General features: G+C 59.9%; 38 protein-coding genes and 3 pseudogenes. 25 read left to right on the top strand and 16 right to left on the bottom strand.

Annotated features, from left to right (window positions below; all coding sequences use genetic code 11):
* The first annotated feature begins 296 nt into the window (after positions 1-296).
* Positions 297-980: a response regulator transcription factor gene (locus QK296_RS24155; RefSeq protein WP_003191687.1), complete on the top strand. Its 684-nt coding sequence runs from the start codon at positions 297-299 to the stop codon at positions 978-980.
* Complete coding sequence (locus QK296_RS24150) at positions 958-2,349, top strand: HAMP domain-containing sensor histidine kinase (RefSeq protein WP_057711779.1); 1,392 nt, start codon at positions 958-960, stop codon at positions 2,347-2,349. Before QK296_RS24155 ends, QK296_RS24150 begins: the two co-directional genes overlap by 23 nt.
* A 134-nt stretch (positions 2,350-2,483) precedes the next feature.
* On the opposite strand, the gene QK296_RS24145 is transcribed toward QK296_RS24150, so the two are convergent.
* The gene (locus tag QK296_RS24145; RefSeq protein WP_034135743.1) at positions 2,484-4,085 is read right to left on the bottom strand and encodes a L,D-transpeptidase family protein; all 1,602 of its coding nucleotides are present in this window, start codon (positions 4,083-4,085) and stop codon (positions 2,484-2,486) included.
* 39 nt (positions 4,086-4,124) lie between these two features.
* Between QK296_RS24145 and QK296_RS24140 the strand changes: the two genes are divergently transcribed.
* Entirely contained in the window at positions 4,125-4,853 is a 729-nt protein-coding gene (locus QK296_RS24140) for a murein L,D-transpeptidase catalytic domain family protein (protein WP_003191690.1), read from the top strand.
* Between the two features lie 30 nt (positions 4,854-4,883).
* Positions 4,884-5,630, top strand: a complete 747-nt coding sequence (locus tag QK296_RS24135) for a creatininase family protein (protein WP_169855898.1) — start codon at positions 4,884-4,886, stop codon at positions 5,628-5,630.
* A 145-nt stretch (positions 5,631-5,775) separates the two neighbouring features.
* Here QK296_RS24135 and QK296_RS24130 read toward each other — a convergent pair whose 3' ends face one another.
* Both QK296_RS24130 and QK296_RS24125 read right to left on the bottom strand, forming a co-directional pair.
* Entirely contained in the window at positions 5,776-6,117 is a 342-nt protein-coding gene (locus tag QK296_RS24130) for a hypothetical protein (RefSeq protein WP_034135746.1), read from the bottom strand.
* A gap of 46 nt (positions 6,118-6,163) precedes the next feature.
* Positions 6,164-6,808, bottom strand: coding sequence for a hypothetical protein (locus tag QK296_RS24125; RefSeq protein WP_034135747.1), 645 nt, complete (start codon positions 6,806-6,808; stop codon positions 6,164-6,166).
* Positions 6,809-6,946: 138 nt separating this feature from the next.
* Between QK296_RS24125 and QK296_RS24120 the strand changes: the two genes are divergently transcribed.
* Positions 6,947-7,231, top strand: coding sequence for a hypothetical protein (locus QK296_RS24120; RefSeq protein WP_003191695.1), 285 nt, complete (start codon positions 6,947-6,949; stop codon positions 7,229-7,231).
* On the opposite strand, the gene yfcF is transcribed toward QK296_RS24120, so the two are convergent.
* Positions 7,190-7,822: a glutathione transferase gene (gene yfcF, locus QK296_RS24115; protein WP_057711776.1), complete on the bottom strand. Its 633-nt coding sequence runs from the start codon at positions 7,820-7,822 to the stop codon at positions 7,190-7,192. The genes QK296_RS24120 and yfcF overlap by 42 nt on opposite strands.
* Positions 7,823-7,968: 146 nt before the next feature.
* Here yfcF and QK296_RS24110 point away from each other — a divergent pair, with 146 nt between their 5' ends.
* A complete protein-coding gene (locus QK296_RS24110; protein WP_057711775.1) occupies positions 7,969-9,408 on the top strand; it encodes a hypothetical protein in 1,440 nt (479 codons plus the stop codon).
* Here the strand turns inward: QK296_RS24110 and QK296_RS24105 are convergent.
* Positions 9,405-9,947: a DUF924 family protein gene (locus QK296_RS24105; protein WP_282391475.1), complete on the bottom strand. Its 543-nt coding sequence runs from the start codon at positions 9,945-9,947 to the stop codon at positions 9,405-9,407. The genes QK296_RS24110 and QK296_RS24105 overlap by 4 nt on opposite strands.
* A gap of 71 nt (positions 9,948-10,018) precedes the next feature.
* Here QK296_RS24105 and QK296_RS24100 point away from each other — a divergent pair, with 71 nt between their 5' ends.
* The gene (locus QK296_RS24100) at positions 10,019-11,173 is read left to right on the top strand and encodes a DUF1624 domain-containing protein (RefSeq protein ID WP_047711024.1); all 1,155 of its coding nucleotides are present in this window, start codon (positions 10,019-10,021) and stop codon (positions 11,171-11,173) included.
* A gap of 129 nt (positions 11,174-11,302) precedes the next feature.
* Here the strand turns inward: QK296_RS24100 and metE are convergent, their stop codons facing one another.
* Entirely contained in the window at positions 11,303-13,591 is a 2,289-nt protein-coding gene (gene metE / locus QK296_RS24095) for a 5-methyltetrahydropteroyltriglutamate--homocysteine S-methyltransferase (RefSeq protein WP_078803242.1), read from the bottom strand.
* Between the two features lie 345 nt (positions 13,592-13,936).
* Here metE and QK296_RS24090 point away from each other — a divergent pair, with 345 nt between their 5' ends.
* The 9 genes and pseudogenes from QK296_RS24090 to QK296_RS24050 form a co-directional block, all read left to right on the top strand.
* Positions 13,937-15,034, top strand: coding sequence for a carboxynorspermidine decarboxylase (locus tag QK296_RS24090; RefSeq protein ID WP_032896982.1), 1,098 nt, complete (start codon positions 13,937-13,939; stop codon positions 15,032-15,034).
* A 28-nt stretch (positions 15,035-15,062) separates the two neighbouring features.
* Positions 15,063-16,307, top strand: a complete 1,245-nt coding sequence (locus QK296_RS24085) for a saccharopine dehydrogenase family protein (protein ID WP_047711026.1) — start codon at positions 15,063-15,065, stop codon at positions 16,305-16,307.
* 637 nt (positions 16,308-16,944) lie between these two features.
* Positions 16,945-17,712, top strand: a complete 768-nt coding sequence (gene mddA, locus QK296_RS24080) for a methanethiol S-methyltransferase (RefSeq protein ID WP_282391462.1) — start codon at positions 16,945-16,947, stop codon at positions 17,710-17,712.
* Positions 17,713-17,775: 63 nt separating this feature from the next.
* Positions 17,776-17,925, top strand: a pseudogene (locus QK296_RS24075) (saccharopine dehydrogenase); the annotation flags it as partial.
* A 189-nt stretch (positions 17,926-18,114) separates the two neighbouring features.
* Positions 18,115-18,924 carry a PDZ domain-containing protein gene (locus tag QK296_RS24070; protein WP_282391460.1) on the top strand — a complete coding sequence of 270 codons (810 nt, stop codon included), beginning with the start codon at positions 18,115-18,117 and terminating at the stop codon, positions 18,922-18,924.
* 682 nt (positions 18,925-19,606) lie between these two features.
* The gene (locus QK296_RS24065) at positions 19,607-19,846 is read left to right on the top strand and encodes a DUF6124 family protein (RefSeq protein ID WP_032896978.1); all 240 of its coding nucleotides are present in this window, start codon (positions 19,607-19,609) and stop codon (positions 19,844-19,846) included.
* Positions 19,847-19,888: 42 nt separating this feature from the next.
* A pseudogene (locus QK296_RS24060) lies at positions 19,889-19,978 on the top strand (outer membrane lipoprotein carrier protein LolA); the annotation flags it as partial.
* Positions 19,979-20,282: 304 nt separating this feature from the next.
* Positions 20,283-20,522, top strand: coding sequence for a DUF6124 family protein (locus QK296_RS24055; RefSeq protein WP_282391456.1), 240 nt, complete (start codon positions 20,283-20,285; stop codon positions 20,520-20,522).
* Positions 20,523-20,564: 42 nt separating this feature from the next.
* Positions 20,565-20,654, top strand: a pseudogene (locus QK296_RS24050) (outer membrane lipoprotein carrier protein LolA); the annotation flags it as partial.
* 56 nt (positions 20,655-20,710) lie between these two features.
* Here the strand turns inward: QK296_RS24050 and glsB are convergent.
* The 3 genes from glsB to QK296_RS24035 all read right to left on the bottom strand — a co-directional run bounded on the left by glsB (position 20,711) and on the right by QK296_RS24035 (position 22,503).
* A complete protein-coding gene (gene glsB, locus QK296_RS24045) occupies positions 20,711-21,619 on the bottom strand; it encodes a glutaminase B (protein ID WP_056787397.1) in 909 nt (302 codons plus the stop codon).
* Positions 21,620-21,674: 55 nt separating this feature from the next.
* Entirely contained in the window at positions 21,675-22,019 is a 345-nt protein-coding gene (locus QK296_RS24040) for a hypothetical protein (RefSeq protein ID WP_003191720.1), read from the bottom strand.
* A 73-nt stretch (positions 22,020-22,092) separates the two neighbouring features.
* Entirely contained in the window at positions 22,093-22,503 is a 411-nt protein-coding gene (locus tag QK296_RS24035) for a hypothetical protein (RefSeq protein ID WP_003191721.1), read from the bottom strand.
* A 109-nt stretch (positions 22,504-22,612) separates the two neighbouring features.
* Between QK296_RS24035 and QK296_RS24030 the strand changes: the two genes are divergently transcribed.
* Positions 22,613-23,458 (top strand): helix-turn-helix transcriptional regulator, encoded by an 846-nt coding sequence (locus tag QK296_RS24030; protein WP_137205103.1) that lies wholly within the window; start codon positions 22,613-22,615, stop codon positions 23,456-23,458.
* Here the strand turns inward: QK296_RS24030 and QK296_RS24025 are convergent.
* From QK296_RS24025 to QK296_RS24015, 3 genes are all read right to left on the bottom strand, one after another.
* The gene (locus QK296_RS24025) at positions 23,438-26,434 is read right to left on the bottom strand and encodes a non-ribosomal peptide synthetase (protein ID WP_169855905.1); all 2,997 of its coding nucleotides are present in this window, start codon (positions 26,432-26,434) and stop codon (positions 23,438-23,440) included. The two genes, QK296_RS24030 and QK296_RS24025, sit on opposite strands and share 21 nt — an antisense overlap.
* 198 nt (positions 26,435-26,632) lie before the next feature.
* Entirely contained in the window at positions 26,633-27,427 is a 795-nt protein-coding gene (locus QK296_RS24020) for a class II aldolase/adducin family protein (RefSeq protein ID WP_137205105.1), read from the bottom strand.
* Positions 27,428-27,605: 178 nt separating this feature from the next.
* A complete protein-coding gene (locus QK296_RS24015) occupies positions 27,606-27,815 on the bottom strand; it encodes a hypothetical protein (protein WP_003191725.1) in 210 nt (69 codons plus the stop codon).
* A 196-nt stretch (positions 27,816-28,011) separates the two neighbouring features.
* Between QK296_RS24015 and QK296_RS24010 the strand changes: the two genes are divergently transcribed.
* On the top strand, positions 28,012-28,515 hold the full coding sequence (locus QK296_RS24010) for a DUF4142 domain-containing protein (protein ID WP_034135757.1): 504 nt from the start codon (positions 28,012-28,014) through the stop codon (positions 28,513-28,515).
* 30 nt (positions 28,516-28,545) lie between these two features.
* Complete coding sequence (locus QK296_RS24005) at positions 28,546-29,106, top strand: type 1 glutamine amidotransferase domain-containing protein (RefSeq protein WP_282391447.1); 561 nt, start codon at positions 28,546-28,548, stop codon at positions 29,104-29,106.
* Between the two features lie 60 nt (positions 29,107-29,166).
* On the opposite strand, the gene QK296_RS24000 is transcribed toward QK296_RS24005, so the two are convergent.
* Entirely contained in the window at positions 29,167-29,373 is a 207-nt protein-coding gene (locus QK296_RS24000; RefSeq protein WP_003191730.1) for a hypothetical protein, read from the bottom strand.
* A 298-nt stretch (positions 29,374-29,671) separates the two neighbouring features.
* Between QK296_RS24000 and QK296_RS23995 the strand changes: the two genes are divergently transcribed.
* The 4 genes from QK296_RS23995 (at position 29,672) to QK296_RS23980 (ending at position 42,109) form a co-directional block, all read left to right on the top strand.
* The gene (locus tag QK296_RS23995) at positions 29,672-30,148 is read left to right on the top strand and encodes a hemerythrin domain-containing protein (RefSeq protein ID WP_003191732.1); all 477 of its coding nucleotides are present in this window, start codon (positions 29,672-29,674) and stop codon (positions 30,146-30,148) included.
* A 183-nt stretch (positions 30,149-30,331) separates the two neighbouring features.
* On the top strand, positions 30,332-32,968 hold the full coding sequence (locus QK296_RS23990; RefSeq protein ID WP_282391444.1) for a Tc toxin subunit A: 2,637 nt from the start codon (positions 30,332-30,334) through the stop codon (positions 32,966-32,968).
* A gap of 34 nt (positions 32,969-33,002) precedes the next feature.
* Positions 33,003-37,682 (top strand): neuraminidase-like domain-containing protein, encoded by a 4,680-nt coding sequence (locus tag QK296_RS23985; RefSeq protein ID WP_282391442.1) that lies wholly within the window; start codon positions 33,003-33,005, stop codon positions 37,680-37,682.
* Positions 37,679-42,109 (top strand): SpvB/TcaC N-terminal domain-containing protein, encoded by a 4,431-nt coding sequence (locus QK296_RS23980; RefSeq protein ID WP_282391441.1) that lies wholly within the window; start codon positions 37,679-37,681, stop codon positions 42,107-42,109. The genes QK296_RS23985 and QK296_RS23980 overlap by 4 nt, the downstream gene beginning before the upstream one ends.
* A 54-nt stretch (positions 42,110-42,163) precedes the next feature.
* On the opposite strand, the gene QK296_RS23975 is transcribed toward QK296_RS23980, so the two are convergent.
* From QK296_RS23975 to QK296_RS23965, 3 genes are all read right to left on the bottom strand, one after another.
* Positions 42,164-45,067, bottom strand: a complete 2,904-nt coding sequence (locus tag QK296_RS23975) for an RHS repeat-associated core domain-containing protein (RefSeq protein ID WP_282391440.1) — start codon at positions 45,065-45,067, stop codon at positions 42,164-42,166.
* Positions 45,068-45,197: 130 nt separating this feature from the next.
* Entirely contained in the window at positions 45,198-45,743 is a 546-nt protein-coding gene (locus QK296_RS23970) for a putative natural product biosynthesis protein (protein ID WP_003191739.1), read from the bottom strand.
* A 62-nt stretch (positions 45,744-45,805) separates the two neighbouring features.
* Positions 45,806-46,189, bottom strand: a complete 384-nt coding sequence (locus QK296_RS23965; protein ID WP_282391437.1) for a DUF2946 domain-containing protein — start codon at positions 46,187-46,189, stop codon at positions 45,806-45,808.
* Positions 46,190-46,370: 181 nt separating this feature from the next.
* On the opposite strand from QK296_RS23965, the gene QK296_RS23960 reads away from it, so the two are divergent.
* A complete protein-coding gene (locus QK296_RS23960) occupies positions 46,371-46,979 on the top strand; it encodes an SCO family protein (protein WP_003191741.1) in 609 nt (202 codons plus the stop codon).
* The gene (locus QK296_RS23955) at positions 46,979-47,461 is read left to right on the top strand and encodes a copper chaperone PCu(A)C (RefSeq protein ID WP_003191742.1); all 483 of its coding nucleotides are present in this window, start codon (positions 46,979-46,981) and stop codon (positions 47,459-47,461) included. Before QK296_RS23960 ends, QK296_RS23955 begins: the two co-directional genes overlap by 1 nt.
* The last annotated feature ends 126 nt before the right edge of the window (positions 47,462-47,587 follow it).

Here is a 47,587-nt window from a genome sequence, read left to right as displayed (position 1 = left end):
GTAAGACGCCGTCAGGGCGGAACCCTAAGCGGCCGTTACCGCAGCAATGGATATGCACACAATCCAACTGTGTCGACTGCCAGGCCGCCTTCGCGAGCAAGCCCGCTCCCACAATTTGATCGCGGGGCGTCAGCTAGATAGGTGTCGGCTGGTAGGCCGCCATCGCAGGCAAGCCAGCTCCCACAGTGTTCGATGTAGTGTCAGTTTCAGGAAGATGAAGTTTTATTTAGGAAACATTCAGCAACTTCTTGGCAAAATGTCGCCACTTCTAGTGTGAACGCTCACCAGGTAATCCTATGACCCGCATTTTGACCATCGAGGATGACGCCGTAACGGCCCGCGAGATTGTCGCCGAGCTGAGTAGCCATGGACTGGACGTAGATTGGGTGGACAACGGCCGCGAGGGCCTGGTCCGCGCTGTGAGTGGTGATTACGACCTGATCACCCTCGACCGCATGCTGCCCGAACTCGATGGCTTGGCCATCGTCACCACGTTGCGCACCATTGGGGTGTCCACGCCGATCCTGATGATCAGCGCCCTCTCCGATGTCGACGAGCGCGTGCGCGGCCTGCGTGCTGGCGGCGATGACTACCTGACCAAACCGTTCGCCTCGGATGAAATGGCCGCCCGTGTCGAGGTGCTGCTGCGGCGTAAAAGCACGGTCCAGGAATTCGAAACCGCCCTGCGCGTGGCCGACCTGGAACTGAACCTGATCAGCCGCGAAGCCAGCCGCGCCGACCAGCCGCTGACCCTGCTACCCACCGAATACAAACTGCTTGAGTTCCTGATGCGCAACACCGGGCAGATCCTGTCGCGGATGATGATTTTCGAGGAAGTCTGGGGCTATCACTTCGACCCCGGCACCAACCTGATCGACGTGCACATTGGCCGTCTGCGCAAGAAAATCGACCCACCGGGCCTCACGCCGCTGATCCGCACGGTACGAGGCTCGGGCTATGTCATTGCTGAACCCCTCTAAAGGCTGGCGCTCTTCCAGCAGCCGCTTGCTGGCGCTGTACAGTTCGTTGTTCGTGGCCTGGAGCTGCATCCTCATGGGGGTGCTGTACTACGAAGTGTCGGGCTACCTCAGCGACTTGTCGCGCCATTCCCTGCTGCAACGCCAGCACCTGTTCCAGCGTTTTGACGGCGAAGAGCTGGTGGAGGCGCTCACCACCAGCATGACCTTCGACATGAAGGGCGTGGACGCCTATGGCCTGTTCGATGAGCACTTTCGTCCCTTGAGCGGGCCGATCCGCGCCGTACCACCCGACTTGCCGCTGGATGGCAAGATCCACGCCCTGACCAATTGCGTGCAATCGGATGACCCCAAACTGCCCAAGGACAGCTGCGACGCGGTGGCCACCCACACCGAAGACGGCCGCTGGCTGGTGTTGGTGCGCGCCAACGGCTCGCTGTTCGGGGTCACACGGATTATCTGGCACGCCCTGCTGTGGGCGCTCTCTTTGACCATCATCCCCGGCGCTGCTGGCTGGCACCTGCTGCGCCGTCGCCCGTTGCGGCGCATTCGTGGGATCCAGGCCAGCGCCGAGGCCATCGTCGCCGGCGACCTCACGCACCGCCTGCCGCTGTCCGACCGGCGCGACGAGCTAGACATGCTCGCCGCCATCGTCAACGCGATGCTCGACCGCATCGAAAAACTGATGAACGAGGTCAAGGGCGTGTGCGACAACATCGCCCACGACCTGCGCACCCCCCTCACCCGCTTGCGCGCCCAGCTTTACCGCATCAAGCAACAAGCCGAGGAAGACTCGGCCCACGCGGTAAAGCTCGATGACGCCATCGCCGAAACCGACACCCTGATGGCGCGCTTTCGCGGGCTGCTGCGCATTTCCGAACTGGAAGACCACCAGCGCCGCTCCGGCTTCCTGGTACTGGACCCGCTGCCGTTGCTGCGCGAGCTGCATGACTTCTATCTGCCCCTGGCCGAAGAAGGCGAACTGGAGTTGGTGTTGCAGGCGCCTGACTCACTGCCGTGGATTACCGGTGACCGTGCGCTGCTATTCGAAGCCCTGGCCAACCTGCTGAGTAATTCGATCAAGTTCACCCCGCCCAAGGGCAAGGTGATCCTGCGGGCAGTCAACGACCTGGGCAGTACGCGCATCGAAGTGCTCGACTCCGGGCCAGGCATTCCAGCCGCCGAGCGTGCGTCGGTGTTCCAGCGCTTCTATCGGGTCGATGAGAGTGATCAGCAAGGCGGTTTTGGCCTGGGCCTGTCGATTGTGGCGGCGATCATCAATCTGCACGGTTTCAAGCTGGAGGTCGGTACCAGTGAGTTGGGCGGCGCCCGGTTGGTGCTCGAATGCCGCCAACAATTGATGCCGGAATAGAACCCTAACGCAATGTAGGAGCGAGCTTGCTCGCGAAAAACTCACGGGCGCCGCGTTTATTCAGGAAGCGCGCGTTATCGTTGGCGTTTTTCGCGAGCAAGTTCGCTCCTACATGCGTATCAAGACCATGGGCGCTATAACACGCTGCCCATGGCCTTGATCAACGCCGGGTCACGCGCATAAATATCCGGCGCGTACACCAACTCACCCTGGCGATCCACTTCTACCGTCCAATACCCCAACAGCACCGGTACCGGCGTGGCCAACCTGAATTCATGGGTTTCGCCGGTCGCCAGCAGCTCATCGGTGCGAGTGCGTTCGGCCGGCGTTACCAGCAGGTCGCGCAATAACAACGGTTGCTCGACCCGCACGCATCCCGAACTGAACGCCCGCGGCCCCTTGGTGAACAAGGGTTGGCTGGGGGTGTCGTGCAGATATACGGAATACGGATTGGGGAAACGCATCACAATCTTGCCCAGCGGGTTACGCGGGCCGGCCTGCTGGCGCAGCAGGATATTGCCGGGGCGCGCCCAGTCGACCTGGTCGGGGGTCAACGGGTGACCTTCGGCGTCGAGCACTTGCAGGTTTTGCTGGCGCAGGTATTCAGGGTTGAGGCGGATGGCCGGCAGTTTGTCCTCGCGCATGATGGTCGGCGGGATGGTCCAGGTGGGGTTGAGGGTCAGCCGGGTGATGCGCGACTTGAGCAACGGCGTCTGGCGTTCGGCCCGGCCCACTTGCAGGCGGGTTTGCCACACTGGGATGCCGCTCTGGTACACGCTCAGTTGCGCGGCGGCCACATTGACCACGACGCCTTCAGGCTCCAGGTCCTGGGCCAGCCAGCGGAAGCGCTCCAGGTTGATGCGCAGTTGTTCACGACGCATCGCCGGGCTGATATTGAGTTCGGCCACGGTGCCGGCGCCGATCACGCCGTCGGCCTGCAACGAGTGGCTGAGCTGGAAGGCCTTCACCGCCTTGACCAGTTCGCCCTGGTACTGCTTGCCGTTGCCGCTGGGTAACTGGGCCAGGTAGCCGCCGCTGTGCAGGCGCCGCGCCAGTTCCGGCACGCGAGGGTCATTCATCCCAGGACGCAACAACGTGCCCTCGGCGACCGGGTCCCAATGGGGCAGCGGTTGCTGGCGCACGCCGGCATAGGCATTGCGCAGGCTGCGGTACAAATCGGCGCTGGGCCGGGCCTGATCGAAGGCTTGGGCCATGTCGTGCAGGCCGGTGGCGGCGAACGCCAGTACCTCGGTATTCGGGTCGCCACTGGGTGGCTGGGAGTGCCAGAGGGGCTCAAAACGCGATTGCTGCAGGCGCCCGTAGTGCAAATCCTGCAGAGCTTGCAGGTACTGCTGGCTGTTGGCGATATCGCTGCACAGCACGTTGGCCGTGGCATCCGCCGCAGGCAAGCTATAGTGGGTGGGGTCCAGGCCATCGTCGGCAAGCATCAGCAACTGGGCATGCAAGGCTTGCCGGCGTTCGTCAGCCGCCCATAGCGGGGCATCGCCCTGCTGCTGGTAAAAGGTTTGCAGGCGCGCCAACGCGGCGGCATCGATACGCGGCGCAAGGTGCGGGCAGACACTGGTCAACTGCGCCAAGGCCTGTTGCAGCGGCGCGAGCGCGACCGGTGCAGGGGTGGTGACGGGCAGTGGTTCTAACGGCAGCGTTTCGGCTGTAGCGACCAATGGTGCAACGAGCAGGCAAATGCTCAAGTAACATGCGTGTTTTTTGAACAATTGACTTAGCTCCACTCCACAGCGGGGACTCGACTGTAGATGCTGACTTTTATACGCAGGCGCAGGCTAACCAGCCTGGGCTTGATCACCGGGTGCCTGGCTTTATTGAGCAATGTTGCGCTCGCCGCCAATGGCACCTCTCTTTCCCTGTATAGCAGCCTGGCGCGCTCTGCTCCAGAACTCAATCCCACCGTCCTCAAAAGCGCCCTGAGCGCCGTGCAGTGCGCGGTCAATAACGGCGAGGAACGTTCCGATCGCCTAGCGGTTATTGACTACTCCCAGCCCTCGACCGCCCGTCGCCTGTGGATCTTCGACTTGCGCAAAAAGACCTTGGTATTGCGCGACCTGGTGGCCCACGGTGCCAAGTCCGGGGAAAACTTCGCCACCCAGTTCTCCAATCTCGAAGGCAGCCACCAGTCGAGCCTGGGGTTGTTCCGCACCCAGGAAAGCTACCTGGGCGCCCATGGCTACTCGCTGCGCATGGATGGCTTGGAGCCGGGCTTCAATGACCAGGCCCGCGACCGCGCCATCGTGATTCATGCCGCCGATTACGTCAGCCCGTTGTGGAGCAAGCGCGAAGGCCGCATTGGCCGCAGCCAGGGTTGCCCGGCCGTGCGCCCGCAGGTCGCCCGCCAAGTGGTGGACAAGCTCAAGGACGGGCAGTTCATGTTTTCGTGGTACCCCGACCAGCGCTGGCTGAAGTCATCGACCTACCTCAATTGCAAACCCCAACAGGTGGCGAGTAGTCGTACAATCCGTGGCGGATAGCCTGTCCCCATAGATAAAAGAGAGCGTCGCATGCTTCTACACACCTCCACCTGGATCGAAATCGGGCAGTTCCTGGAGCGCAGCCGCACGGTGGTGATTCCCATCGGCTCCAACGAGCAACATGGACCCACTGGCCTGTTGGGCACTGACTGGATGTGCCCGGAAATCATCGCTCATGAGGCACAGAAGCACGCCGATATTCTCGTCGGCCCGACCTTCAATATCGGCATGGCCCAACACCACCTGGGCTTTCCCGGCACCATCTCCCTGCGCCCTTCCACCTTTATCGCTGCGATTGGCGACTGGGTGCGTTCGCTGGCCGGGCATGGTTTCGAAAAGATCCTGTTCCTCAACGGCCACGGCGGCAATATCGCCACGATTGAAGCGGCGTTCTCAGAGCTGTACGCCGAAGCCAGCTTCGCCCGCCGCCCTGCCGGGTTCGCGCTGAAGCTGGTGAACTGGTGGGATCTGGAGGGCGTCACTGACCTGGCCCAGCGTCAATTCCCGGTCGGGCATGGCAGCCACGCCACGCCGTCGGAAATTGCCGTGACGCAGTGGGCGTATCCGGACTCGATCAAGTCTGCCGAGTACTCACCGCAAATCGCCAACACCGGCCCGATTCGCGAAGCCCTGGACTTCCGTGCGCGCTTCCCTGACGGCCGCATGGGCTCGGACCCGGCGTTGGCCACCGTGGAGAAAGGCGGTGAGTTGGTGGCGTTGGCGGCGCAAGGGCTGGTCAAGACCGTCGACAGCTTCAGCAACGAAGCCAAACCCTGAGCCAAATGGGGCCAATACCCTGTAGGAGCGAGCTTGCTCGCGAAAGACGTCAACCATAACGCGCGCTACCTGAATAAACGCGGCGCCTATGAGTTTTTCGCGAGCAAGCTCGCTCCTACAGGGTGGGTTTGCGTTGTGCCTGGGTTTATTTGCAATCCTGGGCGGCCTGCTCAAGCCGTGACGGCTTGATCGCCGAAGCCAGCGGCTTGCGCTCATACAGGAACACCTTGGTGCCGTCCTGGGACTTGTAGGCCTCCAGCACATCATCGGCGGCAATCTTGCTGGTCAACAGCACCTTGGCGTGGCGCGAGTTCTGGGTAACGGTCGAGGTGATGCCATGCTTTTCCAGCTTGGGCAATACGCATTGCACATAGCCGTCGGGGGTCTTGTTGGTTTGCAGGGTCAGCGATGGGGCATTGGGCGCCGTGATACAACCGGTCAGCAGCAACGAAGCACAAGCCAGGGCCGGGGCGAAGAAAGAGCGCATATTCATTCCTGAAAATAACCAAATAGGGTTCACAACCATTCGCGGGTCAACCTGCGCGAACCAGGGCCTTGAGCGACGCATCGAACTGCTTCAGGGCATCTTGCTGTACATCGCGTTGTTGCTCGATCAGTGCAGCAATCTCCGGGGCCGCCTTGTCGTGCACCCACACGGACGGCACGTGCTTGTCCACCGAGCCTTCGGCCTTGGCGATAAACTGCAGGTTCGCATCAAAGAAGCGTGCGACAAAGCGCGCCTCGACCCGGTCATTACGCTGGGTGAGCAATTGGTTATGGGTATCGAGCACCACCACCACATCCGGGTGCGCCTGCACCAGGGCATCCAGGCTGCTATAGACCGTCACCGAGGCAAAAGTGCCCTGCAACGAGTGCATCAACCAGTCGATCGCCAGTTCCGGGTCGGAGCTGTTGACGAACGCCTCGCGAATCCGCCCATCCAGCGCATCCTTGGCGCCGTTCAGTGCCATGGCGTGGTAGCGTTCGAGGTAGCTGAGGTTGTCGCGGGTGTTTTCACTGAACAACACCCCCACCGACTGGGCACGCTGCAGGGAGTCTACGCTACCCACCAGGGGCAGCAAATGGCCTGTACGCACTTGATCGGCCATCGCCGGGGTGGTCATGACCGCGGTGCCCAGCATCAGGGCCATCAAAGCCAACTGGATAATCGTCCTCATCGCGCATTTTCCTTGGGCTGCGTCTCGATGTGCCGATTCTGCGCGTTTGGCGAAAAAACAGAACTTGTGATCCTTGATGGTGACTATCATTTGAACCGATAGTGTCAGGCCGCCCATAAAATCTATAAGGACCCCGCCATGAAGCCCTACCAGAAAATCTTCGATCGTATCCGCGAGGCAGTACTGCCAGAGTTTCGCGAGCGGGTCGCCGACTACCTGGTCGAGTACGAAACCGTGCTGCTGGACTCAAACGCCGACGCCGCAAAAGGCAGCGCCAGCGCCGAGCAACTGCGCGGCTACTTGCGCGGTTTGAACACCATGCGCGTGCTGGGCATGGCTGATTGGGAAGACCTCGACCGGCGTGTCGCCCAGCAGGCAGAGCTAGAGCGCGGGCCGTCGCAGCTCGACCCACTCCCGCACTGACGGCCGCTGCCACTGGCGTTGCGCGTAGGCCACCAGCTGCGTGGGTACGGCGTCACCATTGAGGATCAGGCGATTGAGCATCACCGCCAGGTCCACATCGGCAATCGACCACTGGCCGCACAGGTACTCGCGGTTATCCGCCAGCAACGCTTGCGCCGCGCTGATCAACTTGGTCGCGGCGGCTTGAGCGTCTGCTGACAACGGCGGCCTCTTCTGCCCACAGAACACCACCAGCGTCGAGCGCTCCTGGCGAATCGGCAGCAGGTCGCTGCGTAGCCACGCCTGGACCTGTCGCGCCCTCGCCCGCTGCTGCACATCCGCCGGGTACACGCTGGTCTCGGGGTAGGCCTGGTCCAGGTACTCGGTGATGGCCGAAGACTCCGACAGCGCAAAATCACCATCTACCAGAGTCGGCACTCGCTGGGTCAGGGAGCGTTGGGCGAAATCTGCCGCTTGGTTCTGCCGGGCATCGAGGTCCAGGGTGAGGGTCTCGAACGCCAGGCCTTTTTCGCGCAAGGCGACAAACACCGACATGGCATAAGGGCTGGTAAACAGCGAATCAACGTAGAGGTGCAGCGGGCCTTGGCTCATGGGCAATCTCCTGGGATGAGCCATCACGCTACGAGATCCGGGCCGATAAAGACAATGCAGGGTTTTTATGGGGGCATTCCTGGCGGGAATAGCGCGGGTAGTGGCAATATTATGGCTACCGCTGATTTTCAAGGAAGGAACAGCACATGAAACAAGCAGTTGTGGTTATCCACGGCATCGGCGAGCAGCGCCCAATGGACACCTTGCGCGGCTTTGTCGAAGCGATGATCCCCACGGACACCCCCGATGGCAAACCTCTGTACTGGAGCAAGCCGGATCGGCTGTCGCGCAACTTCGACCTGCGCGTACTGAAGTCCTCGGGCCGCACCTCGACGGATTTCTATGAGTACTACTGGGCCCACAAGATGCAGGGCACCAAGCTCGGCCATCTGCTGGGCTGGCTGTGGGACATCTTCAAGCGCCCGCGGCGCGACATTCCCGACGCCATCGTGCCGATCTGGCGTAGCACGCGCTGGACGGTGTTGGCGTTACTGCTATTGATTGCCAGCGGCGCACTGGCCGCAGCCTGGGGTCAGTTGCCCGCCAACGACAACCCCTTCGCGCTGATCCCCCTGCTGCTCGCGGCCATGGGACTGGGGCTGCGCTATTCGGCGCTGGCGTACCTGGGAGATGCCGCACGCTACTTAAGCCCCAACCCGCAGAACGTGAGGGTGCGCGAGCAGATCCGTGCCGATGGTGTCGACCTCCTGCGTGCGCTGCACAACCAGGGTGACTACGAGCGCATCATCGTCGTGGGCCACAGTTTGGGCAGCGTGATTGCCTACGACATCGTCGGCTACCTCTGGCATGAATACCACGACCAACTGACCCAACTGAACCCCAGCAACCGTGAGCTGGCGGCCCGTTATGCCAACCGCGAACCGCTGCAACCGGTGGTCAAGGAGGCCCTGCCCGCCGCTGGCGCCTTACTGGACGGCAGCCTGGGCAGCCTGTTGAATTTTCGTCAGCAACAGGCCGAGGCATTCGTCGAACAGCGCGGCCTGGGCAACCCCTGGCGCATCACCGACCTGGTCACGGTCGGCAGCCCGATGGCCCACGCCAGCCTGTTGCTGGGCCGCAGCGTCAGTGACTTCCAGCAGCGCATGGAGCGCCGCGAAGCCCCGGCCTGCCCGCCTACCGAAGACACCCAAGGCTACGGCTACAACGCCCGCCAACCGCTGATGCTCGGCCAAAAGCCCTTCACCCCGCACTACCTGCACCACGCCGCAGCCTTTGCCGTCACGCGCTGGACCAACCTGTACTTCCCTGCTCCCTTCGGCGTATTCGGCGACATCGTCGGCGGCCCGGTCAAGCCGGTGATGGGCGGCGGCGTGCTGGACTTGCCGGTGACCGTGGGCAATGGCAAAGGCTGGCTGGCCAGATCCTGGCTCAGCCACACCCATTACTGGAGCGAACGCGGCGGTACACAGGGTTACCTCAGTGCACTGGGCAAGGATGAACAGGCGATCACCCAAGGCCCGCGCCCTTCGGCCACTGAAGCATTGCGGTGGGCAATTGACCTTAAGGGGGTGCGGCGGTTTCGACGTGTTGGCGCCCAGCAAAGCCTGGCGCCAGAACATGCCTAACCGGCGAAGCCACCGGCCTTGAGGAAGGCGAGCTCTTCATCGGTGCTCGCCCTGCCCAACACCCCATTGCGATGCGGAAACCGCCCGAACCGCTCAATGATATCGGCATGCTCCTTGGCCCAGTGATAGGTGCTGTTATCCAACTGCCGGTTCAGGGCCAGAGACCGTTGCTGGTCCTGTGGGTCTTCCGAATGTTCAAAAGGCAAATAGCAGAACGCGCGCAACTGAGGTTCAACCTGTTGATCCAACCCCGCGTCCACCATCTTTCGCGCATACAACCGGGCCAGCGGGTCGGTGGCGAACATGTGCGCCGTGCCGCGAAAGGCGTTGCGCGGGTACTGGTCCAGCAGGATCAGTAGCGCCAGCGCGCCATCCGCCGTGGTCAACCAGTCTTCGAGTTCACGCCGCGCCGCCTGCATATGGGTGGCGTGGAAGCTGTCACGAAAGGCTGTATCGAACGCCTCGTCCTTGGCAAACCAACGCTTGGGCCCCGCCTGTTTCCAGAACGCGATTACGGCTTCGGCCGATTGTGGGGTCATGCTTGTCATCAGCGCCTCGCTTAATGTTATAGAATAACGTCAATATTGTGCCTGCGTGTGATCCTCAACTTATGACTGACGCTATGACTTTACGCAAACGCCTGTTGTCCATCGATGCCCTGCGCGGCCTGGTGATCCTGTTCATGTTGCTGGACCACGTGCGGGAAACCTTCTTGCTGCACCGCCAGGTCAGCGACCCCATGAGCATTGACAGCACCGAGCCAGCGTTGTTTTTCAGCCGCACCCTCGCCCACCTGTGTGCGCCGGTGTTTGTGCTGCTTACCGGATTGTCGGCGTGGCTGTATGGCCAGAAATATCAGGGCCGTCGCGACGTGTCGGCATTTTTGTTCAAGCGCGGGCTGTTCCTGGTGGTGCTGGAGTTCACCCTGGTCAACTTCGCGTGGACCTTCCAACTGCCGCCCAGCGTGATCTATATGCAAGTGATCTGGGCCATCGGCATCAGCATGATCGCCCTTGCCGCGCTGGTCTGGCTGCCGCGTGCCTGGCTGATCGGCGTGGCGCTGGTGATTATCGCCGGGCACAACCTGTTGGATGGGCTGCACTTTGCAGCGGGTTCGATGTGGCATGTGCCGTGGACGATCTTGCATGAACGCAACTGGATTGAAGTGTCTGACAACCTGCGCCTGCGCACCACCTACCCGGTACTGCCATGGATCGGTGTGATTGCCCTGGGCTACGGCCTCGGGCCATGGTTTGCCAATGCCACGCTGCCGGCTGTGCGGCAGCGTTATTTGCTGATCGCGGGGGTGGGCGCGTTGGTGGGTTTTGGGCTGTTGCGCGCGCTTAATGGCTACGGCGAGCAGCCTTGGCAGGTGTATGACAGCGGCGTGCTGACGCTGATGAGCTTTTTCAACATCACCAAGTACCCGCCTTCGCTGTTGTTCCTGGCGTTGACCCTGGGGATTGGCTTGCTGTTGCTGCTGGCATTTGAACGCGCCGGGCATAAGCGCTGGATCGGCGTGCTGGCAGTGTTCGGCGCGGCGCCGATGTTCTTTTATCTGTTGCACCTCTACGTATTGAAAATCCTCTATGTCGCCTGCGTTGCGCTGTTTGGCCTCAACCATGGCAATTATTTTGGCTTCGACGGTATCGGTGCGGTGTGGTTGGCAGCGCTGCTGTTGCCGATTGCCCTGTACTTGCCGGTGCGCTGGTTCGCCGGCCTGAAAGCCCGGCGGCGCGACCTGGCGTGGCTCAAATACCTCTGACCTGATGCTGGCAACTGTGGGAGCGGGCTTGCTCGCGAAGGCGGTGCGTCAGCCACTGCTGCTGTGACTGAAAGACCGCCTTCGCGAGCAAGCCCGCTCCCACAGTTTTAACCGCGCCGGGCTCAGGAATCAGGCCAGTTCGGCACGCAGTTGGCGAGCGGCGGTGACCATATGAATGAGCGCCGCCTCGGTCTCCGGCCAGCCGCGCGTCTTCAAGCCGCAATCAGGGTTCACCCATAGACGCTCTGCCGGAATCCGCTTGGCGGCCTTGCGCAGCAAATTGGCCATTTCCGAGGCATCCGGCACCCGTGGCGAGTGGATGTCGTAGACCCCCGGGCCGATCTCATTCGGGTAGGCGAAGGCTTCGAACGCGTCGAGCAGCTCCATGTCCGAGCGTGAGGTTTCGATGGTGATCACGTCGGCATCCATGGCGGCGATGGACTCGATCACGTCGTTGAATTCGCTGTAGCACATGTGGGTGTGGATCTGGGTTTCATCGCCCACGCCACTGGCGCACAGGCGGAACACTTCGGTGGCCCAGTCCAGGTAGTGCTGCCACTGCGCCTGGCGCAACGGCAAGCCTTCACGAAAGGCCGCTTCGTCGATCTGCACGATCTTGATGCCGGCCGCTTCCAGGTCCACCACTTCGTCACGAATCGCCAGGGCCAGTTGCCGGGCCTGCATTTCGCGGCTCAGGTCTTCCCGTGGGAACGACCACATCAGCATGGTCACCGGGCCTGTGAGCATGCCCTTCATCACTTTGTCGGTGAGCCCTTGGGCATAGCGAATCCACTCCACGGTCATGGCTTTCGGGCGGCTCAAGTCGCCGACAATCACCGCGGGTTTCACACAGCGCGAACCATAGCTCTGCACCCAGCCAAACCGGGTAAACACGTAGCCATCCAGTTGCTCGGCAAAGTACTCGACCATGTCGTTACGCTCGGCTTCACCATGCACCAGCACATCCAGCCCAAGATTTTCCTGCACCTCAACCGCATGCTTGATCTCACTGTGCATGGCTTCGATGTATTCGGCTTGGCTCAACTTGCCAGCCTTATACGACTGGCGCGCCAGGCGGATCGAAGCGGTCTGTGGGAACGAGCCGATGGTGGTGGTCGGGAACAGTGGCAGGTTAAGCCCGGCCCGCTGTTTTTCGATGCGCTGGGCAAATGGCGACTGACGCTGGCTATCCTGGGCAGTGATGGCGGCGACACGGGCCTGAACAGCGGGTTTATGGATACGTGACGATGCAGCACGAGCCCCCTGCACGGCGCGGCTTTCGGCCAGGGCGGCGAGTACGTCAGGTGCTGACGGCTGGTCAACCGCCTTGGCCAGTAGCGCCACTTCCGCGCACTTTTGTACGGCAAAGGCCAGCCAGCTTTTCAGTTCGGCATCCAACTGATCTTCCCGCTCAAGATCCACCGGGCTGTGCAGCAGCGAGCAGGACGGCGCGACCCACAGGCGATCGCCCAATTTCTCATGGGCATGCTGCAAGGTAGCCAGGGCTTTTTCCAGGTCGCAGCGCCACACGTTTCGGCCGTTGACCACACCCAGGGACAGCACCTTGTACGCTGGCAGGCGGTCGAGGATCGTCGGGTACTGGTCCGGCGCACGCACCAGGTCGATATGCAAGCCATCCACCGGCAGGTTCGCGGCCAGGCCGAGGTTTTCTTCCAGGCCACCGAAGTAAGTGGCCACCAATTTTTTCAGCGGGTCGCGCTGGATCAGGTTATAGGCGCGCTCAAAAGCGTTCTTCCACTCCTGGGGCAGATCAAGCGCCAGGATCGGCTCGTCGATCTGCACCCACTCCACGCCCAATTCGGCCAGGCGCTGGAAGATCTGGCCATACAACGGCAGCAGTCGTTCGAGCAGGTCGAGCTTGTCGAAGTCAGCGCCCTTGGCCTTGCCCAGCCACAAGTAGGTCAGCGGGCCGATCACCACGGGCTTGACGCGGTGCCCCAAATCGAGGGCTTCCTGGACCTCTTCGAACAGTTGGTCCCACGCCAGGTGGAATTGCTGATCGACGCTGAACTCCGGCACCAGATAGTGATAGTTGGTATCGAACCACTTGGTCATCTCCTGGGCATGGGCACCGCCGCAGCAGCTGTCGCTGACGCCACGGGCCATGGCGAACAAGGTATGCAGAGTGGCCTGGCCATCGGCCGGGCGGAACCGCTCAGGGACCACGCCGAACATCAGCGAGTGGGTCAGCACCTGGTCGTACCAGGCAAAATCACCCACCGGCAACAGTTCGATGCCGGCTTGCTGTTGAAGCGCCCAGTGGGTGCTGCGCAAATCACGGCCAACAGCGCGCAGGCCGGCTTCGTCGAGCTCACCCTTCCAGAACGCTTCCTGCGCTTTTTTCAGTTCACGATCGCGTCCAATGCGTGGAAACCCGAGGGAATGAGCGACTGCCATGACTTACAACTCCGATGGTGTGATTGATGGCGGTTATTGTCGGCAGAGGGGTGTCTTGAGACAAACTCATTTTGTTCTAGATCATCACAAGATTTACTCATGTTTAGGTGGGCAGGATATTGGCGGCGCTACTGCGGGGTTTGTGTTGCCAGGGCGGCCGTCATCGCGGCCTCGCTTAGGCTCGAGCGCTCCCACAGTTTGGGCGGGGTGGTTCTTATGAACGGTCATACTTACGCCCTATGCTTAACGTGGCGCGCAAAAACCGCCGGCTAACCTTTCGATCTGTTCCAAGTGCGGGCACAATGCGTGTCCTTTTTTGGCAGGCACCGCCGCAGGCTCTCAAAAATGATCAAAACGCCGTACTACCTCATCGATAAACAGAAGCTTCTGGTCAACATGCAGAAGATTGCCTACGTGCGCGAACAGTCTGGCGCCAAGGCTCTGCTGGCGCTCAAGTGCTTTGCCACCTGGTCGGTGTTCGACTTGATGCAGCAATACATGGACGGCACCACCTCGTCGTCGCTGTATGAACTCAAGCTCGGTCGCCAGAAGTTCGAAGGTGAAGCGCACGCCTACAGCGTGGCCTGGGCCGACGATGAAATCGAAGAGATGCTGGAGAACTGCGACAAGATCATCTTCAACTCCATCAGCCAACTGCAGCGTTTTGCCGAACGCAGCGAAGGCAAGACCCGCGGCCTGCGTGTGAACCCGCAGGTGAGCAGCTCTGACTACCTGCTGGCCGACCCGGCGCGCCCGTTCAGCCGCCTGGGCGAATGGGATCCGGTGAAGATCGATGGCGTGATCGATCAGATTTCCGGCTTCATGTTCCACAACAACTGCGAGAACGGCGACTTCAGCCTGTTCGACAAGATGCTCGGCACCATCGAAGAACGCTTCGGTGCGCTGTTGCACAAGGTCAAGTGGGTCAGCCTCGGCGGCGGCATCCATTTCACCGGTGAAGGCTATGCACTGGATGCGTTCTGCGCACGGCTCAAAGCCTTCTCCGAGAAGTACGGCGTGCAGGTCTACCTGGAACCCGGCGAAGCGGCGATCACCAACAGCGCCTCCCTGGAAGTCACCGTGCTCGACACCCTCTACAACGGCAAGAATCTCGCCGTGGTAGACAGCTCCATCGAAGCCCACCTGCTGGACCTGCTGATCTACCGCCTCAACGCCAAACTGGCGCCGAGCGAGGGTGAACACACCTACATGGTGTGCGGCAAATCCTGCCTGGCTGGAGACATCTTCGGCGAGTATCAATTTGATCGTCCGCTGGCCATCGGCGATCGGCTGTCGTTCATCGACACCGCAGGCTACACCATGGTCAAGAAAAACTGGTTCAACGGCCTGAAAATGCCGTCCATCGTAGTGAAACAACTCGACGGTACAGTCGAGGTGGTTCGTGAATTTGGTTACGACGACTACCTGTCCAGCCTGTCCTGAGCTGGCGGATAAAGGAGAGATAAAGCAATTGAAAAAGAACGTTCTTATCATTGGTGCAGGAGGTGTCGCCAAGGTGGTGGCCCACAAGTGCGCGCAGCACAACGACGAACTCGGTCGTATTGCTATCGCGTCGCGCAACATCTCCAAATGCCAGGCCATCATCGACAGCGTCAAGGCCAAGGGTAGCCTCAAGGTTCCCGCCGATATCCAAGCCTTCGCGCTGAACGCCCTGGACGTGGAAGCGACCAAGGCCCTGATCCGCGAGACCGAATCGCAGATCGTCATCAACGTCGGCTCCGCGTTCCTCAACATGTCGGTATTGCGTGCCTGCATCGACACGGGCGTGGCTTACCTCGACACTGCCATCCACGAAGAGCCGGGCAAGGTCTGCGAGACCCCGCCGTGGTACGGCAACTACGAGTGGAACCACCTGCAAGAGTGCAAACAGAAGAACATCACCGCCATCCTTGGCGTGGGCTTCGACCCAGGTGTCGTCAACGCGTATGCCGCGCTGGCGCAGCAACAGCATTTCGACCGCATTGATTCGATCGACATTCTCGACGTCAATGCCGGCTCCCATGGCAAATACTTCGCCACCAATTTCGATCCGGAAATCAACTTCCGCGAATTCACCGGGCAGGTGTGGAGCTGGCAGAACAGCCAGTGGACCAGCAACACCATGTTCGAAGTCAAACGCACCGACGACCTGCCGGTAGTCGGCTCGCAGAACCTCTACCTCACCGGCCACGATGAAGTGCACTCGCTGTCGAAAAACCTCGACGTGCCCAACGTGCGTTTCTGGATGAGCTTCGGCGAACACTACATCAACGTGTTCACCGTGCTGAAAAACCTCGGCCTGCTCTCCGAACAGCCGGTCAAGACCGCCGAAGGCCTGGAAGTGGTGCCGTTGAAAGTGGTCAAGGCCGTGCTGCCCGACCCGTCTTCGCTTGCGCCTGGCTACACCGGCAAGACCTGCATCGGTGACCTGGTCAAAGGCACCAAGAATGGCCAGCCGCGTGAGATGTTCATCTATAACGTGGCTGATCACGAAGAGGCCTATGCCGAGACCGACAGCCAGGGCATCTCCTACACCGCAGGCGTACCACCGGTAGCCGCTGCGCTGCTGGTTGCGCGTGGCGAGTGGGATGTCAAGCACATGGCCAACGTCGAGGAACTGCCGGCTGAGCCGTTCCTCAAGGCGCTGGATGTGATGGGCTTGCCGACTCGGATCAAAGACGAGCACGGTGATCGGGCCTGGGATGCGACGGCCTGATAGGCCATAGCTGACCGAGCAAAAGAATGCGCCCCCAGGGGCGCATTTTTTGTTTGGGCTCACCCACAGTTCAAAGAACAATACAGATTCAAAATGTGGGAGATTCTATATTTGCCCACAGAATCAGCGCCTGGCACCGATCCCCTGTGGGAGCGGGCTTGCTCGCGAAGGCGGTGTGTCAGTCTCTGAGTCTCCAACTGAACCACCGCTATCGCAGGCAAGCCAGCTCCCACACTCGTTTTGTATTGCCCACAGAATCAGCGCCTGGCACCGATCACTTGTGGGAGCGGGCTTGCTCGCGAAGGCGGTGTGTCAGTCAATAATTCTTCAACCAAACCACCGCCATCGCAGGCAAGCCAGCTCCCACAATGAGTCGCCGGTGTATCTGGGGCTTCGGCTCACTCCAGGTTCGGCGCCGAATTATTCCGCGCCCTTGAGCACTGCAACAGCACAGGGGCTCACATTGGCGCAGGCGTGGCCTGGTATAGCTTGTTGGATAGGTTGAACGTTCGTTAAATCGCCAAGCACTCTTGCAACTGTCAATTCCAACAGGTTACCGCCTAGGAGAATGCCGTTAGTCTGAGCGAGCCAGTCATCGATTGGCTCACCCATTCACCATGTGCGAAAGGAATCGTCCATGAAACGGCAAATCTCTTCAAACACCCTCACGGCACGCTTGGCTGGCCTGGTCTATAGCACCTGCTGCTACCTGGTGTTCTTATTCACCCTGCTGTACATGATGGGCTTCGTAGGGGCTGTGGTCGTGCCCAAACACATCGACTCCGGCGCGCGCATCGACTGGGCGCTGGCACTCATGATCAATGCGTCACTGATCATTGTGTTTGGTGTCCAGCACAGCAGCATGGCGCGTAAACGCTTCAAGCGCTGGCTGGCAGTCTTCGCCCCGGCAGCGGTGGAGCGTTCCAGCTATGTGCTGCTCTCCAGCCTGATGCTCGCGCTGCTGTTCTGGCAGTGGCGGCCTATTACGCACACCGTTTGGGCGGTTGACGCCGCCTGGGCCAAGGCACTGCTGACCGGCCTGTTCTGGCTGGGCTGGGGCATCGTGGTGCTGGCAACTTTCTTGATCAGTCACTTCGAGTTGTTCGGGCTGAAGCAGGCCATTGATCGCTGGCGCAACGCCCCACCCTCAGGCCTGACATTCCGGACGCCGCTGCTCTACAAAGTCGTGCGTCATCCGCTGTACCTGGGCTTCCTGATCGCCTTTTGGGCAACGCCGCATATGACCGTGGGGCATCTGCTGTTTGCGCTGGGGATGTCGGTGTATCTCTTCATCGGCGCCCGTTTCGAAGAACGGGATTTGGTGGCGCTGTTTGGTGAGCGGTATCGGCGTTATCAGCGTGAGGTGGGCATGGTCGTGCCACGTCTCAACAGGCCCCGTCGTTAGCGCTCGAGTGTGTCGCACGCTCTGCGTGGGAATGCACTCAAATCCAGGGCATATATTTCATCGGTAGCTGCTGCGCTGCTGGTTGCGTGTAACGAGTGGAACACGAAGTACATGTCCAACGTCAAAGAGCTGCCGGCCGAGCCACTCCTCCCAACGCTGGATGTGACGGGCTTGCCGACTCGAATTAGAAACAGAAATGGCGATCGGGCTTAGGATGCAATCGCCTGCAAGCGATAGCTGACAGAGCAAAAAATGCATCTGAAGGGGCACACTTTTAGTTTGGGCGAGCATCGACCTCGAAATCAACGAAGGTAAAAAAAAGCGATTTGATAATCCGAGATACTATTTTGGTATCATCGGATATTCGCCATCAACCCACCACATAAACAAGGATGTTGATCAATGACTCCTCGCCCATTCAATCCCCTGGCGCTTGCTGCTCTTTTTATAGGTTTAGCAGGCTGTAAAATGGCGCCACCTCTAAATGGCTATACGCAGTATTACCAGTCGGCAAATGGATTCACACCAGAAATCATCGCGGCAGAGCGCTCAGGGCCGCCCCCCGCTGTGCCGATAATCGACCATGCCACACTAAGCACCTACGAAAACGTCGCAAGAACTTGGTTCCGTCGTGGATACGCAGCTGTTGGTAAATCCGAATTCAATTCGTCCATGCCGGTTCCTGAACAACAAGCTCTTGATCAGGCAAAGGCCATTAAGGCTGATCTAGTAATCATTATCGAACCGCAATACCAAGGCACCACGACTACCACGACGAAAGTATCCAGACCTACATCCAGCACTTCTGTTACGTCAGTCACGGCAGGCAAACTGAACGGTTCGGCAACCACCTCGACATACGGTACTACAACGGATTACGTGCCGATTACCCAGAAGCAAGTAGCCTATGGCGCACTCTACTTTGTCAAAGCACATATCATCCTTGGCGCAGCCACTATTGAACTGGATGAAGCAGAACGTCAGTCTCGTCAGACGAACTATGGCGTGAAAATCACGATGGTTTCCGATGACTCACCCGCTTTCAAAGCCGACTTACTGATCGGAGATACTATCGAGAAGCTTGATGGCCAGCGCATCAGCAGTGCGGCTCATCTATCGAGCTTGATTAATGCGAAGAAAGGTCAAGTCATCAATTTGTCCCTAACCCGCAAGGGTAAGGCTTTCGAGAAATCAATCCAACTCAACAATTGACGCTTGATCACCAGTCAGATAGCGCCTACCCATCGGCCTAGGCAGTGATCACTTCCAAGCTCTGCATTGGCACCAAAAAGTGCGCCCCGCAAGGCGTGGCGCTGTGGTGAACGCTATCGGTAGAACGACTGTGCCGCGGCTGAACAAGCCCATAGCCAACCTTAGCTTGCTCGCGAAGATCGTCAACGATGACACGGGTAACTTGGATGACCGCAGAGCCTGGGCGTTTTTCGCGAGCAAGCTCGCTCCTACAGTTCAACGAACAATGAAGATCAAAATGTGGGAGCTGGCTTGCCTGCGATGGCGCTGTGTCAGCCAGCACATACAGCACTGAAAAACCGCTATCGCAGGCAAGCCAGCTCCCACAGACGATTTGCGGCGTTAGGATATTTCCCACAGTTGTTTCAGGTTGTCGCTCGGAACTTCACTGACTAACCTCTGGGCCGTCGCTGCCAATTCAGCGGCCGGATTTGACCGTCCGACCTTGTTAACGAACTGCTACGCCCTGCACCTCTTCAGGCGTTTTTTTTGTGCCTGAGGTATTGTGTCGCGGCAGTTGTGCGCGGGATACCTTCGGGTATGCCGGGTTCGTTGACAACCGGTCGGTCAACCCGCGTACAGCTGCCACCCTCTTCGCTTGACCGCGAACGCTGGCGGCTCCACTTGTCGACGGAGCTTCACCATGATCAAAGACACCCCAAATCCCCCAGAAACGCTCTTCACCGTACGCCCCGAGCTAGGCACAGAAACATTGTTGGTCAATGCATCCCAGGATCTAGCCTCCATCAGTGACATCGCTGCTCATCTAGCCTTTGAAATCGACGGTACCCAACGCAACGTAGCGCTGGGCATCTGCCGCATGCTCGAAGGTGTGCAGTTGCTCGTGGACAAGGCGCTGGATGACACCCACCCAGCCACTTGACCTGATGCTCGCGCCGCGCCCTTACCCACTGTAGGAGCGAGCTTGCTCGCGAAGATCGTCAACGATGACGCGGGCAACCTGGGTGACCGCAGGGCCTGGAAGTTTTTCGCGAGCAAGCTCGCTCCTACAGTGGGGTAAGGTCTCGGACGTTTCCCACAGCTGTTTCAGGTTGTCGCTCGGAACTTCACTGACTAACCTCTGGGCCGTCGCTGCCAATTCAGCGGCCGGATTTGACCGTCCGACTCCCAACTGCATCTGTGCCACATCGAATCAGGCGTTTTCTTTACGCCTGCTGTATCGTGTCGCGGCAGCTGTACGCGGGATACCTCCGGGTATGCCGGGCTCCTTGGGACCGGTCGGTCAACCCGCGTATAGCTGCCACCCTAATTCGTTTGACCGCGAACGGTGGCAGCTCCATATCCCTTGGAGTTTCACCATGATCAAAGACAGCCCCAACCCACCAGAACAACTCTTCAATGTGCGCCCCGGCCTAGGCACCGAAACCCTGCTGATCAACGCCTCCCAGGATCTAGCCTCCATCAGTGACATCGCTACTCATCTAGCCTTTGAGATCGACGGTAGCCAACGCAACGTAGCGCTGGGCATCTGCCGCATGCTCGAAGGTGTGCAGTTGCTCGTGGACAAGGCGCTGGATGACACCCACCCAGCCACTTGACCTGATGCTCGCGCCGCGCCCTTACCCACTGTAGGAGCGAGCTTGCTCGCGAAGATCGTCAACGATGACGCGGGCAACCTGGATGACCGCAGAGCCTGGGCGTTTTTCGCGAGCAAGCTCGCTCCTACAGTGATCGATGGCACTGAAAAACCGCTATCGCATGCAAGCCAGCTCCCACAAGAACAATCTCAAAAAACCGACCACCCAATCCGCTCACTCAACAATTCCAACGCCTTCATCCCCGCCAGCGAATTACCCGCTGCGTTCAGCTCCGGCGACCACACGCACACTGTGAACTGCCCCGGCACTACCGCGACGATCCCGCCGCCGACCCCGCTCTTGCCCGGCAGGCCCACGCGGTAGGCAAAATTGCCCGCTTCGTCATACAGCCCGCTGGTGGCCATGATCGAGTTCACTTGCTTGGTCTGGCGCGCCGTCAGCACTTGCTCGCCACTGTGGGCACTCACGCCTTCGTTGGCCAGAAAGCTGAACGCTCGGGCCAGGTCCAGGCAGCTCATCTGCAACGCGCAATAGTTGAAGTAGCTGTGCAGCACTGCGTCCACATCGTTATGAAAATTGCCGAACGACTTCATCAGGTAGGCCATGGCCGCATTGCGCGCACCGTGCTGGGCTTCCGATTCGGCCACGACGCTGTTGACCAGGATCTGCGGGTTGCCCGACAGGCGCCGCACAAAATCGCGCATCGACAGAATCGGCACGGCGAAGCGTGACTGGTTGATGTCGCAGATCACCAGCGCGCCAGCATTGATAAAGGGATTGCGCGGGCGTCCACGCTCGAACTCCAGTTGCACCATGGAGTTGAACGGCTGCCCCGAGGGCTCATGGCCCAGGCGTTCCCAGATGGTTTCGCCACCATGGTCGATAGCCTGCACCAGGCTGAAGACCTTGGAAATGCTCTGCACCGAAAACAGCGTGTCGGCATCACCGGCGCAGTAGGCCGTGCCGTCGTTGCCGTAGACCGCGATGCCGAGTTGGTGGGCGGGCACGTCGGCCAGCGCGGGAATGTAATCGGCAACTTTGCCGAGGCCGATCAAGGGGCGCACTTCGTCGAGGATCGACTCCAGCAGCGCCTGCATAGCTTGTCCTGTCATCTTTGTTTGAATCAGTGATAAACGAGGCGCGGAGGATACTTCAGTGGGCGCGCAACACCCACACAATCTCTACCACCCGCTCGGCAACCACCACGTAGATCAGGATCAATAACAGTTGCAACGCCAAGTGATAACGCAACTTGGCCAGCCGGCGAATGCCGTCGCTGACGTTCAACAACATCAGCAGCGTCGACAGCACAATCAAGCCCCACCCCGCGACGCTGGAAGCAAACAGACCGATCAGCAAATCGTGCGGCCCCACCAGCGCGTTGGTCCCCGCCGCAAACAACAGCGCGCAGACCAACAGGTTCTTGACGTTGTCAAAAATCTGCGTGCTCAGGTCGTTTTCCAGCAACGCCAGATACCGCGTCCATAAAGTGCGCATGCTTGATTACCGAGTGGGAAGGCTCGTCAATCAAGGTAGTTCAATTGTGGACGCTGTCGAGCTTTGGCCGGGCTTAGAAATGCGCCACATCCGACACTTCTGTGTCCAGCACGTCCTGGGCCAGCGCCCAGGCGCGGTCCTTGGATTCCACCACCAGCAGCGGGTAGCCCCAGGCCTTGCCGAACGTCACGGCGAAGGGCTTGAGAGCCAGGCGCTTGGCGGCGCTGGGCTCCACCTGGATCATGCCTTTGACGTAGGCGCGCAAGGCTGCTTTGTTTTTCTTCATCCAGATAGAGGCGCGCTTGCGCTCTTCGTGGGCGTGTTCGTGATTGTTTTCATCCACGGTTTTTTCGTGCAGCAGCAAGAAGGGCTGCTCACGGGCCAACAAATGTTCGAAGGTCAGTAAGGCATCTTCCGGCCCGCCGTCGTTAGGCGCGTCGAAAAAGATTTTCACCACGGGGAAAGTCGAACTGTCGAGTCGCATGGCTAAGCTCCTTGGATGAGATTGGTTCTCATCATAGAGCGCAGGTCGCTGGACAGCATTGCGCAGAATAGCCAGAATGTTTCGCAATCCAGCCAAGGCAGTTCCCACCATGGTTCATCACCGCCTCGACCAGTACGACCCCTGCCGGGTTCGCGACGCCGCCGCCATCCCTCGCTCGATAGTGGCCGTGGGCGCCTCGAGTACCTCCGAGCGCTGGGAACATACCCCTCACCACCATCAACACGGGCAGTTGATCTACACCTTGCGCGGCGTGGTGCATTGTGTGATCGAGGCGGGTATCTGGATCGTGCCGCCGCAATGCGCGTTGTGGATTCCCGGCGGGGTGACCCACGCGGCCCGTGGCGCTGGCGAAGCGGACGTGTATTGCCTGTTGATCAACCCGGACGCCGCCCGCGCCCTGCCCCGGCAATGCTGCACACTGTCGGTGTCGCCATTGCTGCATGAGTTGATCGGCAAGGCGGTGAGTTTCCCGCAGCTCTACGACGAAGACGGCGCCCAGGGCCGGCTGGTGGCGACATTACTCGATGAGTTGGCCCAGGCCCCCATCGAAGCCCTGCATCTGCCGATGCCCCAAGACCCGCGCTTGCATCGGCTGGCCAACAGCCTATTGGCCAACCCCGGCGACAAATCCACCTTGGGCGAATGGGCCGTGCGCATCGGCATGAGCGAGCGCAGCATGACTCGCCTGCTGCTGGAAGAGATCGGCCTGAGCTTCGGTCGCTGGCGCCGGCAGTTGCATGTAATCCTTTCACTGCAACGCCTGGCCAACGGCGAGAGTGTGCAGAGCGTGGCGCTGGACCTGGGTTATGAAAATGCCAGCGGGTTTATCACCATGTTCCGCAAGGCCATGGGCCAACCGCCGGCGCGTTACCTGGCGGACCGTGCCAGTACCGTCGGGCCGCACAGCAACGCGTCAACTATCGCCTTGACGTGAGCTGTTTGGATCTAACTTGTCGAGATAACGCGCCAATACTTCGCCAGAGAATTGGGCCTCGCGAATACCACTACCCTCAAGAAACCGCACGGTGTTGCTGCGATCCCAGGAATAATTTTCTTGGTAAAGCTCAAGGATGGACTGATCTGCGTGCATCGGGTCTTTGAACATTCCAAGCAATGGGTAAAGTAATGCTTCGGGGTTGTGTTCCCACAATGCGAGCCAATTTTTATACGGGACAACCGAAAGCGTTCGGCCATAATGCTCGCCCACCCGCTCACAAAATGCTTTGAGGTCCAGATTGGTGGATTCTGGTTGGCACAGGTTAAACTTCAACCCCAGCGCTTGGGGGTCGCGGGAAATATGGGCCACCGCCTCAACCATGAAATCCACAGTGGTCAAGCCTTCCCGCATACGCTCCAGATCGGGTACCGCGCCATACGCCAGGCAGGTGCGGATAAAGCGCCCCCACCATTGGTAGTGAGCACACTCGCCAGTCACGCTATGACAGGTGGCATAACCCAACCGAAAGGTCATTAATGGCAGACCTCGGGACGCGGCCAGATCTGCGAGTTTTTCCATCACCCACTTACTCTGTACATAACCCAGGTCATCGCGAATAGCCGGTACGTTTTCGTCGATATCATCCTGTTCGTACACATGGCTCTTATGGGTGAAACGATGGCCCCAGCTATAGATTGAGATGGTCGACATCAGCATCAATGCCTTTGTCTTTTGCGCACCGCAAAAATGGAGAATTTGCTTGAGACCCTCTACGTTATCTCGCCTCATATAGCTGTAAGGCATGATGAAATTCACTGCGCTTGCCGAGTGATAGACCACATCCACGCAGCGCGCCAAATGGGTGAACACTTCTTTCCCTAAACCTAATTGCTCAGCCGCCAAGTCACTCACGTACACGTGAATGCGCTTCCAATCGCTTTCGCTGATGGGCACTTGGTAACGCTCGCTGACTTGCTGCAGCCTCACCAGCCCAGCCGGCGTATTGTCACAACGAATCGGGCAATGAATATGGGCGATTGAGGTGGTCAATAGTTGGTGCAAGAGATGAATACCGACAAACCCGGTCGCGCCAGTCAGTAAGGTATGCTCGGGACTCTTCAATTGCATCGACTCGAAGCCTGGCGCGAAACACATGTCCAGCGGGAGCGCCCCATCGGCTTCGAAAGCGTGCACACGCTCGGCCCCTTTTTCTCCATGTAAAGACTGAGTGCGTCGGTGTAATGTGGCCGCTAGATCCTCAAATACCAGATGTTCATATATGTCGCGCACCGCCACGTGAATATTGAACTGTACTGACAATTTCTCCGCCAATCCTGCCACGCCCAGGGAGTGCCCACCGACCTTCAGAAAGTTGTCTTGGGGGCCAAAATCAGCGTGACCCAACACCTCAAACCACGCCCTCGCCAACGTAACTTGTGGGCCCGGCGTAAAGCGTTGTATATCCAACGCTACGGTCGGCATCGCCTGCAATAGAGTCAACAGAGCTGGCCTGTCTATCTTGCCATTGGCATTGGCAGGTAGCCTGTCAAGGCGATGGAATAACTCGGGCACCATATAATCAGGCAAATCCATAGCAAGGCTGCGTCGCAGCTCTGCAACCAATCGCCCGCTATGCACCTGCCTGTTGCGCGGTACGACAAAAGCAACCAAGCGTTTTTGCGCTTGTGTACCGGTGTCTTGCACCACCACCGCCGCGCTGTTGATGCTCGGCTCTTTGAGCAGGCGCGTCTCTATTTCACCGGTTTCGATACGGTAGCCACGAATCTTTGTTTGCCCATCCATGCGGCCCAGAAACTGAATCCGTCCATCCGCCAACACTCGGGCCTGGTCTGCGCTGCGGTACAACCGGCACTTGAGCGTGGGTGAATAAATAAAGCGCTGCGCAGTCAACTCAGGCGCACCCAAATAACCCCGAGCAAGGCCCGGCCCGGCAATACAAAGTTCCCCCACCTCGCCAACTACGAGCTCGTTGAGGTGTTCATCCAGAATATGAATGCGGCAGTGATCTATCGCATAACCAATCGATGCAGGCCTTTGTAAGCGTTTGCTCTGAACCTCATTACGAGTGACGTAAATAGTGGTTTCGGTGGGGCCATAGCAGTCAAAAACACGATAAGGCAGATGGTCGACTTCCACGGGATGGAGTTTTTCACCGCAGGTGTAAAGACAGCTCAAGGCTAATCCTTGCGGCTGCCTGGCGTTCAGCACGTCATAAATTCTCAACGTGGGTACAAAGCCATGGGTGATCTGTTTCGCGACACAGAATGACAAGTAGTCATCGCTATTGAGCAGCGCATCCTGACCCGGAACATACAGACAGGCCCCTGCCGTCAGCGCGGACCAGATCTCAAGTTGGCAAAGATCAAACCCCACTGCGGCCATGAAACTGCAACGACTGGAAGACGTCACACCCAAATCTCGATTGTGCTGCATCATCAATTGCGCGACGCTGTGATGTTCGATCACTACACCTTTGGGCTCGCCCGTAGTGCCCGAGGTAAAAATCACATAAATCGCATCATCGCCTCGGACACCAACAGGCTGATAACTCAACACTTGACTGGAGTTCAGCAGCTCGCTGACGGTTATGACTTCGGTTGCCGGCAAGGGCTCGACATCATGGCGTTGAGTGGAAAGGATGATTGAGGCCGCGCATTGCCTGGCGATATAGGCTTTACGGTTATAGGGCAGTTGGCGGTCCATCGGAACAAACGCCGCACCGCGCTTGATGACGCCAAGGAATGCAACGATCAACTCAATGGAGCGCTCGCCCTGCACCAGCACGTAGTCACCCCGCCCGATAGTGCGGGACTGCAAAAAGGCCGCAACTTTAGAGCTTCTGTAATCCAGCTCTGCGTAAGTAAGACATTCTGTCTCGGTCACGACTGCCAGAGCAGTAGCGTCCTGAGCGAGACGATCTGCAAATAAATCCAGCACCGTGTCCGTCAGCATCTCAAGCACCTCTTTTACGGGGTACGCCAAAAAATGAGAGGCTATTTTTTCTTTATTGGCCGAGATGAATAACTGTAGGAAATGACAGTTTTTTATATATTTTTACTATATGAGATGCGCCTCTGATACCAAAGGTGGCCCATCACGACCTTACAGTGATTGCTCCCACGCTCCGGGTGGGAACAATCCACATCCGACTCAGTTCTTGTAGTCGGTATCGGTACGCTCAAGCTGGCGCACCAGCGCATTCCAATGCCGCGCCACGCCCGGGCCTTCGCCATTGCTGAACACCTTGGCCTGCTGCTCGACTTTGGCCACCACCTCTGCGGGTGGGAAGATCAACTCGGCATTCCCCGCTGCCTGTGCCGCAATCTGGATGTTGCAGGCCCGCTCCAGGCTTTGTAGTTGCTGGAAGGCATGCTCGACGCTGACGCCGCCCGTCAACAAGCCGTGGTTACGCAGGATCATCACACTCTTGTCGCCCAGATCCGCCACCAGCCGTTCACGCTCATCCAGGTCCAGGGCCACGCCCTCGTAGCCGTGGTAAGCCACACGACCCGAGAACGCGATAGAGTGCTGTGAGATCGGCAACAACCCCTGCTTCTGGGCCGACACCGCTATACCGTCGCGGGTGTGGGTGTGTAGCACCGCTTGCAAGTCATGGCGCGCGCCGTGGATGGCGCTATGGATCACATAGCCGGCGTAGTTGATGCCCAGGCCGGTGGGGTCATCGACGATAGTGCCGTCCAGATCCACTTTGACCAGGTTGGAGGCGCTGATTTCGTCGAACAACAGCCCAAAAGCATTGATCAGGAAATGCGCCTCGGGCCCTGGCACCCGGGCCGAGAAATGCGTGTAGATATGATCAGTCCACTTGTACAACGCCGCCAGTCGGTAGGCTGCGGCCAGCTTGACCCGCACCTCCCACTCTTGCGGTGTGACCCGCTGGCGCACATTGCTCAAGACACTGGAAATCGGCGTGACGCTGCTCATGGCAAATCTTCCTGAATGGCCTAAAGGGACTCCAAGCAAGACTAGGGGATGGTCATAAATAATAAAAAGCACATTTTAATCTAAGCTAATTATTATATTTATTTATAAAAAAGCAGCAGTGGCAGCTTTCAGGCCGCCACGGGAGCAAGCGCCCTCGCCACCGATCAACTCAGCAGGTTCAACGCCCGTTGTTGAGCTTCTCATTGATTGCATCCGTTTGCCGTTCAATGTCCTTGATCGAGGTCGGCGTCACGACTTTGTCGATGGTTTCGGTCTTGGGATTGGCTGGTTCAAGCGTCTGCCCTTTGGTGGCCTCGGCATTACCTTTTTGCGCGTCTTCAGAGCTGATGGGGTCGGGGGTTTTATCGGTAGTCTTATGAACGGTCATAGTGCAATCCTCCTGGCAATGGCGAGCCGCTGAGATGACGGCCCTGTGCAGCAGAACCCTGCGAATCCGGATTGGTTCAAGTCAATTGCCTCGCCTCACCACTGGGCAAAAAAGCGCAAAAAAATTTAAACCTTTTACCCACCTCTCGATTCAACAGTCAGGTAACGGCATCCCGCCATTTCCAAGGAGAGACACCATGAAAACTCGACTGATGAAACCGATGGGCCTTACCTTCATGCTGATTGCTGGCTCGATGTCCACCGCAATGGCGGCGACCTCCAACGACTTTGTCGACAACGCCGCACAGGGCGGTATCACCGAGGTGGAAGCGGGCAAGCTGGCCCTGGAAAAAAGCAGCTCGGCGGACGTAAAAACCTTCGCCGAGCATATGGTCACCGACCACACCAAAGCCAATCAGGAACTGATGGCCCTGGCGAAAAAACTCGATATCGAAGTACCCGATGACGCTGCGCTCACCGACAAGGCGAAAAAAGCCATCCTGGAAATGCGCGATGAATCCTTCGACAAGGCCTACGCCAACAACCAGGTGGTGGCCCATGAAAAAACCGTCGAACTGTTCAAGAAAGAAGCGGCCTCCTCGGACAATCCCGAGCTGAAAGCCTTCGCCACCAAGACCCTGCCCACCCTTGAAGCCCACCTGAAAATGGCCAAGGAACTGCAAACCAAATACGCCCATTAATCGATCCATGACCCCAGGAGACACTCGACCATGAGCTCGCAACTCAACGGCAAGCACATCCTCGTCATCACCTCCAACACCGGTATCGAGCGCGACGAACTGCTCAAGCCGCTGGAGACGCTGCGTGGCTACGGCGCGACCGTGACGCACGCCTCCAGCAAAGGGGGCACTACCCAGACATTTGTCGGCGACACGGAAAAAGACCAGACCGTGGAATCCGACGTGCAACTGTCGGATGTTGTCAGCGCCGACTTCGATGCGCTGGTCATCCCGGGCGGCACGGTCAATGCCGATACGCTGCGCCAGGATGCCGCCGCGTTGCGCTTGATCAATGAGTTCGTGCAGGCCGGCAAGACCATCGCGGCAATCTGTCACGGGCCATGGACCCTGATCGACGCTGGCGTGGTCAAGGGCAAAACCCTGACTGCCTATAAAAGCGTGCGCATCGACCTTGAAAACGCCGGCGCTGCCGGCGTGGTGGATGCCGAGGTTAAAGAGTGCCAGGCCAATGGCTGGACCTTGATCACCTCGCGCACGCCGGACGATCTACCGGCGTTCAATGAGGCGATTGCCAAGGCCGTCGGCGTCTGATCGGTTGACCGCAATGAAAACAGGCGCCCGATGGGCGCCTGTTTTTTATCACTCACCGCTTCAGCTTTTACGCTGCTGTGCCATCTCACGCTTGGGCCCGAACATTGCCCACGCAATCAACCCCAGCAGCGGCACGAACACCAGCACCACCACCCACAACCCCTTGGTCTCCCATCCGCCAGTGCTGCGCAAAACGATATTGATCGCCCAGAGTTCCAAGAGCAGCAGAACCACCGCCAATACGATCCAGATATATTCAATTTGCATGATTCACCTCCTGAAGTCTAAGCGTTAGGTCAAGCAGATGCCCCAAGGGTTCCATTAGAATTTTCCTGGCCACACTTTATGGCCGCCCGTTGCGCTGGAGCGTCAGCAACCAATTGTGCGTTGTGCAATCTCAACGCGGCCCGACCATGCAAGCTGCACGATCTCCAAGCACACAGCAAAACACAACCAACTGATTTATAAGATAATTTTTAACAATAAAAGTTGGTACGCCTGATGCAACCTTCCTCACCACGAGGCGCGCACTTCGACACGCCCGCATCCCCCCGTGAGGTTACCTATGAACGCCATCGACCTGCTCAAAGCCGACCATGAACGCGTCAAGACCCTGCTGACCCAGTTAAGCGAATCCACTGAACGCGGGGTAAAAAAGCGTACCGAGTTGTTGGCCAAACTCGAAATGGAGATCACCCTGCATACCCAACTCGAAGAAGAGATCCTCTACCCCGCGTTCAGAAAAGCCGGGGGCAAGGAACAGGACATCATGTACCACGAAGCCAAGGAAGAGCACCGCACCGTCGACTCGCTGGTACTGCCGGACTTGAAAAAAACCGACCCCTCGTCCACCGAGTTTTCCGGTCGCGTCAAAGTGGTCAAGGAGTTGCTTGAGCACCATATCGAAGAAGAAGAAACCGAGATGTTCCCTCAGGCCAAGAAACTGCTGGGTAAAGCGCTGCTCGAAGAGCTGGGGGCCGAGATGGAAGCGATGAAGGCCGCGCACAAAAAAGCCATGGCGAAAAAACCGCTGGCCGCGTAACGGCTACCTCCTCGCCGCAAGGTTCGCGCGACAGTGACCCACAGGCACTGTCGCGCTATCGATCTACACCGATGATTTCTCCTCGCTCACTCAGCGATCCGGCCGACCGAGCCGGCCTGGCGCCCCATGCTAGCGTGCCATGGCCCTCGGCAGTGGCCGCGGGCTTTCAGGAGATTCATCACAATGGACGCGCGTTCCCCCACCTATACCCACCTGTTCAAAGAGGACTGGCACCTGCTGTGTTCGGCCTCCTCCATGGCGGCAATCGACTCCCCGATCGCCTACCTGAAGGCGTTATACCTGTTTGCCCAAGCGCTGGAAAAAAGCGGTAAAGGCAAACAGCCCAAGGTCACCCTCGACCAGCGTCGCCCCGAACTCAAGACACTGCCCCTGGACGAACGTAGCCTCAGCTCTGTGATTCCTCAACTCTCGATGATCAACGAAACCCTGTCGCGCCAGATCGACGCTCACCTCCAACAAACCCGCCGTGAATACCGCGGCCGTTCCCTTGATGAGGTGCTTGGCAAGCAACGGTTCCCCTTCGTGCTGCCGTTCGAACGTGCGCATCGCCAGTGCTGGCTCGGTTTGTCCGGCGGCAAGCCACAGCTGGGCGAACTCAGTTACCGCATCAGCCTCAAGCTGCCCACCAGCCAGCGTGCGCAAAACACTTACGGCGTGGTCAGGCACGAGGCCTATGAAGCGCAACGTTTGCTGTCCGGGCTGAGCCCTGCCCAGCAGGTGTTATTGACGGAGCCTTTGTTAATAAGAACGGGAGACGTACAGGCAGAAGATTTTTTTACCCAGCACTATGGTACCCAGGAGCAGCCCCTTGAGGAGTTGTCCCACTGGTTGCAGAAAACCGGACTCACCGCCGATCAGACCGAAGCGCTACTGGCCTGCGGCAAGTATGTGCCGGTGCTGTCGAGCAATGTTCTGGCAAGCGCCCTGCCAACGCCGCCGGCCAAGCTGCGCCTGCACAACGGTGCCGCGTACGTGAACGGGCCGATCACCGAGGCCGGCGCGACCCAGTCGTCCCTGTCGATCACTACACAGGACAAGGGTGGTGCGCGCCTGCTCAATACCTCATGGGAACGTTACCAGCGCCTGCACCGAATGATCCGCCTGCAACGCTGGACGCAATTGCCCTTCGACGCACTCGACGCCCTGTCGACGAGCGTGGTGCGGCGTGAACACGAGGGCGACCCGGCGCGGCCCGCCAACGACAATACCCTGCGCGCACTGGGCGTCTATCGCTATCTGGAACGCCGCTACAGCCTGTCATTGCAAGCCTTTGCCGCCGTGCTGGATGAGATACCGGTGTGGGCACCCGGTACTCGCCTGTCGCTGTACGACCAGCTGTTCAACCCCGGCCCGTTGCCTGGCCAGGCATTGACGCTGGACAGGCCGACCCTGGCTTTGAGGGAGGAAATCCCCACAACGCTCCGCCACCAGCTCTGCACCGGCCTGCACCTGAGCGACACCCCGGCCTCGTTGCACTGGCTGATCAAGCAGGCCCGCCTGCATCTGCCCGCTGCTTGCCCGACGCTTACATTTTATAGCGCGCTGTATCGCCAAGCCCGGATCGCGCAGTTGTTCGGGCTGTCAGTGCTCGACAGCTACCATGTGGCGGCGCTGCTGGGCGGTAAGGATTACACCGGCCAACTGGTCAACCCGAGCCTGCGTCGCTCGGGCGTGAATGCACCCGCCGACCTGCTCGATGTGCTGATGCAAATGGACTGGCTGGTCACCTGGCTCAATGACACTGGGCAAACGGTTGATCAGCTTCGCCGTCAATTGCTCCTGGACGCCCAATCCCCGCCGCCCCCAGTGCAGGCGTACATCACGCAACTCGATGACATGGTCGAGCTGACCCGACATGGCCTGCTGGCGCAAGAAGACCTCGCTGACCTGTCATTGCCCCAGCCCGAGGCCGATACCAAGGCCGCGCCCATTGCCTGGCATGCTCTCATCGTACAAGGGCTGCTGCACAGCCAACCGCTGCTCAAGCCTGCGCCGCCCAAAGAGCTGCCCAATGGGCTGGTGCAGCTTATCGAAACCCACCCCCTGAGCCTGGACCCAGAACACAACGCGGTTCTGCACAACGACGCCAAACAAGCAGTGGCCAAGAAGCTGGGCGCGTTCTACCAACAAATGCAGCCGTTGAAAGAGAAAATCGACACGCTGCTCAGTGACCCGGTGCACCTTGCCGGCGACCCGGCAGCGCACCTGCAATGGCGCAAACTCGTGGTCCGCCAGATTGCCCGCACTGCCACTGCCGAATCCACTACGGAGCTGCACAAAAATGTGCTGCTGAGCCTGCCGGATGCCGAAGCGTCATTGGGGCTGGCGGTGAGCCGTGAGGCCCTGCAGGCGTTTGTGCTCCATCCGCACTGGCTGAGCCCGGACCACACACCGGCCTCGTTGCTCAAGCTGACGCTGAACACGCTGTACCTGCTGCAACGCTTTGCCCATTGCCTCAACACCTACGGGCTGGCACAGGACAGCGTGCTCGCCTACTTGCAGTGCGCCAATTCATCCTCCGATGAAGGCTCCACCTTGACTGACGATGGAGCGTGCACCGCGCAACTGGCCGCGTTGCTGCAGTGGGATGTCGATGAAATCAACCTGCTCGTTGAATACCTGCCTGCCAAGCAGGTGAAGACCCTGGCCGACCTGGACTGGCTCCTGCGTTGCCATGAAGCCGTCAGGCTCACCGGTCTCTCTGCCAGGGCCTTGCTCAAGGCGACCGACTTGCATGCCACCTTGATGAACGAAGACTGGCAACACGTCGGCTCCGCATTGTTCGCCGCAGCGCCATAACCCCGTTGTATTTCGACCGGTTCAAGGAATGACCATGTCTGACACCCTCACGCAACACCTCAACGAACACCTGCGCGATGCGATGCTGGGGTTCTACCTCAACAGCGTATTGCCTGAAGACACGGCTGTAGCCGACACCGTCAAGACCGTCGACGATGTCTATGCCTACTGGCTGCTCGACCCTCAAGTCAGCCATACGGTACCCACCACCCGTATCGCCAGTGCAATTGCCAGCGTGCAGCAGTACATCAACGGCATTTACCTGGGCCTGGAGCCTGGCTACGACGGACAGGGCATGAGCGTTGACGAACAGACCGAGTGGCAGGACCAGTTGCAGTCCTATTCGCTGTGGCGTGCGCACCAGCAACTCCAGCACTACCCGGCAAGCTTTCTGAGCCCCACCTTGCGTCATGATAAAAGCGACAACTTCAGGCAACTGGAAAACCAGCTCAATCAATTTCGTATCGAGCCTGCACCGCTGCACACCGCCGTCCACGGTTACTTAAGCGGCTTCGAAACGCTCGCCAACATCAAGACCCTCAATGGCTATATAGACGGTGATAAAGACAGCTTCGCCAGCAGTACTTATTACTTCACCGGCAAGTCCAGCTCGGAAAACACCTATTACTGGCGCACGCTGAAGATGGCCTCGGGCGACGCGGCCACCCCGGCAGCCTGGTCCGGTTGGCAAATGCTGCCGCTGTCGATTGACGACAACGTCCCCGAGCAGACGATTCGTCCGGTGGTGTTCAATGGGCGCCTCTTCGTGGTGTGGGCTCAATGCATCAACCCCACATCGTCGTCGAGAGATATCACCCCGATTGGACGAGGCGATGTCGAATCGGAGAAGGAATACCAGCAACGGCTGGAAACCCGGATAAAGACCACCTATCTACAGTTGCGCTTGTACTTTTCCTATAAAAAACTGGATGACAGTTGGAGCGTGCCGCAGGCCTGCATTCAGGAGTACAGCCTGGCACAGGGCCTGGACGAATTGAGCTCGGAAGACCTGATGAGCGCCACGGCGTCCATCGCCGTACTCGATTCAAAAAGCCAACCGCCGTCACTGTTCCTGGGCCTGAGCGCACAGCCGAACCATCAAACGGCCTCCTCGCACAACGGCCTGCATCGGCATTTCTTTCAAGCGGTGCGGCTGGATCAACACTTCAACGTTCATTGGCTTGAAACCCTGGGCAGCACGCGGCGGATGTTCTCCTGGCATAAAGAGTCGGAACTGGCCGGGCGCTACCTGGCCCTGTTCGGGCACCACAACAGGGCCAGATTTCAATTCAGGGCGCCCGAAACGGTCCAGGTCAAAGTCGATACCCTGGACAACCAAACGCCCCATCACACCACCAATGGCTGGAATTACGAAGACCATCAGCAGCATATCCGCAGTCTTTCGGCTGAGAGCGATATCCGATTCGACCGCACGACGTCAGTGCTGGAGGTCACCACCCGCCTGGAAAAACGCTTCGAGCCGCACCGCACTGTCAGGTTCAGCAAGGCAGATGCACTGGTCAATTTGACCATCACACTCAGCACCAGCGGGCCTGCCCAAAACGCGACGCTGGCTTTAGGCCCCACCGCTGAAATATTTCTGGAGGGCGCCAAGCTGGCAACCTTCTCCAACGTGCGTATCGACTTGACCCTCAAGTGCAATGAGACCGGGGTCAGCTATGCCCAATTCATAAAAAATGCAGCGAATCAGCCGGCGACCTTTACCCTGCCGCAGATTGGAAAAGATGAAGAAAACCCGAAAAGCACGACATTCAATCTGCGCGACAAACGCATCAGCGAGGAAGCCTTCGACTATTTTTTCAACACCCCGGACGCGACCTACACCGCTACCCTGTCGTTCTACAACCACCAGGCGGAGTCCAGCAGCTACGCCTACGATCTGTTGCTAGACAAGGTCCAGGTTCAACAGAAACAACGCCTGTACAAACCCGTATTGATGTATCCGAAGCAGGGACAAAGCGCCTTACCAGAAAGCCCCCACCGCAATAACACGGTACTCGTCGGCCTGGCAGACGCCTCCCGGCGCACCCTGCGCGACACCTTCACCGAACTGTCCGAGACGCACACACTTGAAGCGCAGATAGAACTCTCCCCCAAGACCTTGCACCCCTACCACGAGGATCTCACTAGCACGACGGTTTCCTCATTGACGCTGATTCACGGCGTATTGCTGCTGGAGAGCGATGTGCACTACCCCGACCCCATCATCCTGGGCTACGCGTTGAAAACCGCGACCTTCACCCTGCCGCCCAATAACAGCACCCCGATCATTCCACTGGCTCCGTTTATCCGGCGACTCGCTACCCCGCCCTATGGCACGGCAGAGTTCATCGACTTCAACGGGTCCACCATCGAGTCTCTTGATAAGCCTGAAAACAAACGAGCGCCCATACGCACCAACACCTGCGTGGCGGGGCTCCTGGCAAAAACCGCTGGCGCAGGTTTGCAGCAGCTGTTCGCCTTGGCGCCGGATGCCTGGCGCGAGCCGCCATTGCCGGACGAAAAAGACACCAGCTCACTGGACTTCCAGGGCCCCTATGGCGTGTATTACTGGGAGTTGTTTCTCTACCTGCCCTGGCTGTTGGCGCAACGCCTGAACCAGGAACAGCAATACGCCGAGGCCGAAACGTGGATACGCTACGTGTTCGATCCCGTCCACCCATCTGACGTTTGGCGCCTGCCCGCGCTGCTTGCCAGTACGCCACAAGGGCACCGCGCCTCTTCCTTGTCCCATCCATTGGCGAAAAGCAGTGCAGTACATTTTCGCCAGGCGCTGTATCTGTTGTACGTCGACATTCTGCTCAATCGCGGGGATGCGGCCTACCGGCAACTGACCCGTGACAGCCTGGCCGAAGCCAAATTGTGGTACATCCGCGCCAAGGGTTTGCTCGGGCCAAGACCGCCACTCAACCCGGTAGATCCTTGGGCAACCACGACCCTGGACAAACTGCAAAACCCTTCCACCCTCGACAGCAAGGCAGTGCCTGCGAACACCTCGCGGCTGTGTCGGTCCCTGAGCCCAGACTTGCTGCTGCGTTGGGACAAAATCGAATCTCGCCTGCACAACCTGCGCCATCATCTGGACCTGACCGGCAAGCCCTTGAGCCTGCCGCTGTACACCGCCACGCTGTCGCCGCAAACGCTGCTCGCTGCCTACCAGCAAGGATCTGCCGGCGTCAGCCTGCGTCCGTCGCTGCGCACCGCTCAGGCCGCGCACTATCGCTTCCAGGTACTGCTGGGGCACGCGTTGCAGGCAGTCGACAACCTTATCCAATTGGGGACGACCTTGTTGTCATTGTTCGAACGCAAGGAGCAGGCCCAGTACCTGGAAACCCAGCAACAGCAAGCCTGGGACTTGGCCAGGCTGGCCGTCGAGCAACAGGCCCAGGCCGTGCAGTTCGATGCGAGGAACAAAGAGGCGCTGTTGGCAGGGCGCAGCATTGTCCAAGCGCGGGTAGCCTTCTTTGAACAGCAACTCAAACGTGGCATCAGCCCGGCCGAAGCGCAGGCCACCCAGGAGTACCAGGACAGTGCGCGCTGGGACACCGCCGCCGCCGTGGCACAAGCCGGCGCGGGCCTGGCCATGCTGATACCGAACATTTTCGGCACCTCCAACGGCGGCGTGCGCTACGAGGGCGCTTTTCACGCGCTGCACGCGGCGTCCCAAGGCATTGCCAATGAAAAACGCGCCAACGCAGCCCACCTGGACCGCGCCGACCTGTTCGCCCGGCGCGCCACCGAGTGGGCCCATACGCTGGAGCAGGCACGCCTTGAACTGGCCCAGGTCGACGCCCAACTGCAGGCTTACACCGAGCAGGAAGCCCATACCCGCTTGCAACTGGGCCTGGCCCAGGCCAGCTTCACCCAAGCACGAACCCTGTACGACCAGCTCGGCAAACGCTTCACCAACGCCCAGTTGTATCAATGGCTCAACGGCCAGTTGTCGACCTTCTACTACCAGGCCTATGACTCGACGCTGTCACTGTGCCTGGCGGCCGAAGCCTGCTGGCAGGAAGAGCGCGCGCAGTGGGACAAGCACTTCATTCAAACCCAGCCCTGGACCCATCAATACCGAGGTTTGAGTGCCGGCGAAGCGCTCAAGCACAACCTGCTGAGCATGAGCAGCGCCTACCTCACCCACAACGAACGTTTGCTGGAGATCACTAAAACCGTGTCGTTGCGCCATCTGCACAGCAAAGACCCTGTGGCGACGCGCGACAAGCCCTGGGCCACGCTTAAAGCTGACCTGGTGAAAACTGGCACCTTGACCTTTGAACTGACCCTCAAGCTGTTCGACGACGATTACCCCGGCCACTATCTGCGGCGCATGAAGCACCTCAGCGTGTCCCTGCCTGCCACGTTGGGGCCTTATGAAGATATCAAGGCCATCCTCACCCAGACCACCAACACCACGCACCTCACCCCTGCGGCCAAACACACCGAAGCTGCGGTAAAAAAAGACCTGCGCGCCAAGCAGCAAATCGCCCTGTCCAGCGGGCTCAACGACAGCGGATTGTTCACCTTGAACTTCGACAGTGACGAGCGTTACCTGCCGTTCGAATACACCGGGGCCATCTCCGCCTGGCAACTGACCTTTCCCAACCACACCCGGCAAAACGCCCTGCTCGAATCCCTCACCGATATCATCGTGCACCTGCGCTACACCGCTAAAAACACCGGAGGTCAACGATGAGCGTGCAGCCGCCCGACCTCCTGGAACCGAAGATTCCTGCGCTGCCCAAGGGCGGTGGCGCCATCCAGGGCCCCAGCGCGCAATGGGGCGCGGTGGGCACACGGGGCGAAGCGTGCCTGGAGGTGCCCTTGCCGGTTTCGCCGGGCCGTGGCTTCACGCCTGCATTGAGCCTGGGTTATCGCAGTTCCCAGGGCAATGGGCCCTTCGGACTCGGCTGGGGGGTGTCGGCAGGCGCCATCAGCCGTGATACCCGCAAAGGCGTACCGGCCTACGATGATGACGACCGTTTCACCAGCCCCCAAGGCATCGACATGATCCCTGAGCGTGATGCCGACGGCGCAATTCGGGCCACAACCTGGGACCACTATAACGGCCTGGCCCTGGATGAACCCCACCGGGTGGTGCGCTATTTTCCGGTGATAGAAGCGCACTTCGACCGTATCGAGCATTGGTCCACCCCCAGCGACAAGGCCGGATTCTGGCTGGTTCAGGGTGCGGACGGCTGCGTGCACCTGTTCGGCAAGACGCAGATCGCGCGCTGTGCGGACCCGAACAACAGCCCACGTGTAGCCCAATGGCTGTTGCAGGAAAGCTTCAACCCGCTGGGTGAGCAGATCTATTACCACTACAAACGCGACGACCAGCCGCCAAGCGCCGCCAGGGACTATCGCGCCCAGCGTTATCTGGCGCGGGTGTGCTATGGCAACCTCAAGCCCCTTGAGCACCTGGCGCTGTGGCGCGCGGACGCCCTCACTGACAAGCAATGGCACTTCGAACTGCTGCTGGATTATGGCGAACGCCACACTGGCCTGAGCCAAGTGCCGACCTATGCCGAACAACACGCCTGGCCGGTCCGCAACGACCCGATCAGCAGTTATGCCTATGGCTTTGAGCTCGGCACCCGGCGGCTGTGCCAACAAGTGCTGATGTTTCATTACTTCCCCGACGAGCCGAGCCTGGGCGCCGAGCCGGTGCTGACGCGGCGCATGTTGCTGGAGTACACCGATCGCCACGCCATCGGCAGTTGCCTGTTCGCCGTGCACAACCAGGCCTATGACGCCCAAGGCACCGCCAGTGCCTGGCCGCCCTTGGAACTGGCCTACAGCGTCTTCGGGCCGACACTGGAAACCGCGCACTACCAAACGTTCGACGCCATGGCGGGCATCAACGACGGGCAGCATTACCAGCTGGTCGACCTGTACCGCGACGGCTTGCCGGGCATCCTGCACCGCACCGATAAAAGCTGGTACTACCGCGAGCCGCTGAGGGCCCCCGGCCCAGCTGACAGCAATGCGCTGGCGTATGGGCCCTGGCAGGCGTTGCCACGCATTCCCCTCGCTGATAGCACCCAGGCCACGCGCCAGGCGCTGGCGGATCTTAACGGCGATGGGCATCTGGAATGGGTGGTGGCGCAACCGGGGCTGAGCGGCTTTTTCAGCCTCGACTCGCAGCGGCAATGGTCGGGGTTTGTGCCTTTTGCGGCGATGCCCCAGGAGTTTTTCCACCCCCACGGGCAACTGGCCGACCTGATGGGCAGCGGCAGGCTGGACCTGGCCCTGATCGGCAGCCGCAGCGTGCGCCTGTATGCGCAGCGCCAGGACGGAGGCTTTGATCCTGGCCAGGACGTGCGCCATGGGCCCGACGATGACGGGCTACCAACCCTCAGCCATACGCCGACAGAGCTGATCGCTTTTTGCGACCCGCTCGGCAGCGGTCAACAACACCTGGTACGCATTCGCCATAACGAACTCAAGTGCTGGCCCAACCTCGGGCGTGGTCGCTTCGGCAAGGGGTTTGTATTCGCCCCACTGGCGTTCGACCCTGCCACCTTCGATGCCGCCAACATTCGCCTCGCCGACCTGGATGGATCAGGCGCCGTGGACCTGATTTACCTGGCACCCGACCACTTACAGGTCTACATGAACCGCGCCGGCAACGGGTTGACATCGGCACCGATGACGCTGCGCTGGCCCGAGGGGATGCGCCATGACGCTACGTGCCAGGTCAGCTTCGCCGACCTTCAAGGCCTGGGCTGTTCCAGTCTGATCCTGAGTGTGCCGCACATCCGACCGCAGCATTGGCGCTATGACTTTGTCAGCGTCAAACCGTATCTGTTAACAGCCACCCTGAACAACATGGGAGCGGCCACCCAATTACGCTACCGCAGCAGCGCCCAGGAATGGCTCGATGAGAAACACCACTGGCAGACACTGGGAATGGCCCAGGACAGTAGCCTTGCGTTCCCCCTGCCAGTGGTCAAACGGCAACGGCAAAAGGACCTGGTCAGTGGCAACCACTCGACCCAATACTTTTGTTACCGCGAAGCCAGCTATGACCGTGACGAGCGCCAGTTCATCGGCTTCGGCCTGGTGCTGCAAACCGCTCAGCCACCTAATACCCACGCACCGTCAGGCGTGTTGACCAAGCGCTGGTTCAACACGCTGGCCCCACCGCGCGAAGCGTTTTACGCGGCTGACCCGCAGGCCCCCACGCTCGGCCCGTCCCTGCTGAGCCAACTGGAAGCCGGCCACACACGCGACACGCTGATCGCCACACCCGGTGCCTCGACCTTGCGCGCCATGCAGCGTGCGCTGGCGGGTAGCCTACTGCGCGAAGAGGTGTATGCCGCCGCCGATGTGCCGCAGCAGGCAGTGCCATACTCAGTGCAGCAACAGCGCTATCTGGTGCGCCAAGTGAAGCCTTCGCCCAAGGCCGGCGAGCCGGCCGTTCTGCTGCCGTTGCTGGTGGAATCGATGACCTGTCGTTACGAGCGCCAAAAGGATGACCCTTGCTGCCAGCACACCCTGAATCTGCGCTGGGACCGCTACGCGAGTAATTTGCAGCAAGTGGTGGTCGATTATGCCCGCCGCAAGACTGCCGGCGACTCTGCGCCAGCGGCGCTGGCCCACGAGCAGCAGTGGTGGCGCGACGCACACGACCCGGCGCAGCAGGCTTATTACCTGAGCGAAACCTGCGCCGAGTTCATCCACTTGGATGCCGCGCAGCGCTGGCGCTTGCGGCTGCCCTACCAGCAACGCAATAACGCGCTGGTGCTGAGCAAAGAGGCGTTATCGGGTAGCACCATCAGCTATGAGCACTTTGTCGCCGAAGGCTCGTCCAACCCGCTGGGGCCGGATGCCCAACGCCAACTGGGCGGGCTGTGGAGGCAGCATTATTGCCTGGCCGAACACACTGCCCCCTTACCGCCCGGAACCGCGAACTTTCAGGCCCTGCTCGCTTACGTCGAAACAGCCGAACTCGATCAACAGGCCCTGGATGTGTATCAGGACAGCGCTATCACTGCCACGCTGACCGAACAGCACTATCGGCCCCTGACCGCGTTCCTGTCGCCCGCCGCTGGGCGTGACGAGGCCATCACCCTGTGGTCGCTCGGCCAGGGTTACACCCGGTATGGCCAAGCCGACACCTTCTACCGGCCTCGTCGTCATCAGGCGAGTCTGAGCCACGGGTTCACGCACACTGAATACGATGCCTATGGGCTGCACGTTATCAAGGTGCAATCGGCCGACGGCTGCTCGACCCAGGCACAGTACGACTATCGTTTGGGCTTGCCGGTGCTGGTGACCGATGCGCAGCGTACCCAGCGGTATGCACACTACGATGCCCACGGGCATTTGCTGGCGACCGGCCTCAAGGGCGAAGAGCAGAGCAAACCTGTCGGCCATGACACTCGCCAGTCCTTCACCCGCGCGCTCGACTACGGGCCGACGCAGGCGCTGGCCGATCCGCAGACAGCCTTGCTCAACGCCCAGAGTGCGTGCGTCTACGATGTGTTCAGTTGGATGGGACAAATCCCGTCCGCCAGTCTCCAGGCAGCCTGGGTCAGCAGCGCTTACCTGCTGCCCAGCGGGCATATTCGCGCCTCGGCCTGGGTGCGGCTCAACAGCCTGACCGACCCGCAGGCCCATCATCAAACCCTCAAACGCCTGATTCGGGCGACCAGGCAAGTGCCCGTGCATGCCGTGGTGCTGCATGCCGACCGCTGGCAAGGAACCTCGCAGGACCGGCAGACCCATGTCGCCCTGGCCTTCAACGACGGTTTTGGCCGAGTGCGGCAAACCCAGGAAAAAGCTGCGCCGGGACCAGCCTTTCAGGTCGAAGACAGCGGTCTATTGCGCGCAGGCGCCGAGCAAACAGACTCAGCGAACCGTTGGCGGATCAGTGGCCGGGTGGAGTACGACAACCAGGGTGGCCTGGCGCGGACCTGGCGACCTTACTTCGCCGACCGTGCCGGCTATATCGACGATGCGGCCTTCAATACCGCGCGCCCCAGCGAGCAACACTTTTATGACGCCTTGGGACGCCCGGTGCGCGTGCTCACTGCCAATGGCGACACACGGCGTCAGACTTACTGGGCCTGGTACAGCATCGCTGAGGACGAGAACGACACTCACGCGCCAACCTGACAACAGAGCCGGGCCGTTACACAGCCCGAGCTCCTGCGACTGACGTTGCGCGCATTAACGGCGGTGAGGGTTCATCACCCTGACCGCCCGATAATTGAGCCCACTGGTGTGCTGGATCATCACTCGATAGGCGCCACGACCGCGCTGCCCGCGATAGCCCGGCAAGTCAAAACTACGGACATTCTGCCCGCCCGCCATGGCATGCCCGGTATGAAAGTCCAGGGTGCGGGCTTCCAGGCGGTTGATCACGTTCCTGAGAATCCCACCGCCAGGGCCGCGTAATTCATTGAGAACAGACTCAACGTCAATCACCAGCCGCTCAGGCTCCAGCCCGGAGGAAGGTCCTGGGCTTACCGGTTGCGCGGCGGGCTCCTCAGAAGCGGAGCCTCGGCGGCCCACGCTCGTGACCCTGGTTTGCGGTTGTACTTCGGTGTGGGTCAGCCCAGCCGCTGGAAGCGGGCTGGCGCCCACCTTGCGTGCCGGGGCGCGAAGCTCCATGCCTAAAAAACCCAATCTGGCCAAGGTAAAATGGGGATTGTTTTCCGTGTGGGAGGCTATGTCGGCCCTGTCCTTGTGCTTGGTTGGGCCAATGTAGCCATATAGCCCGCCACGTGCGCCTGGGGTCAACCCATAAGCGAGACTTTCAGTGTCAGGAGTAGACAGCCGGTGTTGCAGATAAAAGTCCGCCAGCTCAGCGACTTCCTCTTCACTGGCGCCATGTACGCCCCCCAGAGTCTGTGCATACTCCTGGGAGGCTTGCTGATAAAACGCTTTGCGTCGAGCACGCAGGCTGACTTGCTCTCTGTACTGACGATAGCCAAGCGCCGTCACGCCCAGAATGCCCAGCGCAAAACCCAGGACAGCCAACTGAACGCGCTGGCGTGCGTCCATCTGCGCCGCATACCCTGCCAACACCAACGTAACGATAAGAGTGGCAATATCGATGATGGGATGCCGCTGCAAGCCGTCGTCGTCTACATAACCCATGGGGTTGTTCCCCACCATCGCATACAGGTTCAACCCATCCACATCCCCTGCCGGGTCTGCGCTGATCCACCGTAACAACCACGGTGCGTAGTACCTGAAACCGTAGTAATACAACCCACTGGCGTCGCGCTCCTTGCCCGAATAACGCCGGGTTTTGTAGCCCGCTTCCAATGCATTTTTTGCTGCCCACCAGGCTGTTGCGCCGAACGGGTAATAATTCTCCTGACTCAAAAGAGCGGCTTTCTCGTCCAACTCCAGGGTACTGCTGCCCAAATGGTCGTCGAGGCTGAAGCGCAGTTGCTCATCCGGCATTGCCTCGGGACGCTGCCGTTCCCACTGTAACCCTCTGACCGAATGGCGCCCACCCTGAGCGAGCAACACATTCAACCACTCGCCATCCGGCCCGTGGCGATGCAGCTCCAGCCCTGGCAGATAAAGCACTTCATGGGTGTGAGTCTGCGTCTTGCCATGTGCCACGCGACGCTTGATGACTCGCTGGCCGGCGCCGTCGTACAGATACACTTCATCGTCATGTTCGCCATTGTCACGCAGCACCTGCGCGACGCGGACCAACTGGTTGCGCCCATTCCAGGTCAACGCCTGCCCAGGCGTCAAAGCCATAAGATTGCCGCCCTGGTCAAAGCCATCGCCCAGGCCCGGCGCCTTTGCGCCCTCGCGGGCCATCACGCTGTGATTACTGTGTTCGCCCACCTGCATCCGTTGGGTATAACCGCTGCCGATGCTGGGCACATGGCGCATCTGCGTCAGGTTAGCAGCCGAGTCGTAGGCATAATGGCGTGTGTAGTTGCCCCAGAGGTTGTCGTCTGTGGCGCCGAACGTGACTCGCCCCGGCAATGCGAATGTGCCGGTATTGCGCGCGTTTTCACGGCCGGTGGCTTTGATCAAGCGCGACAGGCTGTCGTACTCGAATGTGCTTACTGCCTCCACCTGCGCGTTGCTGGCCCAGCGGGTCGGCTGCGCCGCATCGCGGATGCGCAACACATTGCCGACCCGGTCGTAGCTGTAGAAGAGGTCTTGTAGTCGCTTGCCTGCCGAATCCTTGAGGTGGGCGCTCAAGCGTGTCAAACGTCCATCAGTGTCCGAATACTCGGCAACGCTGAGCACGCCATTACCCAAGCGTTCGCTCAACACCTGGCCCGAGGCGTTGACGCTGCGTTGATCCACCAGGGTCTTGCGCGCTCCGCTTTTGAACAGGATCTCGCTTTTCGTCAACTGGCCGTCGACACCGTATTGAGATTGCTGGCGATTGCCGCGCGCGTCGACCTGCTCCAGGCGTTGCCCCAGCGCATCGTGCTGCCAGGTGGTGGTGAAGGTCTGGGCTTGCAACTGTGCATCCCGCTCACTCACGGGCAGCGGCCAATCGGGCGCGGTGTGCGACGTGCAAAGGCGCCGGGTTTGCTCGGTGATGTTGCCTTGCACGTCGTAGCGCTCAACGAGCAACGTGCCTGCCGGGTCATCGTGACGAATCATGCGCCCACAGCGATTGCGCGCCGCCTCCGTGGACGTCATGCCCGCGTAACTCATGCGCTCGACACAGCGTTCAGACGCCGCCGCCTCCGCGCGCTCGAATACCGCGACGGGGCGCAGCAACGGGTCGTATTCGAACCGCTGGCGCGTGCCTCGACTGTCCCACTGTTGCACGACCTGGCCGCCACTGCCGAGCAAGCGCGTCCGACGGCCCGCATCCACGCTGTCGGTGCTCAGCACTTGCCCGCCCAAGCTATAACGATGAGACAGATTGGGCGGCACGTCGGGATCGGCAGCGTGCAACTCAAACAGCCTGGGGTCCCACTGTTGCTGCAACAGGCCGCGAGCGTCGAACACCTGCCGCGTGACCTGCGCGCTGGGTGATTGCTGCGCGGTATTGCGATGGTACGCCACGCTGCGCACGGTCAACCCTCGCGGGTCGACCACCGTCAGCGTGGGCGTGTTGTGATGCAAAGAAGACATAAGCTGATGACCTGAAAAACCAAAGAAGCCTAGAGCCTAGTCATCAGCTCGATGCCAGCCTGCGGGCCGCGCACGCTGCGCCGTGTGCGGCGCTTCCGAGGGTGTCGTGAGGCTTACCGGACGCGGTGCATCAGGGCACCGGCCGCCAGCCACCGAACGCGCCTTGCGCATTCAAGGGGCACCAGGCGAAATCCCATGCGGGTACCGGCAATGCTTGCTGCTGTGCGGCTATCGAAACGCTGCCTTTGCAATCGAACAGCGTCGAATCCCCCCAGCTCAGGACGATGCCCGCCGCCGCGCTGTCGTCCGTCAGCACCCAACGCGCAGCCGCGGCGGCCATGAAGGCTTCGATCGGTTCCTCATCGATCTGCGTGCGATACGCCGAACTCAGTAACCAGCGGCATACGTTCAGATGGTAGGTCCAGTCCAGCGGCGGTTGGTTGCGATAGGCCCAGGTCATGAAGGCGCGAAACAGGTTCAAGCCCTCCGGTGGGTCGAGCCTGAGCAGCGCCGGGCAGATGTCGAACAAGGTATGCCAGTGAGGCAGCAGGCGTGCATCCAGGTGCACGAAACAGCGCGAATTGCTCGGGTAGTCAGGCAGCGCCGGCTGCGCACGCAGGCGCCGCGACGCCTTGCTGACCAGGCGGCTGGCGCCGGCAGGCAATTGAGGGTTCATAAAACGTACTCACCATCGTGACGAGAGAATGCCTCCTGGTGACAGGAAGCCCAAGGCACACGTCAGGATGCGGGAGAAGCGCGAGGGTTGGCCGAAGGCCAGGAATAACGCGGAGGCGCTTTGTTGCGCCGCTCATGGGCGACACGTGGGGTTTGCGTAAGACCGAGCAGCCAGGCCAGGCCGATGAGGAACACCAGGGCGACGGTAACCGCGTTACACACCGGGCAGGCAAAGTAGTTCGAGATGTTGCTGGAAGACGGGTTCGCCAACCCTTTGTCGGAAATGGGCGACTGGCCGCCTTCCACCGAACAGAACAGCCCGCCGATGCCGTTGAGCTGCTGGCCCATCATCTGGCCATGCCCCAAACCGCAGGCGAACAGGTTCATCAGCACGCAGAAGTACAGGGCCCAGGCGATCAGTGAGCGGTCAGAGTGGCGCAATTTCATGGCGGCGACTCTACCACCGAAGCCACAAAAGGACGAAATGGGCCGCACCCCTGTGGCAGAACGTCGCAGATTACGCGCAAGGGCCAGGGTTGCTAGACTCTGCACCCTTCTCGTTACTCCTTTTCAAAGCCTGGCGGGGCAGCTTTACTGCCTTGCAGGCGTTTCACAGGATGCACAGTTGATGAGTACGTTATTCACCCGCCGCAAAGTGCTGACCGGCATGGGCCTGTTGGGCCTGGGCAGCCTGCTGGGCGGCTGTGACTACAGCCCCAAGCTGAACTTCAAGTACGGCAAGGACCTCAGTGACAAGATCATGGGTCGCACCTTCAAGCTCAAGAACACCGACGGCGAAACCGTCACCTTGAGCTCGTACCGCGGCCTCATGCCGGTGGTGTTCTTCGGCTTCACCCAGTGCCCGGCGGTCTGCCCGACCGCCCTGGCCCGCGCCGCCCAAGCCAAGAAACTGATGGGCCGCGATGGCAAGATCATGCAGGTGGTGTTTATCACCCTGGACCCCGAGCGCGACACTCCCGAGATTCTCAACAATTACGTCAAGGCCTTCGACCCCAGTTTCGAAGCGCTCTACGGCACCCCGGAAGAAATCGCCGTGGCCGCCAAGGAGTTCGGGATCTTTTATGAAAAGATCCCCGCCGGCGACACCTACACCCTCTCCCACACCGCCACCAGTTTCGTGTTCGACACCCGTGGCAACCTGCGCCTTGGCTTGCAGGCATCCCTTACCGCTCAAGAGTGCGCAGAAGACCTGCTCACCGTCATGGAGGTCTGCTAATGACTGCCGTTCAACACCTCAAGCGTCTCACCCTCGGCCTCACCCTGCTGGGCCTCGCCGCCCACGCCAGCGCCCAAGTACAAGTGACCGACGCCTGGGTTCGCGCCTCCGTACCGGGTCAGCCATCCAGCGGTGCCTTCATGACCCTCACCGCCGACAGCGACAGCAAACTGCTGAGCGTCGCTTCGCCAGTGGCCAAGGACGTGCAGATTCATGAGATGAGCATGAAGGACGACGTGATGCGCATGGGCCCGGTGGATGCGGTGGCCCTGCCAGCAGGAAAAGCCGTCAAGCTCGACCCGAACGGCTACCACGTGATGCTGATGGGCCTGACCGCCCAGATCAAGGAAGGCGACGAGGTGCCGCTGACCCTGACGGTGCAAGATACCAAGGGTGAAAAGCAGGCTGTCGAAGTGAAGGCAACGGCGCGTGGCTTGGATGGCATGGACCATAGCAAGATGGACCATAGCAAGATGCATTGAGTAGGCCGCTTTTTCTCCCACGTCACCACGATGCGAAGCGAGCCGCTCTTGCTCTTGATCTGCTTGTGATCTTGATCTTAGGCGCCCCGTTAAACCACGCTGGCCGAACGCAGGCTTGAATTCGTG

Origin of the sequence: Pseudomonas sp. AL10, assembly GCF_029960685.1 — a bacterium.
Lineage (GTDB): Bacteria > Pseudomonadota > Gammaproteobacteria > Pseudomonadales > Pseudomonadaceae > Aquipseudomonas > Aquipseudomonas lactis.
The sequence above is the reverse complement of the archived record's forward strand: the minus strand, read 5'-3'. Positions and strand labels throughout refer to the sequence as shown.

Excerpts from the sequence above, each read along its gene's own strand:
- QK296_RS24155 (WP_003191687.1), top strand. The coding sequence starts at position 297 with ATGACCCGCATTTTGACCATCGAGGATGACGCCGTAACGGCCCGCGAG.
- QK296_RS24150 (WP_057711779.1), top strand. The coding sequence starts at position 958 with ATGTCATTGCTGAACCCCTCTAAAGGCTGGCGCTCTTCCAGCAGCCGC.
- QK296_RS24140 (WP_003191690.1), top strand. The coding sequence starts at position 4,125 with ATGCTGACTTTTATACGCAGGCGCAGGCTAACCAGCCTGGGCTTGATC.
- QK296_RS24135 (WP_169855898.1), top strand. The coding sequence starts at position 4,884 with ATGCTTCTACACACCTCCACCTGGATCGAAATCGGGCAGTTCCTGGAG.
- QK296_RS24130 (WP_034135746.1), bottom strand. The coding sequence starts at position 6,117 with ATGCGCTCTTTCTTCGCCCCGGCCCTGGCTTGTGCTTCGTTGCTGCTG.
- QK296_RS24125 (WP_034135747.1), bottom strand. The coding sequence starts at position 6,808 with ATGAGGACGATTATCCAGTTGGCTTTGATGGCCCTGATGCTGGGCACC.
- QK296_RS24120 (WP_003191695.1), top strand. The coding sequence starts at position 6,947 with ATGAAGCCCTACCAGAAAATCTTCGATCGTATCCGCGAGGCAGTACTG.
- yfcF (WP_057711776.1), bottom strand. The coding sequence starts at position 7,822 with ATGAGCCAAGGCCCGCTGCACCTCTACGTTGATTCGCTGTTTACCAGC.
- QK296_RS24110 (WP_057711775.1), top strand. The coding sequence starts at position 7,969 with ATGAAACAAGCAGTTGTGGTTATCCACGGCATCGGCGAGCAGCGCCCA.
- QK296_RS24105 (WP_282391475.1), bottom strand. The coding sequence starts at position 9,947 with ATGACCCCACAATCGGCCGAAGCCGTAATCGCGTTCTGGAAACAGGCG.
- QK296_RS24100 (WP_047711024.1), top strand. The coding sequence starts at position 10,019 with ATGACTGACGCTATGACTTTACGCAAACGCCTGTTGTCCATCGATGCC.
- metE (WP_078803242.1), bottom strand. The coding sequence starts at position 13,591 with ATGGCAGTCGCTCATTCCCTCGGGTTTCCACGCATTGGACGCGATCGT.
- QK296_RS24090 (WP_032896982.1), top strand. The coding sequence starts at position 13,937 with ATGATCAAAACGCCGTACTACCTCATCGATAAACAGAAGCTTCTGGTC.
- mddA (WP_282391462.1), top strand. The coding sequence starts at position 16,945 with ATGAAACGGCAAATCTCTTCAAACACCCTCACGGCACGCTTGGCTGGC.
- QK296_RS24070 (WP_282391460.1), top strand. The coding sequence starts at position 18,115 with ATGACTCCTCGCCCATTCAATCCCCTGGCGCTTGCTGCTCTTTTTATA.
- QK296_RS24065 (WP_032896978.1), top strand. The coding sequence starts at position 19,607 with ATGATCAAAGACACCCCAAATCCCCCAGAAACGCTCTTCACCGTACGC.
- QK296_RS24055 (WP_282391456.1), top strand. The coding sequence starts at position 20,283 with ATGATCAAAGACAGCCCCAACCCACCAGAACAACTCTTCAATGTGCGC.
- glsB (WP_056787397.1), bottom strand. The coding sequence starts at position 21,619 with ATGCAGGCGCTGCTGGAGTCGATCCTCGACGAAGTGCGCCCCTTGATC.
- QK296_RS24040 (WP_003191720.1), bottom strand. The coding sequence starts at position 22,019 with ATGCGCACTTTATGGACGCGGTATCTGGCGTTGCTGGAAAACGACCTG.
- QK296_RS24035 (WP_003191721.1), bottom strand. The coding sequence starts at position 22,503 with ATGCGACTCGACAGTTCGACTTTCCCCGTGGTGAAAATCTTTTTCGAC.
- QK296_RS24030 (WP_137205103.1), top strand. The coding sequence starts at position 22,613 with ATGGTTCATCACCGCCTCGACCAGTACGACCCCTGCCGGGTTCGCGAC.
- QK296_RS24025 (WP_169855905.1), bottom strand. The coding sequence starts at position 26,434 with ATGCTGACGGACACGGTGCTGGATTTATTTGCAGATCGTCTCGCTCAG.
- QK296_RS24020 (WP_137205105.1), bottom strand. The coding sequence starts at position 27,427 with ATGAGCAGCGTCACGCCGATTTCCAGTGTCTTGAGCAATGTGCGCCAG.
- QK296_RS24015 (WP_003191725.1), bottom strand. The coding sequence starts at position 27,815 with ATGACCGTTCATAAGACTACCGATAAAACCCCCGACCCCATCAGCTCT.
- QK296_RS24010 (WP_034135757.1), top strand. The coding sequence starts at position 28,012 with ATGAAAACTCGACTGATGAAACCGATGGGCCTTACCTTCATGCTGATT.
- QK296_RS24005 (WP_282391447.1), top strand. The coding sequence starts at position 28,546 with ATGAGCTCGCAACTCAACGGCAAGCACATCCTCGTCATCACCTCCAAC.
- QK296_RS24000 (WP_003191730.1), bottom strand. The coding sequence starts at position 29,373 with ATGCAAATTGAATATATCTGGATCGTATTGGCGGTGGTTCTGCTGCTC.
- QK296_RS23995 (WP_003191732.1), top strand. The coding sequence starts at position 29,672 with ATGAACGCCATCGACCTGCTCAAAGCCGACCATGAACGCGTCAAGACC.
- QK296_RS23990 (WP_282391444.1), top strand. The coding sequence starts at position 30,332 with ATGGACGCGCGTTCCCCCACCTATACCCACCTGTTCAAAGAGGACTGG.
- QK296_RS23985 (WP_282391442.1), top strand. The coding sequence starts at position 33,003 with ATGTCTGACACCCTCACGCAACACCTCAACGAACACCTGCGCGATGCG.
- QK296_RS23980 (WP_282391441.1), top strand. The coding sequence starts at position 37,679 with ATGAGCGTGCAGCCGCCCGACCTCCTGGAACCGAAGATTCCTGCGCTG.
- QK296_RS23975 (WP_282391440.1), bottom strand. The coding sequence starts at position 45,067 with ATGTCTTCTTTGCATCACAACACGCCCACGCTGACGGTGGTCGACCCG.
- QK296_RS23970 (WP_003191739.1), bottom strand. The coding sequence starts at position 45,743 with ATGAACCCTCAATTGCCTGCCGGCGCCAGCCGCCTGGTCAGCAAGGCG.
- QK296_RS23965 (WP_282391437.1), bottom strand. The coding sequence starts at position 46,189 with ATGAAATTGCGCCACTCTGACCGCTCACTGATCGCCTGGGCCCTGTAC.
- QK296_RS23960 (WP_003191741.1), top strand. The coding sequence starts at position 46,371 with ATGAGTACGTTATTCACCCGCCGCAAAGTGCTGACCGGCATGGGCCTG.
- QK296_RS23955 (WP_003191742.1), top strand. The coding sequence starts at position 46,979 with ATGACTGCCGTTCAACACCTCAAGCGTCTCACCCTCGGCCTCACCCTG.